Annotated in this window: 57 protein-coding genes and 1 tRNA gene; 12 read left to right on the top strand and 46 right to left on the bottom strand. The window is 38.3% G+C overall.

Features of this window, described 5'->3' with window-relative positions:
* The first annotated feature begins 73 nt into the window (after positions 1–73).
* From BUA72_RS21280 to BUA72_RS21270, 3 genes are all read left to right on the top strand, one after another.
* Positions 74–2,266 carry a peptidase domain-containing ABC transporter gene (locus BUA72_RS21280; protein ID WP_072925008.1) on the top strand — a complete coding sequence of 731 codons (2,193 nt, stop codon included), beginning with the start codon at positions 74–76 and terminating at the stop codon, positions 2,264–2,266.
* 65 nt (positions 2,267–2,331) lie between these two features.
* A complete protein-coding gene (locus BUA72_RS21275; RefSeq protein ID WP_081987471.1) occupies positions 2,332–2,526 on the top strand; it encodes a bacteriocin-like protein in 195 nt (64 codons plus the stop codon).
* 44 nt (positions 2,527–2,570) lie between these two features.
* Positions 2,571–3,869 carry an HlyD family secretion protein gene (locus tag BUA72_RS21270; RefSeq protein WP_047454526.1) on the top strand — a complete coding sequence of 433 codons (1,299 nt, stop codon included), beginning with the start codon at positions 2,571–2,573 and terminating at the stop codon, positions 3,867–3,869.
* A 75-nt stretch (positions 3,870–3,944) separates the two neighbouring features.
* On the opposite strand, the gene BUA72_RS21265 is transcribed toward BUA72_RS21270, so the two are convergent.
* The 11 genes from BUA72_RS21265 to greA form a co-directional block, all read right to left on the bottom strand.
* The gene (locus BUA72_RS21265) at positions 3,945–5,318 is read right to left on the bottom strand and encodes a hypothetical protein (protein WP_072925006.1); all 1,374 of its coding nucleotides are present in this window, start codon (positions 5,316–5,318) and stop codon (positions 3,945–3,947) included.
* The gene (locus tag BUA72_RS21260; protein WP_072925005.1) at positions 5,315–7,048 is read right to left on the bottom strand and encodes a hypothetical protein; all 1,734 of its coding nucleotides are present in this window, start codon (positions 7,046–7,048) and stop codon (positions 5,315–5,317) included. The genes BUA72_RS21265 and BUA72_RS21260 overlap by 4 nt, the downstream gene beginning before the upstream one ends.
* A 403-nt stretch (positions 7,049–7,451) precedes the next feature.
* Positions 7,452–8,219 (bottom strand): DUF2182 domain-containing protein, encoded by a 768-nt coding sequence (locus tag BUA72_RS21255; protein WP_139259660.1) that lies wholly within the window; start codon positions 8,217–8,219, stop codon positions 7,452–7,454.
* Positions 8,216–9,733 carry a tyrosinase family protein gene (locus tag BUA72_RS21250; protein ID WP_072925002.1) on the bottom strand — a complete coding sequence of 506 codons (1,518 nt, stop codon included), beginning with the start codon at positions 9,731–9,733 and terminating at the stop codon, positions 8,216–8,218. Before BUA72_RS21250 ends, BUA72_RS21255 begins: the two co-directional genes overlap by 4 nt.
* A 329-nt stretch (positions 9,734–10,062) precedes the next feature.
* Positions 10,063–10,136 (bottom strand) — tRNA-Met (locus BUA72_RS21245).
* A gap of 44 nt (positions 10,137–10,180) precedes the next feature.
* Positions 10,181–11,473 (bottom strand): peroxiredoxin family protein, encoded by a 1,293-nt coding sequence (locus tag BUA72_RS21240; protein WP_072925000.1) that lies wholly within the window; start codon positions 11,471–11,473, stop codon positions 10,181–10,183.
* A 61-nt stretch (positions 11,474–11,534) separates the two neighbouring features.
* Positions 11,535–11,756, bottom strand: a complete 222-nt coding sequence (locus BUA72_RS21235) for a hypothetical protein (protein WP_047454519.1) — start codon at positions 11,754–11,756, stop codon at positions 11,535–11,537.
* A 5-nt stretch (positions 11,757–11,761) separates the two neighbouring features.
* The gene (locus BUA72_RS21230; protein ID WP_083544264.1) at positions 11,762–13,696 is read right to left on the bottom strand and encodes a T9SS type A sorting domain-containing protein; all 1,935 of its coding nucleotides are present in this window, start codon (positions 13,694–13,696) and stop codon (positions 11,762–11,764) included.
* A 75-nt stretch (positions 13,697–13,771) separates the two neighbouring features.
* Positions 13,772–14,959 (bottom strand): ATP-dependent Clp protease ATP-binding subunit ClpX, encoded by a 1,188-nt coding sequence (gene clpX / locus BUA72_RS21225; protein WP_047454515.1) that lies wholly within the window; start codon positions 14,957–14,959, stop codon positions 13,772–13,774.
* A 58-nt stretch (positions 14,960–15,017) separates the two neighbouring features.
* Entirely contained in the window at positions 15,018–15,404 is a 387-nt protein-coding gene (locus tag BUA72_RS21220) for an HIT family protein (protein ID WP_047454514.1), read from the bottom strand.
* 56 nt (positions 15,405–15,460) lie between these two features.
* Positions 15,461–15,931, bottom strand: a complete 471-nt coding sequence (gene greA / locus BUA72_RS21215; RefSeq protein WP_047454511.1) for a transcription elongation factor GreA — start codon at positions 15,929–15,931, stop codon at positions 15,461–15,463.
* Positions 15,932–16,040: 109 nt separating this feature from the next.
* Here greA and BUA72_RS21210 point away from each other — a divergent pair, with 109 nt between their 5' ends.
* The 5 genes from BUA72_RS21210 (at position 16,041) to BUA72_RS21190 (ending at position 20,528) form a co-directional block, all read left to right on the top strand.
* Positions 16,041–16,496 (top strand): hypothetical protein, encoded by a 456-nt coding sequence (locus tag BUA72_RS21210; RefSeq protein WP_047454509.1) that lies wholly within the window; start codon positions 16,041–16,043, stop codon positions 16,494–16,496.
* A gap of 1 nt (position 16,497) precedes the next feature.
* Positions 16,498–16,947: a D-aminoacyl-tRNA deacylase gene (gene dtd / locus BUA72_RS21205; RefSeq protein WP_047454507.1), complete on the top strand. Its 450-nt coding sequence runs from the start codon at positions 16,498–16,500 to the stop codon at positions 16,945–16,947.
* A gap of 84 nt (positions 16,948–17,031) precedes the next feature.
* Entirely contained in the window at positions 17,032–18,138 is a 1,107-nt protein-coding gene (locus BUA72_RS21200) for a serine hydrolase domain-containing protein (protein ID WP_139259659.1), read from the top strand.
* A 222-nt stretch (positions 18,139–18,360) separates the two neighbouring features.
* Positions 18,361–20,013, top strand: a complete 1,653-nt coding sequence (locus tag BUA72_RS21195; RefSeq protein WP_072924997.1) for a S8 family peptidase — start codon at positions 18,361–18,363, stop codon at positions 20,011–20,013.
* Between the two features lie 122 nt (positions 20,014–20,135).
* Positions 20,136–20,528, top strand: coding sequence for an ACT domain-containing protein (locus BUA72_RS21190; RefSeq protein ID WP_047454503.1), 393 nt, complete (start codon positions 20,136–20,138; stop codon positions 20,526–20,528).
* 61 nt (positions 20,529–20,589) lie between these two features.
* Here BUA72_RS21190 and BUA72_RS21185 read toward each other — a convergent pair whose 3' ends face one another.
* The 10 genes from BUA72_RS21185 to BUA72_RS21140 all read right to left on the bottom strand — a co-directional run bounded on the left by BUA72_RS21185 (position 20,590) and on the right by BUA72_RS21140 (position 26,452).
* On the bottom strand, positions 20,590–21,102 hold the full coding sequence (locus BUA72_RS21185; protein WP_047454502.1) for a hypothetical protein: 513 nt from the start codon (positions 21,100–21,102) through the stop codon (positions 20,590–20,592).
* A gap of 53 nt (positions 21,103–21,155) precedes the next feature.
* Positions 21,156–21,695: a hypothetical protein gene (locus BUA72_RS21180; protein ID WP_072924996.1), complete on the bottom strand. Its 540-nt coding sequence runs from the start codon at positions 21,693–21,695 to the stop codon at positions 21,156–21,158.
* A gap of 5 nt (positions 21,696–21,700) precedes the next feature.
* Positions 21,701–23,074: a DUF4153 domain-containing protein gene (locus BUA72_RS21175; RefSeq protein WP_072924995.1), complete on the bottom strand. Its 1,374-nt coding sequence runs from the start codon at positions 23,072–23,074 to the stop codon at positions 21,701–21,703.
* Positions 23,075–23,146: 72 nt separating this feature from the next.
* On the bottom strand, positions 23,147–23,443 hold the full coding sequence (locus BUA72_RS21170) for a hypothetical protein (RefSeq protein ID WP_139259658.1): 297 nt from the start codon (positions 23,441–23,443) through the stop codon (positions 23,147–23,149).
* 9 nt (positions 23,444–23,452) lie between these two features.
* Positions 23,453–23,938, bottom strand: a complete 486-nt coding sequence (locus tag BUA72_RS21165; protein WP_072924993.1) for a Coq4 family protein — start codon at positions 23,936–23,938, stop codon at positions 23,453–23,455.
* Positions 23,939–23,944: 6 nt separating this feature from the next.
* Complete coding sequence (locus BUA72_RS21160; protein ID WP_072924991.1) at positions 23,945–24,244, bottom strand: hypothetical protein; 300 nt, start codon at positions 24,242–24,244, stop codon at positions 23,945–23,947.
* Between the two features lie 12 nt (positions 24,245–24,256).
* Positions 24,257–25,096, bottom strand: a complete 840-nt coding sequence (locus BUA72_RS21155) for a metallophosphoesterase (RefSeq protein ID WP_072924990.1) — start codon at positions 25,094–25,096, stop codon at positions 24,257–24,259.
* A gap of 30 nt (positions 25,097–25,126) precedes the next feature.
* The gene (locus BUA72_RS21150) at positions 25,127–25,417 is read right to left on the bottom strand and encodes a hypothetical protein (RefSeq protein WP_083544263.1); all 291 of its coding nucleotides are present in this window, start codon (positions 25,415–25,417) and stop codon (positions 25,127–25,129) included.
* Positions 25,418–25,482: 65 nt separating this feature from the next.
* Positions 25,483–25,773: a winged helix-turn-helix domain-containing protein gene (locus tag BUA72_RS21145; RefSeq protein ID WP_072924989.1), complete on the bottom strand. Its 291-nt coding sequence runs from the start codon at positions 25,771–25,773 to the stop codon at positions 25,483–25,485.
* 61 nt (positions 25,774–25,834) lie between these two features.
* Entirely contained in the window at positions 25,835–26,452 is a 618-nt protein-coding gene (locus BUA72_RS21140; protein ID WP_034725743.1) for a hypothetical protein, read from the bottom strand.
* A 163-nt stretch (positions 26,453–26,615) separates the two neighbouring features.
* Here BUA72_RS21140 and BUA72_RS21135 point away from each other — a divergent pair, with 163 nt between their 5' ends.
* Positions 26,616–27,161 (top strand): hypothetical protein, encoded by a 546-nt coding sequence (locus BUA72_RS21135; protein ID WP_072924988.1) that lies wholly within the window; start codon positions 26,616–26,618, stop codon positions 27,159–27,161.
* Between the two features lie 37 nt (positions 27,162–27,198).
* On the opposite strand, the gene BUA72_RS21130 is transcribed toward BUA72_RS21135, so the two are convergent.
* Positions 27,199–27,963 (bottom strand): enoyl-CoA hydratase/isomerase family protein, encoded by a 765-nt coding sequence (locus BUA72_RS21130; RefSeq protein WP_047454492.1) that lies wholly within the window; start codon positions 27,961–27,963, stop codon positions 27,199–27,201.
* 298 nt (positions 27,964–28,261) lie between these two features.
* Here BUA72_RS21130 and BUA72_RS21125 point away from each other — a divergent pair, with 298 nt between their 5' ends.
* Positions 28,262–28,810: a phage tail protein gene (locus tag BUA72_RS21125; protein WP_052202520.1), complete on the top strand. Its 549-nt coding sequence runs from the start codon at positions 28,262–28,264 to the stop codon at positions 28,808–28,810.
* Positions 28,811–28,838: 28 nt separating this feature from the next.
* Positions 28,839–29,660, top strand: a complete 822-nt coding sequence (locus tag BUA72_RS21120) for a T9SS type A sorting domain-containing protein (RefSeq protein WP_072924987.1) — start codon at positions 28,839–28,841, stop codon at positions 29,658–29,660.
* Positions 29,661–29,746: 86 nt separating this feature from the next.
* Here BUA72_RS21120 and BUA72_RS21115 read toward each other — a convergent pair whose 3' ends face one another.
* The 24 genes from BUA72_RS21115 to BUA72_RS21000 all read right to left on the bottom strand — a co-directional run bounded on the left by BUA72_RS21115 (position 29,747) and on the right by BUA72_RS21000 (position 54,474).
* A complete protein-coding gene (locus BUA72_RS21115) occupies positions 29,747–32,431 on the bottom strand; it encodes a DEAD/DEAH box helicase family protein (RefSeq protein ID WP_072924985.1) in 2,685 nt (894 codons plus the stop codon).
* A gap of 28 nt (positions 32,432–32,459) precedes the next feature.
* Positions 32,460–33,143 (bottom strand): SMUG2 DNA glycosylase family protein, encoded by a 684-nt coding sequence (locus BUA72_RS21110; protein ID WP_072924984.1) that lies wholly within the window; start codon positions 33,141–33,143, stop codon positions 32,460–32,462.
* A gap of 59 nt (positions 33,144–33,202) precedes the next feature.
* Complete coding sequence (locus tag BUA72_RS21105) at positions 33,203–33,622, bottom strand: hypothetical protein (protein ID WP_072924983.1); 420 nt, start codon at positions 33,620–33,622, stop codon at positions 33,203–33,205.
* Positions 33,623–33,628: 6 nt separating this feature from the next.
* A complete protein-coding gene (locus BUA72_RS21100) occupies positions 33,629–34,435 on the bottom strand; it encodes a hypothetical protein (protein ID WP_072924981.1) in 807 nt (268 codons plus the stop codon).
* Between the two features lie 24 nt (positions 34,436–34,459).
* Positions 34,460–35,191, bottom strand: a complete 732-nt coding sequence (locus tag BUA72_RS21095) for a DUF4241 domain-containing protein (RefSeq protein WP_175548918.1) — start codon at positions 35,189–35,191, stop codon at positions 34,460–34,462.
* A gap of 49 nt (positions 35,192–35,240) precedes the next feature.
* Positions 35,241–35,777: an SMI1/KNR4 family protein gene (locus tag BUA72_RS21090; RefSeq protein ID WP_072924978.1), complete on the bottom strand. Its 537-nt coding sequence runs from the start codon at positions 35,775–35,777 to the stop codon at positions 35,241–35,243.
* 168 nt (positions 35,778–35,945) lie between these two features.
* Positions 35,946–36,107 carry a bacteriocin-like protein gene (locus BUA72_RS24860; RefSeq protein ID WP_410493334.1) on the bottom strand — a complete coding sequence of 54 codons (162 nt, stop codon included), beginning with the start codon at positions 36,105–36,107 and terminating at the stop codon, positions 35,946–35,948.
* Positions 36,108–36,292: 185 nt separating this feature from the next.
* The gene (gene paaZ / locus BUA72_RS21080; protein ID WP_072924975.1) at positions 36,293–38,788 is read right to left on the bottom strand and encodes a phenylacetic acid degradation bifunctional protein PaaZ; all 2,496 of its coding nucleotides are present in this window, start codon (positions 38,786–38,788) and stop codon (positions 36,293–36,295) included.
* Between the two features lie 26 nt (positions 38,789–38,814).
* The gene (locus BUA72_RS21075) at positions 38,815–39,084 is read right to left on the bottom strand and encodes a hypothetical protein (protein ID WP_072924974.1); all 270 of its coding nucleotides are present in this window, start codon (positions 39,082–39,084) and stop codon (positions 38,815–38,817) included.
* On the bottom strand, positions 39,085–40,410 hold the full coding sequence (locus BUA72_RS24685) for a DUF6624 domain-containing protein (RefSeq protein WP_228407932.1): 1,326 nt from the start codon (positions 40,408–40,410) through the stop codon (positions 39,085–39,087).
* 18 nt (positions 40,411–40,428) lie between these two features.
* Positions 40,429–41,271: an alpha/beta hydrolase gene (locus tag BUA72_RS21065; RefSeq protein WP_228407931.1), complete on the bottom strand. Its 843-nt coding sequence runs from the start codon at positions 41,269–41,271 to the stop codon at positions 40,429–40,431.
* Between the two features lie 42 nt (positions 41,272–41,313).
* Positions 41,314–41,907 (bottom strand): acyltransferase, encoded by a 594-nt coding sequence (locus BUA72_RS21060; protein ID WP_034725774.1) that lies wholly within the window; start codon positions 41,905–41,907, stop codon positions 41,314–41,316.
* Between the two features lie 236 nt (positions 41,908–42,143).
* Positions 42,144–43,349, bottom strand: a complete 1,206-nt coding sequence (gene pcaF, locus BUA72_RS21055; protein WP_072924970.1) for a 3-oxoadipyl-CoA thiolase — start codon at positions 43,347–43,349, stop codon at positions 42,144–42,146.
* Between the two features lie 83 nt (positions 43,350–43,432).
* Positions 43,433–43,846, bottom strand: a complete 414-nt coding sequence (locus BUA72_RS21050) for a PaaI family thioesterase (RefSeq protein WP_072924968.1) — start codon at positions 43,844–43,846, stop codon at positions 43,433–43,435.
* A 147-nt stretch (positions 43,847–43,993) separates the two neighbouring features.
* The gene (locus tag BUA72_RS21045; protein WP_072924967.1) at positions 43,994–45,127 is read right to left on the bottom strand and encodes a 3-hydroxyacyl-CoA dehydrogenase NAD-binding domain-containing protein; all 1,134 of its coding nucleotides are present in this window, start codon (positions 45,125–45,127) and stop codon (positions 43,994–43,996) included.
* 84 nt (positions 45,128–45,211) lie between these two features.
* Entirely contained in the window at positions 45,212–46,012 is an 801-nt protein-coding gene (locus BUA72_RS21040) for an enoyl-CoA hydratase/isomerase family protein (RefSeq protein WP_072924965.1), read from the bottom strand.
* Between the two features lie 323 nt (positions 46,013–46,335).
* Positions 46,336–48,282 carry a hypothetical protein gene (locus BUA72_RS21035; protein WP_072924964.1) on the bottom strand — a complete coding sequence of 649 codons (1,947 nt, stop codon included), beginning with the start codon at positions 48,280–48,282 and terminating at the stop codon, positions 46,336–46,338.
* A gap of 49 nt (positions 48,283–48,331) precedes the next feature.
* Positions 48,332–48,796 carry a 1,2-phenylacetyl-CoA epoxidase subunit PaaD gene (gene paaD / locus BUA72_RS21030; protein ID WP_047454464.1) on the bottom strand — a complete coding sequence of 155 codons (465 nt, stop codon included), beginning with the start codon at positions 48,794–48,796 and terminating at the stop codon, positions 48,332–48,334.
* A gap of 43 nt (positions 48,797–48,839) precedes the next feature.
* Positions 48,840–49,589: a 1,2-phenylacetyl-CoA epoxidase subunit PaaC gene (paaC, locus tag BUA72_RS21025; RefSeq protein ID WP_072924962.1), complete on the bottom strand. Its 750-nt coding sequence runs from the start codon at positions 49,587–49,589 to the stop codon at positions 48,840–48,842.
* An 89-nt stretch (positions 49,590–49,678) separates the two neighbouring features.
* Entirely contained in the window at positions 49,679–49,960 is a 282-nt protein-coding gene (gene paaB / locus BUA72_RS21020; protein WP_034725794.1) for a 1,2-phenylacetyl-CoA epoxidase subunit PaaB, read from the bottom strand.
* 118 nt (positions 49,961–50,078) lie between these two features.
* Entirely contained in the window at positions 50,079–51,017 is a 939-nt protein-coding gene (paaA, locus tag BUA72_RS21015) for a 1,2-phenylacetyl-CoA epoxidase subunit PaaA (RefSeq protein ID WP_047454460.1), read from the bottom strand.
* 82 nt (positions 51,018–51,099) lie between these two features.
* Positions 51,100–52,185, bottom strand: a complete 1,086-nt coding sequence (locus BUA72_RS21010) for a 2Fe-2S iron-sulfur cluster-binding protein (RefSeq protein ID WP_072924961.1) — start codon at positions 52,183–52,185, stop codon at positions 51,100–51,102.
* A complete protein-coding gene (locus tag BUA72_RS21005) occupies positions 52,185–53,501 on the bottom strand; it encodes a phenylacetate--CoA ligase family protein (protein ID WP_047454456.1) in 1,317 nt (438 codons plus the stop codon). The genes BUA72_RS21010 and BUA72_RS21005 overlap by 1 nt, the downstream gene beginning before the upstream one ends.
* A 394-nt stretch (positions 53,502–53,895) precedes the next feature.
* Entirely contained in the window at positions 53,896–54,474 is a 579-nt protein-coding gene (locus BUA72_RS21000) for a TetR/AcrR family transcriptional regulator (protein ID WP_072924959.1), read from the bottom strand.
* 470 nt (positions 54,475–54,944) lie between these two features.
* Between BUA72_RS21000 and clpB the strand changes: the two genes are divergently transcribed.
* Entirely contained in the window at positions 54,945–57,539 is a 2,595-nt protein-coding gene (gene clpB / locus BUA72_RS20995) for an ATP-dependent chaperone ClpB (RefSeq protein ID WP_047454452.1), read from the top strand.
* Positions 57,540–57,671: the final 132 nt, after the last annotated feature.

The raw sequence follows: 57,671 nt of genomic DNA, 5'->3' as shown, positions 1-57,671 counted from the left end.
TAAATTTGAATATTAATTTGAATAAGTAAAAATGTCGTCATATTTTGGCGACATTTTATAATGAATATCAATTTTGAAGAAATTTCCCTTTTATAAACAGCCGGATGCTAAAGACTGCGGCCCTACCTGCCTTAGAATAGTAAGTAAATATTACGGCAGAAGTATTTCCCTGCAGCAGATCCGTACCCTTTCTGAAACTACACGTGAAGGAAGCAGCCTTTTAGGCCTTAGCGACGCATCTGAAAACTTAGGATTCCGTTCCCTTGGAGTCCAGATCGATTTTAATACCCTTGCAGAAGAAGTACCTTTCCCCTGCATTGTACACTGGAACAAGAACCACTTCGTTGTTGTCTACAAAATTGATAAAAATAACAAAGTCTATATTTCAGATCCCAGTTATGGGCTGATCACCTATTCCCGTGATGAATTCATCAAATTATGGATCGGGGAAAATGCCAACGAAAATACGGAAGAAGGAATTGCCCTTATTCTTGAAACTACGCCGGCATTTTTTCAGACTGAGTTTGATACGGAAGAAAGTAAGGCTAGTTTCTCTTTCTTATCCAAATACCTGCTTAAGTACAAGTCTCTTGTTATTCAGCTTGCGGTAGGTCTTTTGGCGGGAAGTTTACTCTCCCTTATTTTTCCTTTCCTTACGCAGAGTATTGTTGACGTCGGGATACAGAATCAGGATCTCAACTTTATTTATGTGGTCCTTCTTGCCCAGATCATGTTGTTCCTGGGAAGGATGGGAATTGAAGTCATCCGAAGCTGGATTCTTCTTCACTTGTCTGCAAGGATTAATATCTCCATCATTTCGGATTTCTTTATCAAGCTGATGAAGCTTCCGATAAGCTTTTTCGACACGAGAATGACGGGAGATATTATGCAAAGGATTAATGACCACCATAGAATTGAGCAGTTATTGACGAGTTCTTCGTTAAATACCCTTTTCTCTTTGGTGAACCTTATTATCTTCAGTATTGTTCTTCTGTTTTATGATTACAGACTGTTTGTCGTTTATCTGATAGGCGCAGGTCTTTACATCGGATGGATCAGCTTTTTCCTTAGTAAAAGAAAGGAACTGGATTACAAAAGATTCTCTCAGGTTTCACAGGAACAGAGTAAGGTAATCGAACTTATCAACGGGATGCAGGAAATTAAAATGCATAACGCAGAGAAGCAGAAACGTTGGGACTGGGAATTCCTTCAGGTTAAATTATTTAAAATCAGAATCAAATCCCTGTCCCTGGAACAGTGGCAGTCGGTAGGAGGAAATTTCATCAACCAGATGAAAGATATTCTGGTCAGTTTCCTTTCAGCCAAACTTGTATTGGAAGGAAATCTTACTTTAGGGATGATGCTTTCGGTGCAGTATATCATCGGGCAGCTGAACAGTCCATTGTTACAGCTTATCGATTTTATCAAGCAGACTCAGGATGCTAAAATTTCCCTTGAAAGATTGGGTGAGATTCACGATAAAGAAGACGAAGAAGACAAAAATGAGCAGTATGCAGGAGAAATTCCGCAGAAAGACATTGAAGTCAGCAATATATCATTCAGGTATATCGGGTCAGATGTTCCCGTATTTGAAGATCTCAGCCTGACGATACCTTATCAGAAAACAACAGCTATTGTTGGGGCCAGCGGAAGTGGAAAGACTACGCTTTTAAAACTTCTGATGAAATTTTACGAACCTACAGCAGGAGATATCAGACTTGGAAGCACACAGCTGAAAAGTATTTCCCCGAGATTCTGGAGAGATCATTGCGGCGTAGTGATGCAGGAAGGATATGTATTTAATGATACCATCGCCAATAATATCGCGGTAGGAGAAGACCACGTAGATAAGCAGAAATTACGACGTGCTGTAGAAATTGCCAACATCAAAGATTTCATTGAAAGCCTTCCGTTAAGCTATAATACAAAGATCGGAAATGAAGGTGTAGGCGTGAGTGGTGGTCAAAAGCAAAGGCTTTTCATTGCCAGAGCCGTTTACAAATCTCCTGAATTTATCTTTTTCGATGAAGCTACTTCTGCTTTGGATGCCAATAATGAAAAAGTGATCATGGAAAATCTTGAACAGTTCTTTAAAGGCAAAACGGCTATCGTAATTGCTCACAGACTTTCAACCGTAAAACATGCCGACAAAATTATCGTTCTGGATAAAGGTCAGGTAGTAGAGGAAGGTAATCATGCCGATCTGGTGGCTTTAAAAGGAGAATACTACAGACTGGTAAAAAATCAACTTGAATTAGGAAGCTAATACCCATAAAAAAGCGCATTCCGAAAAGCTTATAGAGTAGGAAAAAAACTAAGCAACTTTTAATTATGAAAAATCTGAAAAAACTGTCGAGAAAAGAATTAATTTCTATTGACGGAGGAGCAATACTCCCTGGTACAAATTGCTGCGGATCTTGGTGTAACGGAAGCTGGGTTCCATGCAGAATCAAGCATTTTGAGTGTCCACCGGATTCAGATACCAATCCTCCATCAGACTATGACGGAAACTGTCCATTTGCTTAAATTATATTCCCTCTGAAACATGGGGGAAATTTTATCTCAGAAACATGAAAGAAGATATTTTAGACAATATTGAACTCCGCTCAGAGAGTGTTCAGGACATTCTCACCCAGCCTCCACATTGGATGATACGCTGGGGAAACAGCGTTATATTAATTATACTCCTGCTTATCCTTGGGATGAGCTACATCATTAAGTATCCGGAATTTGTTGCTGCTCCGGTTATGGTAACATCACAAAATCCTCCTGAAAAAATAGAGGCCAGAATGAACGCGAAAATTGAAAAGATTTTCATCAAAGATCATCAGGAAGTAAAGAAAAATGATGTACTGATGGTCATGCAGTCCACGGCCAATTATAAAGACGTTTTGGAACTGAAAAAGCTGGTAGATTCTATTTCTCCCCAACAACTGCAGAGTTTCCCTATTGCAGTAACTTCAAGATTCAAACTTGGTGAACTGCAGGGAGATTACAACAGTTTCGCAAAAGCTTTTCAGGATGAAGAACTCTTCACAAGACTTCAGCCTTATGCGCCGGAAAATATAGCGGCCAACCAAAGCATCTCAGAATACAGGGTAAGAATCGCTACTTTAAGACAACAGAAAAGTCTGGAATTAGCGAAATATGAATTATCAAAGAAAAGCTATCAGAGATCTCAGGAACTATTCACCCAGGGAGTCATTGCTTCCGTAGAACTTGAAAATGAAAAAATAAAATTCCTTCAGGCTCAGCAGAACCTTGAAAACCTTAATATTTCCATTTCTCAGATGGATGAAGGAATTTCCAATCTGAATAAAACGAAAAGCGGAACAGCCATTAACACAGAAAAAGACAAGATCACCTATTCTTCTCAGACTTTACAGCTTTTTGAACAGCTTCGTAAATCTTTAAAACAGTGGGAACAGAATTATCTTGTCATCTCTTCTACAGATGGAATGGCCAGTTTTCAGCAGTTTTTCGGGGAAAATCAGTTTGTGAAAATGTCAGAACCCATTGTTTCCATCCTTCCTACCAATAAGGAAAAGCTGGTGGGAAGAATGTCCGTTCCTACCGTTAATTCAGGAAAGGTCATGACGGGTCAGAAAGTGTTGATTAAACTTGACAACTACCGTTTCCAGGAATATGGTATTGTGGAAGGAAAAGTTCAGAATATTTCTCTTATTCCCGATGATAAAGGAAACTATTATGTAGATATCACCCTTCCGAAAGGATTAAAGACCAGCTACAACAAAAAGCTTCCTTTTGACAAAGAACTCAGAGGAAATGCTGAGATCGTAACACAGGATCTTCGTCTTATCGAAAGATTCTTCTATCAGATCAGAAAATTATTGGGGTACCAGACTTAATACCCTTTAAAATAATACAAACAATAAAACCGCAGCCTACAAAGACTGCGGTTTTATTGTTATGAATGAGTACGATTAATTTCCGGGCTTAACCTTTAAAAATATAAAACTGTAATCTGTAGGATATTTTTGGTCTCCAACCGATGCATTTTTATGACAGTCCATACACTGTTTCTCCTGGATATAAGTCTCCATAGTGACATTGGCTATATTCTTAGGAGTAATCCCACCGGTCATCAGAGGAGCTTTCTTATTGTTATCTTTATCCTTCACCGGATTTTCCGGCCACTGCACATTCACCAGCTGATAATATTGCCATACAGATTTAGGGTTACTTGCCTTAATCATATTCTGGATCTGCTTATTCAGCTGCTGTATTTCCGGCGAAATGGCATTGTCTGCAATACGAACCACCTGAACCGGTTTGTTTAAACTGTCTTTTCCGGGAACCGGAGACTGGTTTGGCTTGTCCTTGCTTTTAGGATCATAAAAACAATACTTCACGGACGGATCAATCTGTCCATCTGTTGGCGCATTGTTCACGTGCTCAAAAGTCATCCAGGTAAATTGGGGAGACTGATTGGTTTTTCTGATGATATGAAGACCCACCAATCCTAAATATTTCTGTAAATATTTTCCATAAATCGGCTTATTGTTCTTATCAAAACCTTTAATCTCCGGAACCATCGCCATGGATATTTTGTAAAAATTCTTCAGCGATTCCAGCTGATCTTCCGGAATGATTCGCCATGCCGCTTTGATCTCAATAGATTCCATCGGAAACCAAACCCCTTGATTTTGGGCAGCAAACGCACTTAAGCTTCCATAATTATAAAGTTTATTATCACGCACAAAATCACTTTCAATAGTATTCATCCGGATTTCGTACCAAACGATATTCCCGCTTTGATCGGTCAGCCATGCTCCTTTAGCCTGCATGATCTCGTCTACATTTCCTCCAAGCATTGCTCTCAGCTTAGGTTTCGGAAGACTTGCATTGATATCCGTAAATTTATTGATCTCATTGATGTACTTCATATACCCGTTTTTGCTTCTAAGATTCCATTGTGCAGGTGGTTTGGCAGCAAATACATCATCAATACTTAGGTAGCTTTCCCATACCGTAGGTTTGTAGTCTCCGGGCATCCCGTAATCAGCGGCAACCGCAGCAGTATCAGGAACTCCCCTTTGGTCTGAAGCCAACCAGTTCAATGCAAGAAAATTTTTCCAGGCAAAACAGTTCATTACATTTTGAGAACTATTTACACAACTGGAATCTGCCGGCAGCTGATACGTTACCGAGGGAGGATCACAAAAGGCACCACAGTCGAAGTCTGCCATCTTTTGAGAAAAGCCAACTCTGGAGTTTAATTTTTTGTCCTTTTTTCCGGATTCACATGAAATTGAAATTAAACTCAATAGAAAAAAGGAAAATAATAGTGTTCTCATTTCAGTATTTTTTGAACCTGTTTGATTTGCTGATCAGAAAGTAAGGTCTGGTTTGGCGTAATATTCAGTTTTGGAAGTGAACCCGGTGCCACTACTTCAAGAACTCCTGAAACCGTATATTTTGGATCTGAAGTATTATTGTACAGCGCAAGCGGCTTTTCTCCCAACGAGGCAGCAGCATGAACAGTAATATCGATCATGAACAGTTGATTATCATTTCCCAGATCCTGATAATCGGTCACAGATACACTGATTCCAGGACCAAAATCAAAACCTGTTTCCTTGTTGGCATCACTGGCCAGCACAGCAATTCCGCTTGTAGTGGTTCCTGCTTCAATCTGGGTAATGCATGAGGTTAAATTAGAAAAAGTATTCAGTTTGTTGTAAAGACTCGCCTGAAGCAGATTATTATCCAGAAGATACTGTACGCTTGGAAGCGTAACATCCGGATCTCCTACCGGCGGGTATTCCTGAGGCTTATCGCTACCTCCAGGAATTCCTGTTCCTGCAAGCTGAACTTTAAAAACATCCGCAATCTGTGAGCCCCATTTTAAAGGTTGGCCCTGTACTTTAATATCACTTAGTTTAAATTGAGCTCCAGCCGGAACTTCAAATCTTGAATGAAGAATCATATTAAAAGGATAAAAATCAGTTCCCGGATTGGTAGCTGTTCCTCTGATAATTTTATAACAGTCTTCAATAGTATACCCTTCCGCTGAATCAGGCATTGCAAACTGAGTAAAATCCGGCATCTGACCGTACAGTGCGATTGGGTTGGTCAATGATATTTTAAGCTTTTTATTATAAACCAGTGCATTTACATTCTGTCCGATACGGGGATCACTGTTTCTGTAGATCTGTCCGTACTGTGCGGCACAAATCAGTGTATTGGCATCGGTAATCACTTTTCCTCCAACCACTCTTAAAATAGTGGCTGCTGCTCCAAGATAAATCTCTGCACCTAAAGAATTGGGCGGACTGGTAAGATGTACCGCTCCTCCTCCTTCTGCTGTAGCCGATGAACCGTTGTTCCATTTATTAATCGGATTATAGGCAGGCAGTCCTGTTTCTCTTACTATTACAGGATTCCCATTTTCATCCAAAAGATAGAGATCTTCCTTCTGTACATTGGGATTATTAAGAATTTCCTGATACAACGAAACCACCATATCCTGAGAAACTTTCCACATATGGAACCAGTATTCCGGGTTTTCGTGGGTAAAATTGACAGCGATAATATCTCCGTTGGTATCTCTTGTCACGCTCCATTCACAGTATTCATCCTGCCATCCTCTGGGACCTGAAGGCCCGAATGCTTTTGTATCCGTATTCGTCGGATCACATGGATTTTTAGGAACCACCAGTTGTGTACCATATTTCTCAGTGAATGCCTTCGGACCGATATCGGCAAGTTCATGCAACTTGTCCTGGGCTTCATTAGGAAAAACCTTAGTAAATAAACTGGTAAAATAATGGTTGATCCTGTTCGGGAAAGCTCCCCACTGGATTGGGACTGTATTATTTTTATTTGGAGTAACTGGTGTTACAAGAGGATTATAGTACCAGCTTCTGGGATGGTCATAGCTGCTTGACCATGGATTTCCCATCTGTGAATTAATGGTACAGTATTTTACGTAATTGCTCCAGGCATTTTCAATCTGATTTCTCAGATCCGGCTGGTCTTTAAAATCTTTGTCAGCCTGATAGGCCGGGGTGTCAAATTGTTTCATGGTTTTAGTTTTTAATGGTATGTGATTTTAAGAATTTGAAGTAAATGCGGTAAGAATGTTCATTCTCCCATACATCAGCACCGAAAGTGCAGTGAACATCCTATTTCAAAAAAAGCACCACCAGAAAATAATTTCTACTGATGCTCACGTGAAAAGTAAATTATGATACTCAAAGCTAGAAATTATCCTTTGAAATTCTTTACGTATTTCTACGCAAATTTATTTTTCAAAGTTTACACCTATAGTCAAAAGCCTTTTAATAAAGAAAGAATATAAAACTAAAAAATCCCTTCAATGGGAAATTCATGTTAAGTCACAAAAAAACCGCACTCCTCAGTGCGGTTTTCTCACCCTTATTTTACATAAGTCCGGTGAAGTAGAATATAGTAGAAAACAAAAGTATTCAGTTGAATTTCAATCTATTTTTCATGTTAAGTCTGGTCTGTGCAATCATAACACGGAGCAGCTTCAGACGAAAACTGAAATGCCATCCCGGAGATCTCGGATGTTCCATATGTTCGCTGATCATGATGAAAGTAACGACAATCATCGCCAGATTATGTCCGGAAGGCAGCAACATCGGGAAAAGCATCAGTGCCCATCCTGCTCCCACACACCAAACTCCGTGCATAATTCCAAACATAAATGCATCCCGATCTGCTTCGGAACCGAACGCAGCAAGTGCAACGTGATCATGTCCACGGTTCAGACATTTTTGCTTGATCGGAGAAAACTGCCATATTACTGCAATGATTCCAACGCCCAATGCAGGAATGTAAGAATTCGGTAAGAGCAGATTCAGCCCTACAATGATTGCATTCATAAAAAAGCCCATAACGATCCATACTGCGGTATATCCTAATATGAAAAGTAAGGCAGACCAAAACCTGCGGCTTTTGAAACTGCGGTCATAAATATACTGAACCGGCGTAATCAGTTTTGGCAGCATCATCGCCAATACCATCAGGGTCCAGCCGATCATCAGATCAGAGACCGGATTCATCTGAAGCATCATCTGAAGTGAAGCCTTTGATGGTCCTTCAAGGGTAACATGACAATGCTTTACAGTCATAATCCCGCCGGGATTAAACAGCAGAATTATCCAAAAGAAAGTACTTACCGCCAGAATCGTTATACTTATTGAATAACGGATCCTTTTCGAGGCTTTCACAGTTTTTGCTCTTCACGATAGATGCTTACGCGGCCTACCGTAATTTTTTCATCAGAAGGAATCACATTATCCGGCAGGATCGTTACATCCAGAGAATTAATATCAAGCTGATTATTGATAAACAGGTTGTCGATAATGTCTGTAATATTAAGAATAAAGGTAAGTCCTGTCCCGCCATTGTGTCCGTCTTTATCGGAAGCATTACGCAACCCGAAAAGAGAAACATGTCCTGCCAGCTGATGGTTCACAGAAACGTTAAGAATATTCGCATCTCTCGTTCCTTTCACATTTTCCAGCTGAAGATAGACCTGATCCGGTAAATTGGATACAGAGGCTTTCATCAGACTGTTGGGTACATTCTTCCAGGAACTGCTTTCTAATGTAACGGTAGTTTTCGCTCCTGATCCGTCTATCTGAACCTGTCCGCTATTAGCCCCTACAAGTTCTGAATTGTCTCCTAAGTCCATATCTTGTTCTTGTAAATTTTCTGTTTCTACAGATTGTGCTCCTAATTTAGTCAATCTTTGGGAAAGCGTTTTCTCTACTAATGGAGCCGTTGTTGGTTCAAGATCATCATACGTATAATCAAGCTTAGCTAAGCTGGTCATTTCTGCAGGCGTATACACCCAGGCTTTATTATCCGGTAAAGGCATGATGAATTCTCTTTCGCCGTAAAGCGCAGGTCCTCCTAACCACAGCGGATTAATGGGATTACTATTCTTTACATTCCATGCAGCCCACATTCTGTCGATATTACAGTGGTGAAGATAGAAGATAGGATCAAGTCCTGCAGAATCAGGATCAGACATTATTCCGTCATTTCCTCCTACCTGTACATGCACGAGATTATGTGGATTACTCTCAAGGTTACCACTGGTGGCTCCGTCGTGTGAAAATTTGGTTTCCGGTCCGCCATACCCTGGCTTTGAAGTTGCAGAATTGCTTCCTGTATAAATGGTATTTCCCTGACAGGCTTCTGAAAGCGGTGGAATCACCACATAAACGTTTCCATCACTTTTAGGACCGTATCTCGCGGTTACATATAAAGGATTCGGAGTTTTCCCGTCAGGAAGGGTTTTCTCTGTAAATGCCGGAGGTATTTTGTACTGGTCCCCAGATCCCAGATAATTCCAGTATGGAAGCGCCCAGTCTGCCGGACCTCCTAAGCTGATTACTGCCTGGCGGATCTGTTCTTCAAGAGCAATAAGATACCCACGGTGCCATGGTGCAAAATACCAGCTCTGGTGCTGGCACTGATTCCAGTATTTATTCATTGTATCTGTATCCGGAAGCGGGCTTGTCGGAATATTTGGAGGTCCGGGAATAACATTCCAGTTCGGAAATGTACTTCCTCCCATTTGCTCACCGTGCATCGCTGCAAAAAACCACCAGCTGTTTTCGTCATTTAAAGCACGGGACTGCATCACCCCTACTGCTTTTGCATACCACAAAAGATCCGGGTTATCAAAAGTACCATCATACTCCCACGCATTTTTTCTTGTAAACTTTGCCATAGAATTAGTTTTTAGTTTTTCTGGTTATCAATTTTTTATCAAACATTGCTGCTCTATACAAGCAGGTTTTATGTTAACCACAAATCTAAACACATGGCAGGAAAACGGATTACGTATAAATACGTAATTTATCTCTTATTAGTGAAATTAAAGAAATGTTTAAGGAGAATGGAAAGTCAAATTTAAGGTAGAATATGCTATGAGAAAAAGAATAGATAAGTCACGTAAAACTTATCGTAAGGAATTTTTAATTCAGGATTTTAAAATAAGTAACGATGAATCATTAAAATAAAAGAGGGAAAGTAAATCTATTACTTTCCCTCTTATTGTAGCGAAGACGGGAATTGAACCCGTGACCTCAGGGTTATGAATCCTGCGCTCTAACCAACTGAGCTACCTCGCCGTTTTGGTGGTGCAAATATAGAAAATATTTGTTTACCACCAAAATTATTTTAACTTAAAATATTCCAAAACATCACCTACGTGGTCTGGTTTATTGATTATCTTATTGTTAGCATCTAAAATAAAATACGTCGGAGTTGCATGAACATTGTACGTATCTACGTAAGTACTGTTCCATCCTCTTAATTCAGAGTCATTGATCCATGGAAATGCAGCGATCTTCTGAGTATAGGTATTCTTATCCGTATCTAAAGACAGCCCGACAACCTGAATGTTTTTCGCTTTTAAATCATTGTATTTTGCTAAAAGCTGTGGTAATTCACTTTCACAGTGAGAACATGTAGAAGACCAGAAAATAATGACTTTCTTATCTGCTTTCACGTCATACAGTGACTTTGCAGAGGTATTCGTTGCTGACTGGAATTTCACATTAGGAAATGAAGCTCCCATTTCCACATTCGCATTGGATTTTAAAGTGGTGGCAAGTCTGTCGGTAATAGTACATTTAAGGTTTTTTGCAAGGGTCAGATACTTGGTTTTAAACTCTTCCATATCATAAGCATCAAAGATGTCGATAAGCTCAGATAAAACAGTCTGCCCTCTTGGAGTTTCTACCTTTAAACGGTCTAAAAGTGTATCCACTGAAGCTCCGACATTCGTATTTCCTCCGGAGTTAAGATATGATACCAAAACAGGTCTTAAAAGTGACGACGACTCAAGCATATCATTAGACTTATCCAGGAAGTTGACAATCTCGTCCTGAGTTACCTTTTTCGCGGGATCTGCGGAGTTAGACAGGAACTTAGCGGAATTGGTATTATAATAAGAAATAAAAGGATGTTTGGCAGCATCAACACCGGTACTGGTTCCGGAAAGTCTGTCTATTTCTGTTTTCAGAGCTTTTCCGAAATCGGTATTGTCTTTATAGTATTCTTTGATCTGTGCCAATGCAGGAAGAATAAGTTCTTTTTTCTGGGAACCTTCCTGCTGCTTGCTCATAATATCGTTCACTTCATCAAGATAAGCCACATCTTTGACCTTACCATTCTGAACATCCATTTTTATACTTATATTTTTATTCTCCGAAACAAAGCTTACCGCATTATTTGAAGCCGGAAAATACACTTTCATCATCCCCATATAATGGCCTGGATACTTGAAAGTCCATGAATTATTCTTATTCTGTTCTTTGGTAACGATGATATCTTTTGAGCCGTTTAATGTATATAGAATGGCATCCTGATCTTTAAATTCGGCAGGAGCCTGGACTGTAACCGTAAACTGAGCCTGCAGAGAAAATGCAGCTAATACTGCAGATAATATATATATCTTTTTCATAGAGTAAAAATAAAAAAACTCTCCGATTAATCAGAGAGTTTAATGTTATTTTAATAAAATTTTAGGCTTTTACGCTTTTTAATTTCTTTGTATAGAATATAATTAGTGCAATGGCAACTACAGACAGCAGATAAACATACATGTCGATAGGTGATGCTGCAGCTCCCGGTCCTACTACTCCGGTACCACCTCCTCCCGGAACTGGTGGAACTTCATCATCGGCCTTGACCAGAAATGTTCCGAATAAGAAAAGAGCGATTACTAGTTTATTAATAGTTTTCATAATATTTATTTTAAGATTTTAGTGTTAACGGTTTCTCCTTTATCAGAGACAATTTTTACAACATAAGAATTTTTAACAGCGCCGTTAAGCTCAATTACAAAATCCCTAGCTGCATCAACTGCCTTTTTAGAGATAACCAGTTTTCCGCTCATATCATAAACTTCAATATCTGCTTTTTTCCAGTTTGGATCAAATCTAACAATGTAGTTGGTAATTTCCGGATTGTATACCACCATTGTTCTTGAAGGAACATTACTAGTATCTTTTGTCCCTAATACTACATTATTTGGATCACCATAATATAAATCATAAGATGCAACAGCGTTAGGTGCAATACCTCCCTGAGTTGCCTGCTGTACAGTACCGTTGGATGCTTTATAGTAGAAGCCGATACCTGCAGACAGTAAGTGTGTTCCTGTTGGAACCAACTCTCCGTTTTCTCTTATTTCGAACTTGTAAGATTTAACTTTATCAGTCTTATAATTTACAAGTTTAACATTTTTTCCTTTAAAGTTGTTTTCATTGGCTTCATTGATATATAGCCAATATTGTGCTGTATAGTTTGAATCATAACCCCCATTTAAAGCTTCTTCAAATGTACCGATCATGTTTTCAGTTGTAGCTGTAGCCTGAACCGTAGTTGCTATTGAAGTCTGGTGACCTGTAGTAGCATTAGGTGAAACTACATAATACGTTCTTGCCAATTCATTTCCGTTAGCATCTAAACCAATTACTCCAAGCTGTTTTACAGTTCCTTCATTGCTTTTTACACCATTTTTCGCAGCAGTAACGCTGTAATCAGTGGCTGCAGCTCTTACCGTTTGATTAAATCTTCTAAGGGTGTTGAAGTTTAATGTCTGTGGATCGGAAGTTCTTAATTTCAGTACGAAAGTCTGCATTGGTTTGATGATCATACCGATATCTCCAACAGGAACTCCTCCAGGAGTAGTATAAGTCTGAATCAATGCTCCGGAACTGTAGGCGTTTCCTTGAGATCCTACTGAGACAGTTCCCGGGTCGTACCTTACTCCCCAAAGATTAGGAATATTGTTATTATCAGTAGTTCCTCCGTTTTCAACATATCCAATTTTTGATAAATCAAGATTTGTTAAGAATGGATTTCCAAACTGATAAATATTCTTACCGTAAGTATTCGCCCATGGCGTTACCGATACTTCGAACTGATCCTGAAGATAGGTGTTGTATCTTTCATTGTAGCCATTAAGAGCATTTCCTCCCGGGCCGAAAGTAACATTTCCTCCATTTTGAAGAGGTACATTACTAGCCAATGTTGTATAAGGACGACCGTTAACGGTATGAAGTGCGCTACTTGTATCCAGATTATTATTGGCAGATCCCAACATATAATATCCGGTAGCATCACTTGTAGGAGTAGTCAGATCTGTAAAATCGGCAACCGCTGCAGTGTTGTTCACTTTCAGGATTTCGTTTTTACTTCTTCTTACTGTTCCAAAGGTTTTACCAAGTTCAGTGGATAATGTGTTTAAGGCTTTACCTGAGAAAGGCATTGCTACCTGCTGATAAAAATCCCCATTACCATGTTTCTTGGTTCTGAATTCTTTACTTACGATACCAGTAACCTGTGCCTGGCTTAAACCATCAACATATAACTGTCCGTAAGTAGATGCGTCGTCGGTATTTCCGGGAGTGTTAAGTCTTAAAATAATATTTCCACCATCGGTTTTATCTCCACCGCCAGTGTCTATTGTTTTAAAAGCATCTCCGGTTGTACCTACAACCATAACGTTTCCGTGCACATCCAAAAGGCCATTACCTCGTGTCTGCACACCTCCACCACTATAAACAAGGGTGCCTTCGCTCACATACATATTAGCATTAGTGTCAACGTGACATAGTACCTGCGCCTGAACAGAGTAACTAATTGCTAAAAGACCTATAGCAAATAAACTTTTTCTCATTGTATAAATTATTTGTGTGTTAATACAATCTTCACCCGCAAAGGTAAGATTTTTTTTTAAAGAAAAAAAAATATTTTATTTATTAACAAAAATATTATCCTCCGTTAATATGATTTCTTTCTCCTCTCCTATTGAAAACATATAGTCCTCCAGAACTTTTTCAGTGGTTCCTCTTAAGCCTCTGGCTCCCAATCCTTTTTCAATGGTTTCTTCTACTATCTTTTCGACAGCGCCGTCTGTAAATACCAAATTCGTGCCATCCATTTTGAACAGTTCTATAAACTGATTGATGATCGAATTTTTGGGTTCTTTCATGATTCTTACCATGGTCTCTTTATCCAGTTTATCCAGGTAAGTAATGATTGGGAATCTACCTAAAAGTTCAGGAATTAATCCGAAAGTACGAAGGTCAATAGCATTGATATTGGTCAATACATATTTTTCTTCGTCCGTATTATTTATTTTTTCAGAACTGAAACCAATGGCCTGCTTGTTCATTCTTCTTTCGATGATATCTTTGATTCCGTCAAAAGCTCCACCGGCAATAAACAGGATGTTCTGAGTATTCACCTGGATGTATTTCTGATCCGGGTGCTTTCTTCCTCCCTGAGGCGGAACATTGACGATACTTCCTTCCAGAAGTTTCAGCAATCCTTGTTGCACTCCTTCTCCGGAAACATCTCTTGTAATGCTTGGATTGTCAGATTTTCTTGCAATTTTATCGATCTCATCAATAAATACAATTCCTTTTTCTGCCTTTTCCACATCATAATCAGCCACCATCAGAAGTCTTGAAAGGATACTTTCCACATCTTCTCCCACATAACCTGCTTCTGTAAGAATGGTAGCATCTACGATACAGAAAGGAACGTTCAGCTCTCTTGCAATGGTTTTTGCCAGAAGAGTTTTTCCTGTACCGGTTTCGCCTATCATGATGATATTTGATTTTTCCAGTTCTACTTCCCTGTTCTCATCCTGAGCGTGAAGCAGTCTTTTATAATGATTGTATACCGCGATCGAAAGCTGCTTTTTTGCCTGATCTTGCCCAATAACATATTGGTTAAGGAATTCTTTGATCTCTTTCGGTTTTTTAAGTTCGTCTATACTTTCTGCCGGAGAAGTCCCCGTTTTAGAAACGCTGTCTTTTACTATAACGTGCGCCTGTTCGATGCAGTTTTCACAAATAAAGCCGCTCTGCCCTGAAATAAGCATCTGTACTTCATTTCTTTTTCTGCCGCAGAAAGAACATTGGTTTGAATTCATACTATATAATAAGGTTAAAGAAAATCGTAAAAAATTTCTTTTTTACGATTTTATGCTTTTAAGAAATAATTGAGTTTTGAATCTCTTTATATTCTTCGTCTGTTAGTTTCAGTCTTTCATTTTTGAAGTTCATGTCCTCCACTTTGTTTAAGGGAATGAGGTGGATGTGGGCATGAGGAACTTCAAGTCCTACTACAGCTACACCCACTCTCACGCAGGGTACTGCATTTTTAATCTTTTTGGCGACTTGCTGGGCAAATCCCCAAAGGTTTTTATATTCTTCACTGTCCAGATCAAAAATAAGATCCACTTCTTTCTTGGGAACTACCAGTGTATGTCCTTTCACTAAAGGCATTGCATCCAGAAACGCGATAAAGTGATCATTCTCGGCAATGGTATAAGAGGGAATATCGCCATTAATGATTTTTGTGAATATACTGCTCATAAGGTAGAAGTTAGAGGTTAGATTTTAGAAATTTGATTCCGGATATCGTACTTAGATTATAGGGAAATATCTAATACTTCGAAAGAAAGTTTGTTTCCGTTGGGTAATGTAATATCAGCTGTCTCACCGATTACTTTTCCAAGCAATCCTTTTGCAATAGGTGTATTTACAGAAATTCTTCCTGTTTTAAGGTCGCTTTCATTATCCGGCACCAATGTAAACACCTGCTCCTGATTGGTCACATTGTTTTTAAGTTTTACAGTAGTAAGGATGGAAACCTTTGAAGTATCTAATTGACTTTCATCTATGATCTTGGAAGTTGCGATAATATCTTTCAGCTTGGAAATTCTCATTTCAAGCATTCCCTGAGCCTCTTTAGCCGCATCATATTCAGCATTTTCAGACAAATCTCCTTTGTCTCTTGCTTCTGCGATCTGCATGGTAATTTTTGGTCTTTCCACAGTTTCTAACTGTTCCAGCTCAGCTTTCATTTTCTCTTGTCCCTCCTTTGTTACATAGCTTGCCATAATTTTCAAAATTTAGGTTTGGTATAAAAAAATAATCCGACATTTGCCGGACAATGTATTACGTGTTATATCGTTTAACTTTTACAAATATATAAAAATTTAAATTGAAATGAAAAAAACTTTTTCAATCCTTTCTATTTTAACGATACTGATTTTCAGTATTTTAACTATAAACTCATGCGGAAGCAGAGAAGACACGGTAAGCTGTTTTCCCAGCAACCCTATCAATGTAACTTTAAATCTGAACCTGCCTGCTTATTACAATCTGACTTATGACGGAGGCTGGATTTACGTAAACGAGCAACAGTCCGGTACAAGAGGACTGATCATAGTGCGTGTGGGAGAAAACTTTAAAGTTTATGACAGGAATGCCCCACATCTGTGCCCTGACAGCAATACAACCCTTGAAGTAAAAGACAACATCAGCATTCTATGTCCTAAGGATAACACCAAATGGATCCTCAGAACAGGCGAGCCGCAGTCTGGTTCACCCACTTCTCTTCCGCCTAAAACCTATCTTAACAATTATGACCCAGCTACTAAGAATTTAAATATTTATTACTAAAATGAAGATCGTTATACAGAGAGTTTCGGAGGCCAGTGTAAAAGTAGACGGAAAAATTGTCGGGGAAATAGGAAAAGGATTGATGCTGCTGACAGGAATTGATGAAAATGATGAAAAAGCAGATGCAGACTGGCTGGTTCAGAAGATTTTAAACCTCAGGATATTTGGTGATGAAGATGACAAACTGAATCTTTCTGTTAAAGATATTTCAGGAGAAATTCTTTGTATCAGTCAATTCACTCTGATCGCAGACTATAAAAAAGGCAACCGTCCTTCTTTCATAAAAGCTGCAAAACCGGATAAAGCCATTCCTCTTTTTGATTATTTTAAAGAAGAAATTGCTAAATCAGGATTAAAAACCGAAAGCGGTATTTTTGGGGCAGACATGAAAGTTTCCCTTATCAATGACGGCCCGGTGACGATTGTCATGGATTCTATCACAAAAAACTGATCATTATTAACAATATAATCAAGCATTATCAACCTTAAGATTTGAAATAAAAACACCATATTCATGCATCTTCGTTTTAAATTAATGTCCGGACTTTTATTCACTCTCAGTATTCAAATGGTCTGTTTTGCTCAGAGCCGTGAAGATCTTTTAAAATCCAAACTTGATTCTGCGTTTTCAGAACTTTTCAAAGCAGACGAACCGGGTGGTGCTATTCTGATCCAGCAGGGAGATAAGGTTTTGTATGAAAATTCCTTCGGGCTGGCTGATCTGAAGACTAAGGAAAAATTCACAACAAAAACAGTTTCGAACCTTGGTTCTATTACTAAAACTTTTGTCTCCTATGGCATTCTGATGCTTCAGGACCGACACAAACTTTCAACAGATGACAACCTGCTAAAATTCTTTCCGGATTTTAAAAATAAAGATATTGCTTCTAAAATTAAGCTTCGCCATATTCTTACCCACAGTTCCGGGCTCCCGGATCTCAGACATGTGGAGAAAGACAGCATTTTTTATCTGACTGCGAAGGATGAGGAGAATTTCAGACCTCTAAAATCTGCCGACTCACTGGAATTTGAACCGGGAACAAAATTCAAATACTCGAATCCTGCTTACAACGGACTTGCGCTGGTGATTGAAAAAACAAGCAGCATGAAATGGCAGCGTTTTATCGGTGAGCATATTTTCAAACCTTCCGGAATGAAAAGCAGCCGTATTACAGACGGAAGCTATCCTGAAAAAAATGTAGCCCACGGTTATATTCTGAAAGATAAAGTATACACGGAATACGACTACGGTGAATGCCCTACTTTTGCTGCTGCCGGAAACGGAGGGGTCTGGAGCTCCATTGAAGATCTGAAAAAATACATTACAGCTATTAATCAATGTAAGTTTACCAACTGCGCTGTTATTGAAAACTCAAAAACACTCTACAAGCCGGAACAGTGGAATGGCAAAAAACCGGTTTACCATACCGGAACCTGGTTTGTTCACAAAGGTTTTTACGCCGATACTCAAACGGAAGAGAATGTAAACGTCATAGAGCACTCCGGTGATCAGGGAGGTTTTAAATCCCACCTCATCATGATTCCTGAAAAAAACATATCTATTGTCTGGCTGACTAACAATAATAAATTCATTACCGGTCATATCAGGAGACTTCTTCTTAAGATGAATTATATCAACTAAATTACCTCATCAATAGTTTATCATTAGCCGAGCATGCATATCAAATTTTTCGCTATTAATTTAATTTCACAAAAACGTGATTTAAATTAATTTTATTATCATTTATATAGATTATTCATTATAATTAACAACTATACAACAAAATTCATTTATTTCATTCTATTTTTCCATTTCTTGTGATATAAATTATATATTTGATTAACAACCATTTAATAAGATATTATGAGAACAGAAATTAGACTTTTCACATTATTTATTTTCGGCTTTATCCTTTCTTACGGCCAGAATCCATCGGAGAAAAACGATAAGCCCAACCCGAACATTTATGTATGTTTTTCAAAAAACATCGCTTCTGAAAAAGCAGCACTCGGAAATCCGGAACTGGCAGAATTTGTCAAAACCAACGGAATTTCGTTTGTCAATGATTTTGGTTTTAGTGATCGAAAACTTGACGAAATGATCAAAGACAGCAAAGCCAACGGTAACTCCGGTGAATCTGTTGAAAAACTGAGAAGGATATTCAAAGTCAATACTCCTTTACAAAACAATGAAGACGCTGAAAAGCTGGCGCGCACGCTTGAAAGATTCCCTGAAGTGGAATATGTTTCCGTGATGAGCAGCACGCCTATCGAACCTCCCTTCGTTAAAGCATTTGTAGCTACTCCGGATCTGGAAAGTCTTCAAACGTATCTGAACGACAATCCGGGAATTAATGCCAAATACGCATGGTCGAGAGGAATCACTGGACAGAATATCAGAATCCGTGATGTAGAATATGGCTTCTATAAAACTCACGAGATGCTTTCTAATCAAAATTCTATCCAACTGGAACCGGGATACAGTCCGAATGCAGGATTAGCCAACAATAATTACCGCGATCACGGAACGGCTGTGGTAAGTATTTTAGGCTCTGTAAAGGATAATATCGGTCTATCAGGAGCAGCTTACAGTGCTTCTCAAATCAAAGGCTATATGGAATGGACTACCGTGGGATACAACAGGGCTTCCGCGGTGAGCAGATCCATCAATGCATCGCAGGCCGGTGATATTATTCTGTATGAAATGCAGACCGGTGGGAAAGACGGCCAGTACTGCCCTGCAGAATACGACAGCGTGATCTGGGATTTAACAAAAGCAGCTACAGATTCAGGCATCATCATCATTGCGGCAGCAGGAAACGGAAATCAAAACCTTGATGATCCTTTTTATGCGGCATACAGAGCAAGAGGAAACAGCGGTGCTATCATTGTAGGAGCAGGTTCTCCAAATACAACCCATTCAAAACTAAGCTTCAGTACATTCGGAAACCGGGTGGATGTACAGGGTTGGGGAAGCAACGTTCTTGCAGCAGGATACGGATCTTACCAAAAATATGACAATGATAATAACAGAACTTACAATTATTTCAGCGGAACAAGCTCTGCCACTCCTGTGGTAGCTTCTGCAGCCACACTGATCCAGTCTTATTATTACCAGACTACAGGTCAGTATCTGACTCCGTCTGCTATGAAAAATCTGTTAATCTCTACGGGAATTCCTCAGGGTGGTACCGTTGTGAATCAAAAAATCGGTCCTTTTCCTAATGTGAAAAATGCCATCTTACAATTGGAAGGAAGTCTTAAAGCCAGCGTCAAAGCTCAAGCTCCTTTAGAAATTAAGATCTATCCTAATCCTGTGACCAGCTCTGTTGCCATTCACAGCAATGACGATAAAAAACTTGATTTCGAAATCATCAATATGCATGGAAGAACTGTTACAAAAGGTTCAGTTTCACCGGATGAAAAGATCAACACTTCAGATCTTCCTACCGGTCAGTATATCATCAATATTACTGAAGGACAGAGAAGAGTGGTTGAAAAATTCACCAAACTGTAATATCAAGACATTCATACCTATTTAATGAAAACAATGAGGTGATCCGGATTCGGATCGCCTCATTTTACTTTTAAAACTGTAAAAATAGCTGTATCTTGTTTTCTTTTTAATGTAACTAAAGAATGAACGGAGAAACAGATTTAGGAAAGCTTTTAAAAAGTATGAAACCCCAACACAATCCGGGTGACTATGTTTTTTGTACCACGAAAAGTACAGAAGGTTTTAATTTGAATGAAATTGAAATGTTCTTTAGAGAGGAGGAAGGATTTACCCTTATTCTAAAAAAGGAAATCGCAGACAGATTACAGCTGGACTATTCCGTTGTCATGTCGTGGATAACACTGACTATACATTCTTCCCTGGAAGCGGTGGGATTAACCGCTGCTTTTTCAAAAGCGCTTTCTGAAAACGGCATCAGTTGTAATGTCGTAGCAGCGTATTACCATGACCATATTTTCGTGAATACAAAAGATATTGAAAAGGCGCTTGAAGTTTTAACAAAATTGTCTGAATAATACTTATAAAAAATAGGCTGCCTTTTCAGGACAGCCTATTCTGTTTTAAACGGTACAAAAATTATTTCGCTGGAACACTGTTGAAATTCAGTGCTATTTTAAGATTCATATCCGAAGTCGTCTGATTTTTCAACTCATAGACTGTTCTTACGGTCAGTCCTGAGCTTTTCACAACCTCATCTAAATATCCTGTATCATTAAGATCAAGATTTAAACTTGAAGAATCCGTTGTAATGTTGGAACGGGATGCTACCAATTTCTCTCCTGTCCCGCTGGATGAAACATATACTTTCACAGATTTCACTGCGCTTAAGTTTCCACCTGAAGGGGACACTACAGAAATTTTAGCATCAGAAATTCTTACATCTTTGATCTTCGCATTATTGTTTCCTCCAAACCATGTCTGCACATTGGTCGCTGTAGAAGTTGAGGAAACTTCTTTATCGGCCGGAACTCCCGTAGACACCAAAACATTGGCCGTATAAGGGAATGTGTTCTGTACCAGTGACTGCACCGTTCCACAGCTTACTACTACTGCTGAAACTGCTGCCGTCATTAACCATATATTTTTCATAACTTTTAAACTTTAGTAATGAGTTTGCAGAAATTATACCAAAGGGATAAAACTTACTCTACACTTACATTAAAACTTCCTTTTGTATTCCCGGAAGCCATATTGCTTTTCCCGATAATCAGCCAGACTTCGCCGGTACCTTTAGTTTGGTAAGTGATTTCTCTGCTGAATGGTCCGTCATAATCCCCGTTGGGAAGTTTGATCTGGTTAAATCTGATATTAAAGTCTTTTTCATTCGTTGAAATTTTGGCTTTAATAGTCGGTTTGTCATAATGGGTCAGTTTTAAAACAAGTTCCTGACCGTCTTTCGTGAATTCTTCTCCCAGTGTGAAAGGAAGCTGAGAAGCATCTGCCGTTCTTACGATCTGGCCTTCTTTTTCACTTCTCATAACGCCTTTGCGCAGTACTTCTTTGGTAACGGGAGCATTGTTAATGATTGAATCTTGCTTTCTGATGGCGGCAGAATCTGCTTTAGCGGCAGCGTCCGGCATTTCTGTGATCACGGCAGAGTCTCTGTTGGGAGCTTCTGCTATGTTCGCTTCTTTTTTACATGAAATAATAATCAATGGAATTAACAATAAGGATTTTTTCATAATAACTACTCTTTTAATGTTTCATAGTAAAGGATTTTTGAAAGGAAAGGCTTGGCTTTTTCTTCTTTTACTTTTTCAAGTATTTTCTTTTTAAGCTGCAGATCTTTCTTTTCATCCGCATACTTCAGCAGCCTTCTTTCACTGAAACTGATCTGCTCAAGGTGATAGTTCACAGCAAAATCTTTACGTTTCATATTCTGGGAGGTAATGATTCCGCCCCAGTTGACATAACTGCAAGCCAAAATTGTTCCATAAAAATACCAGGTCATCCCATTAAACAGGAATGCATTTCTTTTTTGCTTCTGAATTTTAATAAAGGTAAGAGCCAGACCAATCAGCGCCAGCAGGAGAAAGGCAAATACGCCCAACCTTTTGTAAGTAAATCCGTAGGTGATAATATACTCGTAGTTTTTCAGTGCTGCGGACAGTACCAGAACAGCATTCAGAATGATCCAGATTCTGGCCAGCATTTTCATCAGCTTTGCTTTAGGATCAAAATTGAATCCGGATTTAAAGTAGAACATAATCACCATAACAGCCATCACGATCGACATGATCACGGCATTTACTCTTTCATGCGTTTCTTCCGAAAGCTGGACCGGCGTTTTTGACACTTCATAAAACTGTTCGTAATTGTAAGTGATAATGAAAAATACCAACAAAATATTCAGGCAAAGGAAAGAGATCACGCCGCTGGTTCTCTCTGCATCCAGATCTAGAAATGAATACGTCGCCTTCTGAACTTTAGACTGATCATTAAAATTATCATCCAGCAGATAATTATTTTTGTAAATAAATCTTTCCACGGCATAATTCCAGTAATTGAACGCGATAAAGAAGCCCAGAACTGAAAGAGATAACAGTTGCCACAGATTAATATCCAGTTCATAATCCGTAAAAAGCGCTGCAAAATGATCACTTCCCGCAGAATAGATCCCGAAAAATATCGAAATAAACACGAGCGGAATCACTATGAAAGCCAATGTTTTCTGCCACACGCCGGAAATGTTCTTTTTCGGCAGCCATGCATCAAAGCTGAAGAACCGGAAAATGGAGGTGAAACTGTTGATGATAAAAACCGGGATCAGGAACAGTATTTTAAGCTTTCTGTTTCTTGAGCGGTAGCCCAGCAAAAGAATGGAACTTACAACCGCCAGCAAGGAAGGGAAATCTCTGTACCAGATGAAAGCAAAGCTTGACAACATACTTGTAACAAAAAGTATCAGAAAAGTTCTGGTCCTGTTTCTCTCAGGCGTTTTGAACAAAGTAAGCAACGCGTAAACAATGGCAAGAATACCGAGATTCAATCCGATGTCCTGATCATAGAATACGATGACGAACAAGGCGGCTGTAAGGAATATATAGTGATGTGTTTTCATGATGGGAGATGTTAAATTTTTGATTGAAAGATTAAAACATTGAAAGATTTAAAATTTAAAAAGTAAATAGATTTATAGTTTAAAATCAATGAGGATGCCCATATAGAGGATGGTGACGGGAATATTGACCAAAAGAAGAAGTACAGAGTTTCCGGAGGATTTCTTATCCGAAATATGGGTCAGGAATTCCATAAGCTCATATAATAACACAAGCAAATTGACCACCGCTGCTATGATGACATAGTAGAACCCGAAGACCATCAGAAGTTCTGCTTTTGTGATCAGGTAACCCATTAAAAGTAAGGTTCCTGATAAAAACGAGATCAGAAATGTATTTCTGCCAAGCGCAGTATATTTTATTTTCTTCATGGCTTATGATTAATAGAGCGGTGCTGTTTCTTTCTGTTGGATATAATCTTTCAGATGATCGAAATTCTGCCACAAAAGACTTTCAAAGTCCCAGTGGTAAAAGGGTCTCATGCTCTGCCCTTTCCTATATGCTTTCATGTACAGTTTCAGGTATTCCGGAAGGATAAGCGTTCCCAATACAACAGCGGCCAGCAAATGGGCATTCAGTTTACCGTTACCAAGCAGCAGATACTGCATCGCCACCTCATCTTCGAAATGGGTTCCGCATCCGGTGATCAGATGATGTACATCGTGGTCTTCCATTTTTGGGATCATGGAGAACCCGTGCTTTTTATAGAACTCGCCCAGTTTTCTTCCTAAAGAATCTTCCTGAAACTGTAATAACTGTTCTTCGTTGAACTGCCATTGTCTTTTTTTCTTTTTAAAATATTTTCTGTAAAGTTTCTGGGTTTTATCGTAGACAAAAAGCAGAAATTGAACACGTACTTTTTTCATAATGTATTATTTAAATATTAGATTAATTCCTATAACAGCATACAGATATGCTACAGGGATATTGAGCATTAGCCAGCCAATTGCTCTGAGACAGATGTAAAATTTAGAATGAACAGCAATTCCGTAAATTAATAATCCGGTGACAAGGAGTAGATTTATAATCGTTCCCAAAATCAAAAGCGTATAACCTGATGCTGCAAAACCATCGTTTTTTGTGATTAAATAACCCAAAAGGCAGATATTTCCAAGTAAAAAACAAAGTCCGAACATGTATTTTCCAAGGTTTATTATTTGATTATCTTTCATTGATACAGTATTTTAAGCTTTTGTTAAAGTAAATACGGTAATTTCCGGACGGACCATAAATCTTATCTGGAAGGAATGACCGATGGCTCTGTTGATGTAGAGCATTCTTCCGTCGTGAAGATCTATTTCCCCTGATACATATTTCTTATTTTCTACAGGAAGAACTGGTGTGATGATGCCGGGAATTCGGCATTGTCCTCCGTGGGTATGACCGCTTAGAATCCAGCCCTGATAGCCATTCCATATATCTCTGTCGCAGGCATCCGGATTATGACAAAGCACGATATTGGCCTTTAAAGGATCATGGTTTTTCATCACTTCTGCCGGATAGAAATTGGGTGACCACAGGTCTTCAAACCCGATAAAGTTCAGGCTGTGGCTTTCTTCACTCCTATTTTTAAGCATCTTGATTCCGTAATCTTGAAGAATATCACAGATATTTTCTGAGCATTCTACATCGTCCCAGTTCTTTCCGTAATCATGGTTTCCTAGAATTCCAAAGGTCGCTAGCTTTCCATAGACTGCCTGTTTCATTACTTTTTCCAGATCTTTCTGCTCTTCTGCCGTTCCGTGATTGACAAAATCTCCGGTGTAGACCACAAAATCAGGATTAAACTGTTTTGCTTTTTGGAAAGAGTCGATCAGGAAATTCCAGTCGAAACGGTCTCCGACATGGAGATCTGATATCTGCATCAGTGTTTTCCCTTCCAATGTTTCCGGGAGATTTTTAACGGGTAGCTTTCTTTGGACAAATTCTACCCAGAAAGGTTCTATCTGCCATGAATACAATGCAGGAAATGCTCCTATTACTGAAAGCTGTGCCAATCTTTTAATGAAATGTTTTCTTGTCATCACTGAAACCTTTATGATTAAAATCTTTGTTTAACTTCCAGCGAACGGGCTTCCGAAAATCCCGACCGCCAATTCGATCCAGATTAATGCAAGGACGATCAAAACGAAAACGCAGATTAAAATTCTGTGACTTTGTTTTTTGACTTTGGTTCTTACCAAATTGATCAGAAAAGCTGTGCTAAAGAGTAAAACGCCTCCGATCAGAAAATCTGAAGCTGACCAATTGACCTCATTTGAAGTTAGATTTCCCAGCAATGGAATACACAGTAAAACCAGTGGGAGCGCATAAATGGCGAGTGTTTTTTGTTTTTGTGTCATCATTTTATTTAATTTTAAATTATAAAGTACTTTGTATTTCAAAGTTGAATTTCAAAAAAATATAGCCTTTACCTTCCCAGCAATTTTTCAAGACCATCCAGATGTTCATTGAAAGCCTGTCTTCCGCTTTGGGTCACCCGGTAAGAGGTTTTCGGTTTTTTGCCTACAAATTCTTTTTTCACTTCGATGTATCCTGCTTTTTCTAAGGCATTACTATGGCTGGCTAAGTTACCGTCTGTGATTTCCAGAAGTCCTTTCATTTCAGAAAAATCAACCCAGTCGTTGACCATAAGAACGGACATAATCCCCAGTCTTACACGGCTTTCGAATTCTTTATTGAGTTGATTTATTTTTATCATAGTAAGGCAATAGCTGCAAATCTTTAAGAAGCTGTTCTTAAAAAGTCTGCAAATTTAATCTTTATTTATATTTTTTATGCATGATCAGCCCATACACAATATGTAAAATTCCAAAACCGATGGTCCAGAACACAAGCCCCCATCCTAAAAAGAAGAGAGAAATAAGTCCCAGCGTAATCTGACAGTATCCTAAATATTTAATATCCGTTAGTGTATATCTTTCTGCACTTACTAATGCGATTCCGTAGAATATAAGTGTGGCCGGCGCTACCCATACAAACAAATGGTGAAAAAGAAGTGCGAGGCAGAAGACGCCTCCTGTTACCAAAGGAACGGCAAACGTAAATAATAAACGCTTCGTGGTGCTGTCCCAGATCTTTTGCCCTTTCTTTTTGCTTTTATTGGCAGTGAAAATATAACCGCTTAAAACGGCAGTCAGCAAAATCACAGTTCCTACCAGTACAAGTTCCCGGACCAATGCCGGACCGAAAAAGTTCCTGTCACCATCTAAATAACTGATTCCTTCCCTCTGGAAGATATAATATACATATCCCGCACCGATCAGCGCAGCCAAACCGGCAAAAACTCCGGACAGTCCACTCAATGAAATAAATCTGGAAGACCGCTCCATCATGGAACGGATATGTGATAAGTCTTCGTGATAGTTTTTCGAATCCATAAAAAGAACTTTGAATTACAAAGTTATAATTTATTTTGAATCTGCCAATTATTTTTTTTAATATTTTAATAACAACTTTTTACCATCCCATTCCTACAATTCTTAACTTTAGGAAAACAGGATATTGTTAAAATGAATTCTGTAACTATTTAACGAATATATCATGGCGAAAACTTCAATAGATTATTCTCAGATTGAACTGCAGGAACATATTCCTTTAACCGAAGAGGAACTAAACAGTATCGCTAATCAAAAGCAGGATTTTTTCAAACATGTTCCGGGTGTGCTGATATTGGTAATCCTTTTAATGGCAATCATGGCCTGTTACCTGCTGAAAGATAAGTTTCATGATTTCAAATACTATGATTACCTCCTGTTTTTCGGCATCACATTGGCGCTTTACGCTTTTTTCTACGGCATCATGTACCTTGTTTATATTTACTTTGTTAAAAACTGGCAAAAAGATATCAAAAGCGGTAAAAACAGATTAACAAGTTTCATTATCAGTGCCCACAAAACAGAAAATGACGAATACATCATCACCTTCTCCGGTCGTAACAGTAAAGAAAAGATAAGACTTCCTGTTTCTAAATCTGACTATCTGAATTATCATGTAGGAACAAAAGTCGTGGTGGTTTATTTAAAGTATAGTAAAACCGTTATTTCTCTTAAAGAATTATACACTGATTTTCCACAAAAAAACCGCTGAAATATTCAGCGGCTATACTATAATGATGCACAAAATACTATTTTGCTCTCAGTCTTTCTTTAATGGATTCGATATTTTTCTTAGCAGAATCTTCAAGAATTAAACTGGCACTCATGTGAATCCTTGCCGGCATCAGTTCACTGAAATGATCTGTTCCTTCCCATGATACTTTCTTGATCAAAGCCAATGCATCACTGCTTCTGGAAGCCAACGTCTGCATAAATTTTTCCAGTTTGGCATCCATCTCCTGAATATTTTCAGATACGGAATGATACACATTATGCTGCTCTGCCCATTCTGCCGATCTGAAGTCTGCATCAATAGCCATTGCGGAGAACTGAGATTTTCCGATTTTTCTTTCCACGTATGGTCCGATCACGAATGGTCCGATTCCCAGATTAATCTCTGTAAGTGCCAACGCTGAATCTTTTGTAGCAAAACAATAATCTGCTCCACAAGCAATTCCCACTCCTCCACCGGTCGTTTTTCCCTGAACTCTTACGACAACTATTTTTCCACAGTTTCTCATAGCATTCAAAACTTTTGCAAAGCCACCGAAAAATTTCGTAGATGCTTCCAGCTCTTCAATAGCCAAAAGCTCATCGAAACTTGCTCCCGCGCAGAATGCTTTCTCTCCCTCACTTTTTACTAAAATAGCTTTTACTTCTTCTTTAGCCCCTTCATCCAGAATGGTCTGAGCCAGTTTTTCGAGAATGGCACCCGGAAGGGAGTTACTTTTTGGTGTTCCGAATGTAATTTCGGCAATATTGTTTTTAATTTCTGATGCTACGAATTCGTTCATTTTTATTTTAATTGGATTCTTACAAAAATACTAAATACCGCTGTCCCGGAGAAAATTATAAGAAACAAATTGCAGCTTATTACATCAAGGTGTTTATTATATCACAAAACCTTTCCCATAACGAAAAACAAACATCCATTACGTAGAAATACGGACTCTCCAATTTGGTATTTTCTACTCTAGCACTGCCTTTCTATAAGTTGTTCCTTTGGCTTATCAAAAAAACTAATAACCACCGGCGGAATCCGAAAAGCCCATAACAGAGTAGGAAAACTTAATAACTGAAAAAACTATTATCATGGACGAGTACATTGGAATTGTAAAACTATTTGCTGGAAATTTTGCACCTAGAGGCTGGATGTTTTGTGACGGAAGCTTACTGAGAATTTCAAATAATTCTGCTTTATTTTCCATCTTAGGAACCACTTACGGAGGAAACGGTATAGATACTTTTGCACTGCCTAATCTGAAAGGACGTATGGCTATCGGAGCCGGAAATGTCAATGCAAACGAATATTATCCTTTGGGAGTTGCTGCCGGAACTACACAAAATACAATTATGGCACAGAATCTTCCAAGTATAGGTTCAGGGTTTCAACTGAAAGTGGCTAATGTAAACGCTACAGTTTCCACTCCTACAGCCACTACTTCTATAGCTAAATCAGGAACACAGGTAGGAAGAGATTTCAATGCTGTACCGAGCTTTGCAGCCGTAGATCCTGATACCACAATTAACGCAAGATCTCTATCATACATCGGGCAAAATCTTCCGGTGAATAACATGCCGCCTTATTTAGGGCTAAACTACATCATCTGTATTGAAGGAATATATCCTCCACGCAGCTAAAAAAAACAACTTATTTAAAACCTAAATCATGAAAAGAACTATTTTTTTAACCATCTGTAGTCTGTTCATATCCTTACTTTCTTTTGCACAGACAAGTACAGAGCAATTTGAAACCGAATCGAACGGAAGCGCAAGTTTTACGGATAACGGAGTGATCTTTAATATCATCTCTCACGTAGGACTTTTTGATATCCAGGCGAATTACCCTAATACAGGATGGAACGGAACAGCTAACGATAACAGATATATCGATAACTCCAATGATACGGCTTCACCACCGTCTTTCAGTATTAAAACGACATCGAACTTGTTTAAAGCAAACCGTTTCTGGATGTACCTTTCTGCTCTTAATTTAGATCTGACTGTAGCGGGGACTTTAACAGTTACAGGAAGGCTAAGCGGTGTTACTAAATTTACACAGACTAAATCTACAGGCTTTAATACTTCTATGGCTACGGCAAATGGATATACCCTGATTGATCTTACCAATTTAAACGGTCAGAATTACTCAAATATCATTATTGACGAGCTTAGAATTACTATGGGAGGAGGTTACAGATATGCAGGACTTGATGCATTTACCTGGGTAAAAGATTCCGGTATCGTACTGGCAACGAATGAAGCTGCTGCTTCACAAAAAATGATGAGCATTTATCCAAATCCTACCAGCGGCTCTCTTTCTATTCAGGCAGAAGACAATGCGCCGGCTGAAATTTACAGCCAGGACGGAAAACTGCTTAAAAAACTGGATATGAAGAAAGGAAGCAATCAGACAGACATCTCGGAACTTCCGAATGGCGTTTATATCCTCAAAACACCATCAGGCTCTTCCAAGATCATCAAAAAATAAAAATTTTTCATAAGTGATTTGTGCTCTCGAAAAGATTCTAATGCATAAATGAGAAATTCCCTGATCCCTCAGGGAATTTTTGTTTTTTAACGGGTCCATTTGTGAAGATGTTCTATCCTTGCATTTCTTTTTAGCAGGGATTGGAACCTCAGCTGTAAAAGAATACGACGTCCTTCAATGGTTCTGGTAAAAACCAGTTCTGATTTTTCAATTTTTTCGCTCCAGACTTTCATGAACAGCTCGGCGCTTTTTTTGTTTTTGGCAAAAACTTCAGGGATAGGATAATAGATATATTTCTTCGTAAAGAAAAGCTTAGCCTGCTGTTTAAGCAGATAACGAGGATTATCAATCTTAGAAATAACCTCCTGCAAAACCTGAATAAACTGTGATTTCTCATAGTGACTTCCACCATCGAGATAACAGAACATATCACCTTTAGCCCCTGAACTTACCACTTTCATCTTTTCCGGAGGAGTTGTAATAATTCTCTCGTAGATCAGGCATTCCAGAACAGTTTCACCTATGAGTCCGATATGTCCTGCCGCGTTTTTATATTTGAGATACTGTCTCAAGGCACGGTAAAATTTTAACCCATACGCCAAAAACCCTAGTCCTCCAAACATAAACATAACCCAGGAAAAGCTTTTAACAGAATCTATCGCCTGCATATTTTTTAGTATCCCCAGAAGAAGATCCTGCCCAAATAGCAAAACGGTTGATATCATTACTTTAGAAAGATCTGCGGTCATTTTTCCGAGATAGGTCATCTTCATATCGTTCACTTCGGTAAAATCGCCGGAAGGAACCTTAATTTCTTCGACGAGAATATTTCCCTTATCTAGAGCTGATTTCCATCGCAGCGTAAGATCTTTCCTGTTTTTAGCCCAGGAAAAACTTTCCTGATTGATGACTGGAATCTGATCTTCTTTTTCAATGGTTTTGATATTGATCCTTTCAAAATTGTTCACAATGGACGTTTCATCGTGGGTTGAAATTCCCACAAAGGTTTTGAATCTCTTTTTCACAATATCCATATCCTGACCACCATTCTCACTCTGTGGATCAAAACATACGAGATGCCATATATTTCCTGTCTTTTGGGGACTGTCTTTATCGATTCTTATCACTCTTCCCCTCATCTGGTTGGAAAGGACAAAGGAACTCACAAAACTGGCAAGAATCAAAGTATTCATTTTAGGAGCATCCCAGCCTTCGCCCAGTAAAGCTTTTGTACCAATCAACACCTGAATATAACCCTGTTGGAAAATTTCTGTGATGATATGCACGATATCGTGTTTTATCTGTTCCGTAAGATGGACCTGAATATAGTCTTTATCATATGCAACAGGAGAAAACGATACTTCGGAGATCCCTTTTCCTGCACAGAACTCATTCATCTTTTCTTTTGCAGATAATGGAATGATGACAATACTTCCCGTCAGAACACCTATTTTTTTATTCTGGGAATTCTCACGTCTCAGCTTTTCAAAAATAGGGATGGCTCCGATTTTGTCCAGATGGAGATTATTTTCGGTATCGGTGGATAGGTATTCCTTTTTTATAAAGTCGGTAAGCACTACCATTTTCAGATCTTCTTTCAAAACTGAAAATTCAAATTCCACAATGTCTTTAATCCCCTGAAGTTTTCCAATACTGGAATTAAGGATCTGGCTTACATTTTTATTGCTGAAAAAACTGATCGTCTTTTTTTCCAGGAATCCCTGTCTTTTCAATCTATTGCCTAATGCGGTACGATGATCTTCTTCGTTTTTAAAATTCACTTCATCTACGATCAGATAAAAGTCGAGAAGTTCTTCGAGCCAGAAAAAATCAAATTCGGGAATGTACTGATGCTGATCACCAATGATTTCAAAATGAATCTCAGAGATTTCTTTTTTTCTGAAATGAAGATAAATAAGTCCGGAGGTATAGGAGGATATATTTTCATAGATCCATTCCAGATGATCCATTGGTTTCTGGTAAACATGATGCTGTTCCAATGCATTGAGAAGAATATCGTCATTCTCAATTTCTTTAAAAAAAGCGGCAGCCTGTGTATGGTAATGTTCTATTTCCTGCTGTTCTTCATAGGTTGGCAATGTAAAATAAACCAAGTCCTGATGCGGGCAAAGATCGCCTTCAATCATTAATTCCGGAACGGAGATCTCTGCATCTATGGGACCGTTCAGCTGCATGTATTTTTGCCATTCGGAGCCGGAAACATCAAAAGGAGGTGTTGCGGTAAGGGAGACAACGGTTGGATCTATCGCTGCTTTCAATTCCATCAAGCTTCTCCACCATGCATTTTTCAGATGATGGGCCTCATCAAAAATAAAGGTTTTCACTTTCTGCTTCTGAAGTTTCTTTATAATTTCAGCTAAGGAAACTCTGGATGATTTTTTTCCAATCTCCGTTTCATCGTCATCCGGAAAACCGGATGCTGCATGAATTCCCTGATAAGTGGTTACGGTAATAAGTCCGGGATTTTTGATATCCGTGGAGATCCAGTCCGGTACTGTTTCTGTATCAAGAAAAAGTTCGCAGAATCTCTGTACCCATTGATTTTTGACGGCTAAGGTTGGTGCTACAATAAGTGTCGGTTTATTGAGTCTCAGCATGACTTCCAGTCCTAAAACGGTTTTTCCGGAGCCGGGAGGTGCAGTGACGTGCAGATGCCGATCGGTAAGAAATCCGTCAAGATCATCCAGAAATCTCTTCTGATAAGCGCGCCAGCTGTATTTAAATTTTGTATGGGCAGGAAAAATAGTCATGGTAATCGTTCAGTGCTGCAATTAACAGCTATTTTTTCAATGCCAAAATATATTTGTCGATGTACAGCTGTTTTTGTTTTGTTTTGTACTGCTGGATATATCTCGGATGTTCAAGGACGGTCATGGTATCAAATAATTTGGCTTCTTTGTTCAGCGCAGAGATAAATTCTGAATTCTTTTTGCCGAGAACAAATACTTCGGAAGTATCCACGCCAAGGCTGATATGTTTCTTCAGAGCATCGATCATAAAATCTTTTACCGCTTCAAAGAGTTTTTTATCATCATAATAATTCGCGTTCAGCCAGCCGGTTTTTGTTTTTCGCACAATGGCCAGCGGAAAAGGGGAATTGATATAAACGTCTTTGTAAAATTCTTCAGGACCACCATACTCCGAAATCATATCATACATAAAAACCGAAGAAACTTCATGGGTGTGGGCCGACTGCATTTTAATTCCGCAGACCGCTTCCAGCCTTTTGGTATCGGTAAACGGAACGCCCGTCACTCCTGCTCCATGCCGGCTGGGATTGATCCCGATCATCAGTTTCCTCTGGTTTCTGTCATTATAGTATTTGTGATAAAATTCCTCCATGACCGTCATCGTTTCCGGATTATCCAGATACGGATTCATGGCCTCAAAGCCCTCAGGAAGATCTCCTGAAAACTGAAGGTTTTTATTGAATTCTATGACTTTATCTGCAAATGTTTTCATTGGAAAGTTAATAAAACCCCATAAAATAATTGATTACCCAATTGAATTTGAGCTTAGGATTAATCTTCTAGTTTGGTATCTATGAACTCATAGTTTTCATTATTCTGTTCAAGAGATAATTGAGCCGCTGTGAATTTTACATGATCCTTATCCAGGACCTTATAGGTATAGACATCAGTTTTGCCATCTCCTTTATGAAGCTCATAGAATTTACCATCTTCAACCCACCATTGTCCTTTTTCTGTAAACGTTGTCGTTTTTCCATCCTGAACAGCAACGAATAACAAGAGGAATTTGCCATCATCCGAACGATGCATGATCCAGCTTTTATGCATTCCTGCAATCTGCTGATCATCTTCTTCTCCTTTCCAGCTTCCTACCAGCTTTTGGTCTATTTGATTTTTTTTAACATCTTTCCCTTTCTGCGCTAGAAGCAGCATAGAAAAACACAACATCACAAAACTTAACTTTCTTTTCATTTTAGTTTATTTAAAAAATATTAATACATGCATTTCACTATTTACCGGAATTCCAACTGAGGTAGCGGGTTTCCATTTTGATTTTATAACAAAATCTTTAAGCTTTTTAATAAAATATCCCGAAAACTGGTAGTTGTCTTCATTTTGAAAGCGAATATCTACCTTGGGTTCAGAGATACTCCCGTCTTTTCGAAGGATAAAGTTTGCTTCCATGGACGAATATAAATCTTTCTCCTTTCTGAAAACAAATTCATCAGGATATTCAGTATCATTCCAGAAATCCTTTTCTACCCTTTCCAGGGCATCGCTATAATCATTTGATTTTGCATAACGGGAGTTCATATCGCATTCCTCAAAACTGAAAACCTCGTTCTTTCTTTTATTCACATAAGAGATTTCGGCTACTTTCCTCAAAGAATCGATGAAGTTTTCCCCATGTCTTCTAACGATCTCCTCCCGCATTTTTACGCCGTAACAATTCTGTTTTGAGGATGGTACCATACAGTAATATAAGCTCTTCCTCGTTTTAATAGAATATAAAGCTAAAAGAGAATCCATTTCAGAATTGCTTCTGTACATTTCCACCATGCCGAAAACATGCGTGTAAAAAATATGGTTGTTTTTAATGTCTTTAACTGCCTGGTTTCTCTCTGCATTGCACAAAGAATCCCAATATTTTTTCTCTTCTTCTTCCATTCCATACGAAATTCCCGCAAGTGGTTCGTATTCCGCTTTTGAAATGCTTTTCTTTTTAGAAATACAGCAAACAAGCAACAAGACAGAAGCAAGATAATAACAGATCTTGATTTTCATTAATAAATGTATGTTTTATAGAAATTATTCATCCTCTTCGTTTTCTTCATCAGATAATTCCATTTCGATATCAATAAAGTGAATATAAAGGCTGCAAATTTCGTCCTTTGCATCATACCCAAAGTAAACAGGATATACTCCATCTCCTAAACCGCTTGCAAATATTGGAATCTGATATTCTGTATCCGGCACTTTCCAATTGATCCAGTCTCCCAAATCTCTTTGATTATCAGGATTTTCTTTATAGCTTTTAGCAAAGAGTTCTGCAAAATAGTCATCGTAAATGTTTTCCACATCAAGTTCTGAAATAAACTTCTCCACATAAGGAACTACCTGTCTATCGGTAATACACGCCAACCCTGCATCTACTACAAAGCCGAAATAATCTTCTTCCTCAGAATCTCCAAGTTCCTCTTCTCCTATTAATGCCTCTCTGTATACAACAGCCTCTTCTTTTGTAAATTCTACTTTCACAGCAGCATACCGGTCTCCCCAATCCTCGAATTTGGCCACAGCGATTTTAACAGGGAAATTACCTTTTGGTACTTCAACAAAATAAGGTTTCTCCTTTGCATTTAAGTAAACCAAAGGATCTCTTACAATCACTTTTCCTGACGGCAGCGAAACATTCCCGATCTCCATTACTTCCATTTTCTCCCTCATAATTTCATCTGAAGTAAAATAGGTTTCCAAATCTACAGGACAGATAAGTCTATCTTTTACCTCTTCCCATTTTTGCATCCAGCTTTCGTTCATTGTTTTTATTTTTTACGATTTGAATTAAAGTTTAAAAATATCGTTTTAATTATTCACCGTCAAATTCATCTTCATCTTTCAGACCCTTTATGAAAGTTTCAAAGTCTTTGGCCAGAAATATCTTTTTATAATCATTTTCCTGATCAATGTGAACCACTTCCGGTTCTCCATCTTTGCCGCAATTGGAATAGTCCAGCAAAACCATATCATGCCCCGCCGAAGGACAATCGCAGATGTAAATACCGATTGCAGGATATCCCCATTCCTCAATCATAAACTGGCTTCCGAGTTCTCCACAGATAGAATAGGTTTTCTCTCTTCCAATACCCATAATTCCGGTAATCGCAATATGATCATCCGCCCATGAATTCTCTTCTGTTGTAGGAAAGCAGGATTTCTCAACCAATCCGCCGTTCTGCAGTTTCATCAGTTCAATATAAGACGCGGGAAGTTTGTAGCCAAGCTCTTCTTCTACAGAAGCAATAAGTTCGTCATCCGGAAACGGCTCAATATAATCTCTTACAGAATAACTGCTTTCATTCCAGAAGTCCGTAAAGTCAAAGTCTTTGAAAAATTGTAGGTCCATATTTTGTCTTAAATAAATGAGATTTTGATTGTCCTGTAAAAGTAATTATCATTTTTAACAAAAACCTTTACTAAACTAAGATTTTTCAGGCAGCAGATATCCTTGTCAACGGTAATTAAAAAATCCCTTTCAGTAAAACCAAAAGGGACTATCAATTTATATTTTATTTTAAGAATCAGCACATATATAACATGCTCTTGCAATATCTGGCCATCTTCCAGGGCGGCAACAACTTCCCGGAGGGCAGAAATTAGGGAAACAAGCCCAGTTTGGACCGGCACCTTTAACAGATCTCAATTCACTTCTTGAAAGTTTTTTTAAATTTTCCATAGTCATTAGTTTTTAATTTTTTCTTCCTACTCTATATGCTTTTCGGATTTCGCCTATTAAAGTTACTCATTTTAATATAAACTTTTATTTTCCAATGGCTTACTTATTAAACCCTGACAAGGATAATTAAAAAAATCCCTTTCAGTAAAAACCAAAAGGGATCATAAATTTATATTTATTTTGAATTAAATCAATCCAAACTGTTCAAAGTGGTGGGTAAAATGCTTCTTATGCATCAGCTCCCACATCTCTTTATTCAGTTTACCGAATACATAGTTCATATGTTCAGCCTGTGGATTTTCTCTGTAATAGACTGTAAATCTCTGTAAATTATCCAGAAATGACTGTTTCGCAGCATCCAGATTTTTATGCTTTAATTCCAATAAAGTTTCATCTTCAGCCAGGAATGGAGCAGGGAAATCTTTCGGCATTTTTCTGTGATTATAAAGTGAATCCTGCCATTTTTCCAATTGCTCTTCCGGGGTAAAACATTTGTCGGCTTCCGGCTCACCTAAGCTTACCAGAACGCCATGTTCCAGGTGTTCGATCATTTGCTGAGGAGACATTTTACCCCAATTCAATGGCGTCGTTTCTGTTAAACCTCCCAATATTTTCTGAACATTTTTCACTTTCAAATCGATAAAAGGAGAATGCTTTGCCACCAATGTTAAGATCGTCGCTACACAAACGATTTCATCTCTTTGGTTAACTACTTCTACCAACCATTTTACAACGCCGGAAGGAATGTTTCTTCCTTTTACGCCTCTGTTTATTTTTTCTTTTGCCGTTAAATAAACCGTGATCGTATCTCCTGCATAAACAGGTTTAAAGAATGAACAGTTTTCCAAACCGTAGTTAGCGATAACAGGTCCTTTTTTTCCTGATACAAACAGTCCTGCCGCTGCAGAAAGGATGAAATACCCGTGAGCTACTGTTTTATCGAAAATAGTTCCGCTTAAACTTGTAGCATCTGTGTGTGCGTAGAAATGATCCCAGGAAACGTTGGAGAAATTAACGATATCTGCATCAGTAACCGTTCTTCCTGCGGTTTCCAATGAATCTCCTACTTCAACTTCTTCAAAATATTTCTGGAACGGATGCTTATCTGAGAATTTTTTCTCGGCACCCTGCTGATATACTTTTGTAATCGCTTTCAATACATCCGGAGAACCCTGAATCGCTGTTTTCTGAAGGAAGAAATGAAGACCGTTCAGTCCGCCCATTTCCTCGCCTCCACCAGCTCTACCAGGACCACCATGCATTAAAGTAGGCAGCGGAGAACCGTGACCTGTACTTTCTTTGGCATTGTCTCTGTTCAGAACAAAAATTCTACCGTGCTGGGAAGCCATTTTCCATGAAGTTTCTGCGATAAAGGTTTCGTCGTGGGAAATAATAGATCCTACCAAACTTCCTTTTCCTCTTTTAGCAAGAGCCGCCGCTTCTTCAGCATCTCTGTAAGGCATTAACGTGGAAACCGGTCCGAAAGCTTCTACATCATGAGAGATATTTTTCTCGAAAGGTTTATCGTTTAAGAACAGTTTCGGGCTCATGAATGCACCGTTATCATAGTCTGCATCTACAAGTTCATGTTTTCCATCGTAAACTAATTCTGTTTCTGACTTTAAAATATTTACTTTTCTAACGACCTCATCGTACTGCTGTTTTCCTACCAGTGATCCCATTCTGGTTTCTCTGCTCAACGGGTTTCCTATTTTGGTTTGGTCTAAAGCTTTAGACAAAGCATTCTGAACATCTCCGATCAGGTGCTCAGGAACAATAATCCTTCTGATTGCCGTACATTTCTGACCTGCTTTTGTCGTCATTTCAGTACGTACTTCTTTGATGAAGAGATCAAATTCCGGAGTTCCAGGTTTTGCATCCAGACCTAAAATTGAGCAGTTCAGAGAGTCTGCTTCCATATTAAAACGTACTGCATTTCCAGCGATAGAAGGCATTGATTTCAGTTTTCTTCCTGTATTGGCAGAACCGGTGAACAGTACAGAATCACCATCCTGAACATAATCCAGAATATTTCCCGGCTCACCGCAAACCAATTGAAGGGCACCTTCCGGAAGGACACCACTTTCAATCATGTCCTGGAAAACGGCGTTCGTCAGGTAAGAACCGTAAGGAGACGGCTTTACAATGGAAGGAACACCTGCTAACAGCGATGTTGACAATTTTTCCAACATTCCCCAAACCGGGAAGTTATAGGCATTGATCTGTATAGAAACCCCTTCACTTGGCGTCAGAATATGAGTTCCCAGAAAAGTTCCATTCGCAGAGATTTTCTGAGTTTCGCCATCCACCCAGAACGGAGTGTTGGGAAGCATTCTTTTGGCCAATCCGGAATAGGTAAAGAAAGTACCGAAACCTCCTTCTATATCTACCCATGAATCTGCGTGGGTAGCTCCGGTTTTATATGATAATTCGTAATATTTTTTCTTTCTTTCCAAAAGATAAAGAGCCACTTTTTTCAGCATCTCTCCTCTGTCATAAAACGTCATGGAAGAAAGGTTTTTGTAGCCTACTGTTCTTCCGTAGTCAAGAGCCTGCTCAAAATTAAGCCCTTCTGTATCTGAAACAGCAACCTGCTCGCCTGTAACGGCATTGTATAAAGGAAGTCCGTTTCCGGTACCTTCTACCCATTCTCCGTAGATGTAATTTTTCAGTTTTTCCATATTATTTTTAACTTTTTACCTGACTTTTATTTTTTAATAATGAGTTGTACTATTTTCCTTCCTCCCATAAACAGCAACAGCAGAATAAGGGAAAAATCCAGGATCAGGACTGCATCCACAAACAGGGTATATACAAAATCCTTCTGTTTCAATGTTCTGATCACATGTTCTGATTCTACATGCTCTAACGCGTCGGAAATACCCATTGATTCCCACAATAAATAGAATCCCGCATAATTGATTCCGATAAGGGCAATCAAGAGGAAAACCCAATATTTTTTCAGACGTTCTATCATTTATTTCTTTTTCGGAAGAAGGTCCAAAGCTTCTTTCAATGTATATTTTTTGTATTCGAACCCTCCTGCATCTTTAGCATAATCTTCGATGGTCCTTCCAAATCCGGAATTCTTTCTCAGTTCGTTGACAGCCTCCGGGTCTTTTATCGGCCACACAAATGACAGGGTTTCCGTTTTTCCGTTTTTTGTTGAAAAAATTGAACGGATCTGTGTTCCATAGATCTGCTCTTTATTTTCGTACATGAGCTTTCTGTCCATCATCATAGCATACAATCTGAACGGCAGTTCTTTTTCATCGGCTGCTTTTTTGATCAGAGGAAAATATTTTTCGATTTTTGGGGAATGCTGGATGACATACCATACGGCATAATTCTCAGGTTCCCCCACCATAGATTTTCCGGGATAGCCATATTTTTCAATGATCTTTTCAACTTTAACCAGATTCTTCTGATCCTGATCGTCCATCAATTTGATCAACCCCGTACTCACGTCTTCTGTAGAGAGGTTTTTCTCTTTTATGATCTCGGCCTTTCTTTCGGGCGTAATATTGGGCTGTGTCAGCTCACGGTAGATCTGATCGTCTTTATAAATCTGAGCAAGCTCTTTCTTAAGCTCAAGATTGAGTGGTTTTTCTTCCGCTTTCTGGCTATCTCCGAACTTTAATACTTCATCCAAAGTATAATTTTTAAAAACAAAATTCTTCCCGTAGAGGCGCTTGGCATAGCTTTCCACCGTATCATAAAAACCGGCTTCCTTTCTAAGTTTATTTACATTTTTAACATCTTTAATCGGCCAGATAATAGGATCACTTTCTTTCTCTCCATCGTGAGAAGAAAACCCCTGAGTTCCGTAGATCTGTTCTTTTCCATCATTCATCAATTGTCTGTCCAGCATCGTGGCATACAATCTGAACGGAATTTCTTTATGATCAGCTGCCGCTTTAATAAGGGGCATATATTGATTAATTTTTGGAGAGTGCTGAATAACAAACCATGTGGTTTCATTTTCCGGCTCTCCTACCAAAGATTTTCCAGGATATCCATATTCTGCAATGATTTTTTCAACTTTTTCGAGATTGACTTTATCCTGCTCATCCATCAGTGACCATAATCTATCCGTAATGTCTTCTTTAGTAAGATTTTTTTCTTTCATGACCTTTTCCTTTTGCTCCCGGGAAACGTCAGACTCCATCAATTCACGATAGATTTGATCATCTTTTTGAATCGTGGCCAATTCATTTTTTAGCTTTACATTAATTTTCTTATCCTGCTTTTTCTGAGCATTGATTAACACTGAAAAGAAAATGGCGAAAAATAAATATCTCATGATTCGTATTTTGATGGTTTATTTTTTAGGTTCCTTATATGGAAAAAGTTTCACCAAACCTTCGTACAAACTTCGGTGAAGAATGGTCGCATGATTGTCTGTTTCCATCATTTTATATTCTACAGTCCAGTTCTTTTTACCGGCCTGTTTCAGTACGTCATAAAGAGATGCTGCGTCTTTTACCATCACAGGATGTTCGTCTTTTCCTACAGAAACGTATATAAATTTCTTAGTATCCTGGCTTTTGGAAAGCCATTGCGGAGCCTGTTTCAATAAACTCTGATCATCCCACCACAAACTTGGACTGATGATAAAGTAGTTATTGAACATTTCCGGTTTTTTCAACAAAATTTCTGTTGCCAGAAGTCCGCCAAGAGATTGACCGAATACATATTTCTCTGTTGTTTTATACTGGTTTCCTATGTAAGGGAGTAATTCTTTATCAAGAAACTCAATAAACTTATCTGAATGTCCTGTCGTAGGATAATCCTGCTGTAAATCTTTCAGATCGGTATGAAAGGTAAAATCTCTTTTTCTGTCGATATTGGCAATTCCTACTACGATGGTTTCAGGCATTGCATACATTTGATTAAAGAACTGTACTAATCCCGAAACATGGATAAAATCTTCATTTATTGAGCCATCCAGCAGATAGATCACCGGGTATGATTTTGTTTTATCAAAACCTTGCGGCAGATAAATATTTAAAGTTCTGTCTTCATTTAAGATCTTAGATTTAAATGTTCTGACCTCTCCAATAGTCAACGGTTTTACTTTTTCATTCTGGGCTAAAACCATGAATTGAAAAGCAAACAGCATACTACAGGCAATGAGCATCTTTTTGATCATATTCTTTTTCATTGTATCATAAAACCTTATACGTTTTGAATAAGGTTTAAAAGTTTATTTTAAATCCGCCCAGATGCTGTAATCTACAGTTTTGGTAGCGGTCTGTTCTACATATTCTGAGAACGGTTCACATGGAAGGATAGCTTCTTTTCCTTCTCTTGCCAGTTGTTGGTATAGCTTGGTTCCTTCTGTTTTCCAGTGGATCATTTCATCGGAAACGTCACGGATAATTTTCGCAGGGCTACCCACAATCAGTTTTCTTGGTCCGCAGGTGAAATTAGCAGGAACAAAAGCCAATGCTCCGATGATGCATTCATCACCGATAACAGCTTTATCCATCACGACGGAATTCATTCCTACCAGGCAGTTTTTACCGATATGTCCGGAATGGATGATCGCTCCATGTCCGATATGGGCTGATTCTTCAAGGATGGTTTCAATATTCGGGAACACATGCAGGGTGCAGTTTTCCTGGACATTGGCTCCGTCTTTAATGATAATTTTTCCCCAATCGCCTCGGATCACAGCATTGGGTCCTATATATACTTCTTCACCGATTTCCACATTCCCGATGATCACCGCCTGCGGATGAATATAAGCAGAGGGCTTGATGATGGGACGGATACCGTGGTATGAGTAGATGTTCATAAAATTTTTGTTAAAAATTTAATTTAACAATGTATCAATCTAACAGTTTACCAATCTAAAAACTCTTAAGTTACATTGATAATGTTACACTGATACATTATTAGACTGTTACATTTAAAAATTTAATTTAACAATGTATCAATCTAACAGTTTACCAATTGAAATGCTTTGGCAACCTCAGCATAGGAGGAATTGTTATATTGATACATTTTTATATTGTTACATTATTGAAAAAATTATACTTTTTCAATGACCATTGCATATCCCTGTCCGACACCGATACAAAGGGTACACAATGCATATTTCTTATCTTGTTTCTCCAGTTCAATAGCAGCAGATCCAATGATTCTTGCTCCTGACACTCCCAGCGGGTGGCCGATGGCAATAGCTCCTCCGTTTGGATTTACTCTTGAGTCATCATCTTTCAAACCTAAGCTTCTGGTCACGGCTAATGCCTGTGCTGCAAATGCTTCGTTCAGTTCAATGATGTCCATGTCTTCCAGAGAAAGGTTTAATCTTTTTAATAATTTCTGGGTCGCTTCTACCGGTCCGATTCCCATAATTCTTGGTTCCACACCAGCTACGGCAGATCCTAAGATCTTAGCTTTCGGTTTTAAACCATATTTTTTTACCGCTTCTTCACTTGCTAAAATAAGCGCTGCTGCTCCATCATTCATTCCTGAAGCATTTCCTGCCGTTACGGTTCCTTCTTTTCTGAAAGCCGGACGAAGTTTTCCCAAACCTTCCATAGAAGATGTAGGTTTGATGAATTCATCCTGATCAAAAACTTTAGGCTCTCCTTTTTTCTGAGGAATTTCAACTTTTACAATTTCTTCCGCCAGTCTTCCGCTTTGTTGGGCTTTTGTCGCTTTTTGCTGAGACCAAAGGGCAAATTTATCCTGATCTTCTCTGCTGATATTATGCATATCGGCTAAGTTTTCAGCGGTTTCTCCCATTCCATCAACTCCGTACATCTCTTTCATTTTCGGGTTAACAAAACGCCATCCGAAAGTGGTATCAAACATCTGACTGTCTCTTCCGAAAGCAGCACCCGGCTTAGACATTACGTAAGGAGAACGCGTCATCTGTTCTACTCCACCAGCAATATAAATTTCACCTTCTCCGGAAGCAATGGAACGGAAAGCATTAGCCACCGCTGACATTCCTGAAGCGCAAAGCCTGTTTACCGTTTCTCCACCGATTTTGTAAGGCAGCCCGGCCAATAAAAGAGCCATTCTCGCTACGTTACGGTTATCTTCTCCCGCCTGATTAGCACATCCGAAAATAACATCCTCAATTTCCTCAGCAGGAACTTCAGGATTTCTGGCCATAACTTCTTTAATAACCACTGCCGCCAAATCATCCGCTCTTACTTCTGATAATCCTCCCTGCAGTTTTGAAATGGGTGTTCTGACGTAGTCTATGATGTATACGTTGTTCATTTTTTATTAGATTTTTAGATTTCAGATTTCAGACGTCAGACATTTTTTAATCTAATATCTGGCATCTGATGTCTTTTATCTTTTTATAGTTCTGTTACTTTTTTTCCGATTTTATAGACGGTTCCGACGAATTTTGCGATCAGTTCACTGTTTTGATTGGTGATCTTTATGTCGTAAACGGCTGTTTTTCTGGTATCATTCACCAGAATACTTTCTGCTCTGAAAACATCCCCTTCTTTACCGGCTTTGGTAAAATTGATGATACAGTTCAGCGCAACGGCTGCATCGCCGGAATTGTTGGACGAAAATGCCAATGCAGAATCTGCAAAAGCAAACGTAACGCCTCCGTGAACCGTTTTCAGCCCATTAATCATCTCCTTCTTGATGGGCATTTCTATTAAACAATAGTTTTCTTTGACTTCGATCATTTTGATATTCATCCACTGGGAAAAATAATCCTGACCGAACATATAATCTGCAACTTCTCTCGGCGTCATAATTTTTAATTTATCAATGTAACCCTGTTTTTATATAAATCGTGTTTCATCCGATTCTATGGTAAATCGTCCCTTTGGGACTCATTATTTAGATATTGATAACAGGTATATTTTTTTATATTGTTACACTCTTACATTTTTATATTCTTACATTTTGCGAAGCAAAGGGCTCTGTCTGTATCTTTCTTCCTGATATTCTCCGTAAAGGTTCTCTAGCGTTCCGGAGATTTTTGAATACCCGATTTCTTTTCCCCATGCCAGTAATCCTTTTGGATAGTTGACTCCTTTCTGCATGGCCAATTCGATGTCTTCATCGTTGGCAATTCCTAATCTTTTGGCTTCTACTGCTTCATTGATCAACATTGAAATGATCCTTAAGAAGATCTGCTGATATAATGCATCATCTTTTTGAGCGACCTGTTTTTCTGCGCCTTCTGCGTAATCATAGAAACCTTTTCCTGTTTTTCTGCCGTGAAGCTTGGCCTCAGCCATTCTTTGCTGAAGCAGAGAAGGTTTGTATTTCGGATCGTAGAAATAGTCTTTGTAAACGGTTATGGTTACTGCAAAATTCACATCCACACCGATTAAATCCATCAGTTCAAAAGGTCCCATTTTAAAGTTCCCCAGTGTTCTCATCGCTTCGTCTACCTGTTCAGGAGTTGCAATATTTTCTTCAACAATCCTTAATCCCTCGCCGTAGTAAGGGCGGGCAATTCTGTTGACAATAAATCCGGGAATATCTTTAGCAATCACAGGAATTTTCCCCCATCCTTTCATGAGGTTATAAATTTTTTCCGGTAATGATTTTTCTGTTAATAAAGAAGGAATCACCTCAACCAAAGGCATCAGTGGTGCCGGATTGAAAAAGTGAATTCCGATGAAACGCTCGGGCTTCTTTAATTCTGCACCAAGAGAGGTGATAGAAATGGATGACGTATTGGAACCAATGATACAGTCGTCGGAAACATAGGTTTCAAGTTCTGTAAAAACTTTGGTTTTTATGTCTTTGTTTTCGATGATGGCTTCTATGACAAGATCTGAGTCTTTCAAATCCTGTAAAGCTTCACCTTTAACGATATTTGTTCTGATTTCTGTGGCTTTTTCCTGAGAAATTTTAGCTTTATCCACTAATTTCTGAAGTGTTTTCTCTAAGCCTGATAATGCTTTATCAATCTGCGGAGCATTTGCATCGAATAAAACGACTTTGCATCCCGCTGTTGCAGCCACCTGAGCAATTCCTACGCCCATGGTTCCTGCCCCAATAATTCCGATATTTTTCATTTTTTATAGATATTAGAAACCAGAAGTTAGAAGTTAGATCGCATACTTACTAATATCTAACTTCTAATCTCTAGCTTCTATAATTTATTTTCCTTTATAATCAGGTTTTCTTTTCTGTAAAAAGGCATTGACACCTTCGATGAAGTCTTCTGTTTCTGCAGCTTCCTGTTGCAGATCGCCTTCCAGCTCCAATTGTTCTTTTAATGTGTTGGTATAAGACTGGGCAAAGGCTTTTTTAGTCAATTTAATAGCAGCGGTCGGCATATTTGACATTTTCTCAAGAATCTCCATAGATTTCTGAGCAAACTCTTCTTCAGTGAATACTTCAGCCACTAAACCGTAAGATTTAGATTCTTCCGCTGACAGTCTTTTGCCAGTAAATGCTAAATAGTTGGCTAACTGTCTTCCCAATAATTTTGGAAGGAAATAAGTTCCACCCGTATCAGGAATCAATCCGATATTTGAAAATGCCTGAGCAAAATAAGATTTATCTACTGCCAAAACAAAGTCACAGATCAATGCCAACATTGCACCTGCACCTACTGCAGGACCGTTTACTAATGCCACAACAGGTTTTTTACAACGCGTGATTTCTGTTACCAGAGGATTATAGTAATCCACTACAATTTTTCTGATGATATCGTTATCATGGTGTTCGTTACCCTGTACGAAAGCATCATCCAGATTTTGACCGGAACAGAAAGCTCTTCCTCTTCCCGAAATCGCCACACATCTTACGGTAGGGTCTTCACTACATTCTTTAACAAAATCTTTCAGATCTGATAAAGATGGCTTGGTAAGCGCGTTCATTGTTTCCGGCTGATTGAGGTAAGCAATTTTCAGTTTTCCGTCAAAATGCGTTTCAATATCAAGTTGTGTATACATGGTTTTAAATTTAAAATTAAATGATTAAAGAATTAAAAAATTACACTGCTCTAATTTAACAATATAAAATAATGTGGCAATCTCTATCATGTAACAATCTAACAGATTAACAATGCTGCAAATAAATCTAAAAATGTATCAGTTTAACAGTGTAGCAATTATTTTGCTATTTGTTAAACTGGTACATTGATTTATGTTTACATTAAATATCCAATTTCACTACATTGATCACCGGAATTTCGGGATCGGGAAACTGGGATGGTATGTTTAAAATATTGTTTTGCATAATTTAAAAATGAAAAAGCTTCTTTTTATCCCTTTCCTTATATGGGGCTATTATTATAATAATTCTGGAATTTAATGTTTGTAACAAAATCTTCTTCAATAGGAAGAACACTGCAGTTGAATAATATATTATCCCTAACAATACTATTTTCACATCTTAAATAAAGTCCACTTCTAACGTTATTTATTTCATTACCAGATATTGTGACCTTTCCATCCAAAGATCTTCCAAAGGGAATAGAAGGAGTGGTTATATCAGTAACTATTCCATAATTATTTCCGTTTCCGTATATTAAATTATTTGAAATTACAAATCTCTTAGTTAGATCATTGACTATTTTAAATTCTTCTACAGATTGTGGTGTATAACTTCTAATAGAAATACCTACAAATGCATTCCCTTGAGCGCTCGCTTTAAAATTATTATTACTAATTAACGCATTTCCTAAAGCAGAAGTAAGCCTTTTTGTCTCTGTTGTTATTACATCTCCATTAGCATCAGTTATAGTTGTAATTGTAGTTGAATAGGCTAAATAGTCAATTGCAACGGAGTGTAGATTAGATCCACAATTATTGGATATATTGATATTATTAATATTACCTCCAATAGTAACTGCTGTTCTAACGTTGTTAAAATTATTATTTTGTATATTAATATTGTCTGCTTCTATCTCATCCACCTGAGACTGAAGTAATATTCCATAAGTGGCGCTATCAGAGGTTTCGATAATATTATTGTTAATTGAAATATTTTTAAACTCCTTGGCGAGACCATCTGTTAATCTGGAAGAAGAGTTAATAACTCCACTGTCGTCGGCAATCAGTTGATGAATATAATTATCCGAAATAATGGCATTCTTCTTAGTTCCATCAAATCTGATAGCTCCCCAGGTTGTATTCCTAAACATGTTGTTACTGATAATAAAGTTATTCACATTATCATAAAAATCTATTGCATACAATCTGTGGTGTCCGGTATTATTCCTTCCACAATATTCAAAATTGTTGTTTGTAATCAAAACTGATCCATAGTATCCGCAATCAAATGCAAATATCCCACAAGGAGCTGTGGAAGGGTTTAAATTTTTTGCATTTTTAAAAGTATTGTTCTCCACAATAAAATTGGCATTATGTGATTGCGTAAGTCCTAAATGCTCCATTCTGAACATTTGTGATTGCACTCCACTCTCAAAATAATTATTAGATACTTTTATAGTTCCTTCACAATTATAAAATTGTACTGCTCTTGTGTATAAGTCAAAGAAGCTACAATCACTAATTTCTATATTTGTAGATTCAAGTGAATTGATGACATATATTCCTCCATTGAAATCTCTTAATATTTCAGTTGCAGCACTATCCCAGTCATGGGCAGTGTAAACTTGCAGGTTTCTTTTATTTAAATCAAAACTAATTCCTTCAATAATGAAATTGTTACAATTTGAAAAATGTAAGAAATAAGAATTAAATCGCTGATTACTATTTGATTTAATTACTGTATGTTGCTTATCTCCCAAAAGTTTAAAACAGGAAATATTTACAAAACTTAATTGTTCATTAAGAATATATTCTTTCGCATCAAATCTTAAAGTTGCTCCCAAATATCCCGCGGTATTAATCGCTTTAGTTAGCATGACTTTATCTCCGGTTCCATTTGTTAAATCAGTGGGATAAGTACATCTGTACCATTCTACATTAATGGTATTCTCTGTATAAATGGCTTTATAATATTTCCCGTTTTCTTGTCTCAGAACAACACCATCTAGTAAACTGGCACTAATAGGGTCTATTTCCTGATAACGGATAACTTCTCCGGTATTGTGAAATGTTTTAATAATAGTAGATTCCTGGCACGTTGATGGAAATTTCTGGCTGTTGCAATTTGTCATAATAAATGTTTTGTGTTGATTATTGTAAATAAGATCATTAATAAATGATACTGAAGCAAAACTAAGGGCTGCTAACGACAAAACTCGTCGTATCATTTTTTATCTACATCATCAAGTCATTTATTTTGAAAATAATTTCTTACTATTAATGACATTTAAAATAATCAAACGGCTCCAGACAGTCTAAGCATTGATAAGAGGCTTTACACAAGGTAGATCCGAATCTGCTGATCTGTTTTGAGTTCATAGAACCGCAACGCGGACATTTTTTCGGTTTCCCGATGTGATGTTCGTCTGCTCCTTTTTCAGGAGGTGTGATTCCGTAAATACGAAGTTTTTCTCTCGCTTCATCCGTTAACCAGTCCGTTGTCCATATCGGAAACATTTTGGTTACCACTTTCGCATCCCAGCCGTTTTCCTTCATGATCTTCGTTATATCTTCCTCAATGGTGAACATGGCGGGACAGGCAGAATAAGTAGGCGTAATGGTTACTTCACAGGTATTTTCACCGGTAACTTTTGCCTCTCTTACAATACCTAATTCCACAACATTGATCACCGGAATTTCGGGATCGGGAACCTGGGATAGTATGTTTAATAAATTATTCAAAATTTTAATCTAACAATTTAGCAGTGTATCAATATAACAATTCCTACCACGTACAGCCCGGGTAAGCTCTCTGCATATACTGAAGTTCGCAAAGGATAAATCCGAAGTATTCTGTATGGTATCCTGTTCTTGATTTTGGCTGCATAAAAGGATTTGACGGATATTCCAATCCATATTCTGCAAAATCTTTTTGTGTGATCGAAAGAAAATCTTCATAAAGAGCGTCAACACTCGGAGCGATATTTAAAGCAATTAAATCATCTTCTCCTTCCACTTTTGCGAATAAACCTTTTGAATATTCCCAGATATTATCAAGAGATTTCACTAAACGTTCACGGCTTTCTTCTGTTCCCTGAGCAAAAATCTTCATCCAGGAAGAAGCGTGCGTATAATGATACCTTACCTCTTTTAAAGACTTCTGAGCCAATGCGGAAAGTTCTTCGTCCGCAGAATTTGACAATGCCTCATACATCAACTTCTGATATACAGAGAATACATATACTTTAAGAATGGTCTGCGCATAATCTTCATTTGGAAGTTCTACCCAATGTGCGTTGACATATTCGTGCTCGTATCTTAAGAAGGCTAAATCGTCTTCACTTTTACCGTTATCCGCAACTCTTGATGCATACACATAGAAGTTGTTGGCCTGGCCAAGTTCGTCCAATGCAATGTTTGTCAATGCAATATCTTCCTCTAAATAAGGACCTTCACCGCACCATGCAGACAGCCTTTGTCCCATGATGAAGCTGTCATCAGCAAACTTTAATAAATAATTATATAATGGATTCATTGTTTAATAGATTTCAGATTTCAGATACTAGATTTCAGATAGAGCCAATGTCTGGCATCTGATATCTCACATCTTAAAGTCTTTATTAATTACATGTTTTTTACATCATTAGGAATATCATAGAACGTCGGGTGACGGTATAATTTGTCGTCTGCCGGATCAAAGAAAGCTTCCTTGTCTACTCCTTCTGAAGTCACGATATATTTACTTGGCACTACCCAAACAGAAGTTCCTTCTTTTCTTCTTGTGTAAACGTCTCTTGCGTTCTGCAAAGCCATTTCTGCTGTTGGCGCCTGTACTATTCCTGCGTGTTTGTGAGATAGTCCCGGTTTAGTCTGAATAAACACTTCCCACATATCTAAATTTGCCATAGTCAAATTCTAAATTTAACAATGTATCAGTGTAACGGTTTACCAATCAGAGATTCTTCGCTTTGCTCAGAGTGACCAATTGATTGTTACAATTTTACATTGGTATATTGTTACATTATTATATTACTTCTTTTTGTTGTTTCTCTGCAAAAGCTATTGCCGCTTCTTTTACCCAAAGGTTTTCCTGCTGCGCTTTTACCTTGGTTTGTAATCTTTTCTTATTACAAGGTCCGTTTCCTTTTAAGATTTCCATGAATTCATCCCAAGGAAGTTCACCGAAATCATAATGCTGTCTTTCCTCATTCCATTTCAGATCTTTATCCGGCATGGTTAATCCCAAAAATTCTGCCTGAGAAACGGTCACGTCGATGAATCTCTGACGAAGACTGTCGTTACTTTCTCTTTTCACTCTGTAATTCATCGAGATTTTAGAGTTTGGAGAGCTGTCATCATTCGGGCCAAACATCATTAAAGCCGGCCACCAGAAACGATTTAACGAAGCCTGAGCCATTTCTTTCTGCTGTTTCGTTCCACGGCAAAGCGCCATCAGAATTTCGTAGCCCTGTCTTTGGTGGAAAGATTCTTCTTTACAGATTTTCACCATCGCTCTTGAATAAGGACCATAAGAATTCCCCATCAGCATCACCTGATTCATAATGGCTGCACCATCTACCAACCAGCCAATAGCGCCGATATCTGCCCAGCTCAGCGTAGGATAGTTGAAAATACTTGAGTATTTCGCTTTCCCTTCCAACATATCTTCGTAAGTGGCATCTCTGTCTGCTCTGATGGTTCCGTTTCCTAAAGTTTCGGTTGCAGAATACAGGTATAATCCGTGTCCTGCTTCATCCTGAACTTTAGCTAAAAGAGCCATTTTTCTTCTCAGTGAAGGCGCTCTTGAAATCCAGTTGGCTTCCGGCAACATTCCGACAATCTCAGAATGCGCGTGCTGTGAAATCTGACGAACCAATAGTTTTCTGTAATCATCGGGCATTACATCTTTTGGCTCTACTTTATTCTCGTCATGAACGTATTGAACAAATTTTTCTAAATCCATAATTTTCAATTTAGCAATGTATCAGTTTAACAATGTACCAATGATTGTTACACTGGTAATTATTAGATTGTTACATTAATTTTTACACATCATAATTAAGCATCACCACATTCGTTGTCGGGTGACATTGACACGTCAGAACATAGCCTCTGGCTACTTCATCTTCGGTAAGCGCGAAATTTTTCTCCATGAAAACTTCTCCTTCCAAAACCTGCGCTTTACACGTACAGCAAACTCCTCCTTTACATGCGAAAGGTACCGGAAGATTGTCTTTTAATGCTTTATCTAAGATACTCTCTTTTTTAGAATTCAGGTGGAAAGAATATTCATCATCATCAATGATCACCGTTACCATACTTTCCAAATTGGCAATGGCTTTAAATTCATCACTCATCTCCTCAGAATTCTCTTCGTCAGGAGCTGTGAAATATTCAAATAAAACCTGAATGGCAGGTACTTTTTTATCTTTCTTTAAATAATCTGCGATCCCTTTGATCATTTCTGCAGGTCCACAGATAAAATAAGTCGCTTCTTTTACATCAATATCTGCATATCTTTCAAACAGCTGTTCCAGTTTTTCAGCAGAAATTCTTCCTTCGAATACCGGATCTTCATGTTTTTCACGGCTTACCAGATAAATAACTTTCAGTCTTCCGTTGAAGTGTTCCACCAATTTATCAATCTCAGCTCTTTTCATCACATGATTCATGCTTCTGTTGCTATAGAAAAGATAAGCGCAGCTGCTCGGCTCCTGGTAAAGACTTTCCTTAATATTCGATAAAACCGGGCTGATCCCGCTTCCCGCCGCCAAACCTACATAGGTTTTCACATTGGTAGGGTGATAAGAAGTATTGAAACCACCCATCGGAGGCATTACATCCAGCAGCTCATCCATATGAAGATGCTCATTAAAATATCCTGAAACCTTTCCGCCTTCCAAAAGCTTTACCAGAACTTCCAGTGTATTGCTTTTTTCGCTCGGGGCGTTGCAGATAGAATAAGAACGTCTTTCTTCGTTCCCGTTGATCATCATACGGAAATTAAGATACTGTCCCTGCTTGAATCTGAATTTATCCTTCAGCTCCTCAGGAACTTCTACTGCTACGTTCACCGCATCAGGAGTATCTTTCTGAACCCTTACCGTTTTAAGTTTATAAAATGAATTCATTATTTTTTAAGTATTCTATTAATTTTTCCGCCTTCGCACTTCGGCAGGCTGTCCTGGGCATGAATTTTTACTTTCGTGGTAATTCCTACCCTCTTTTTTATTTCGTTTTCTATGTTTTTTCCAAAGTTGCCGACAAAATTAAAATAATCATCGGTATCAGCATCTATTTTTTCAGCTTTCACCAGTTCATCATCAATTTCTACGTCGATATCCAGTGCTACACACATCTGTTCTTTCTCAACCGGTGTAAGATAATAGTTCGGAACCACTCCTTTTACATGTGAAAATGCTTCTTCAATCTGGCTTGGATAGACATTAACCCCTCTTACGATCAGCATATCATCTGCTCTTCCTTTGATGGGTCTCATTTTCACCATAGTTCTTTTTGCATTCTCATCGTAGTAAAGACTTGTGATATCATTCGTCCAGTAACGTAAAAGCGGCATTGCTTTTTTCGTTAAAGTCGTAATCACCAAAACGCCTTCTTCTCCAAACGGAACCGGCTGTTTCGTCACAGGATCCAATATTTCAGGATAAAAGTGGTCTTCCCAAATGTAAGAACCTCCTTTTTCTTCAAAATCCTCCATAGATACTCCGGGACCGATGATCTCGCTTAATCCATAAATGTTGGTAGCATGAAGACCCAGTCTTTCTTCAATGTGGCTTCTGATAATTTCCGTCCATGGCTCTGAACCTAAAACAGCGTATTTTAGACTAATTTCGTCTGCAGAAACACCTCTTTTCGTAAATTCATCAGCAATCGTTAATGCATAAGAAGGCGAACAGCAGATCACTTCAGGTTTAAAATCTAAAATCAGATCAACCTGTCTGGCCGTCATTCCTCCTGAAATAGGAAGAACACTCATTCCTAATTTTTCAGCTCCGTAATGAAGTCCTAATCCTCCGGTAAAAATTCCGTATCCATAGGCATTGTGCAACTGCATTCCTGGTCTTGCTCCTGCTGCATATAGTGATCTGGCCACAACTTCACTGAAAAGATCCACATCTTCTTTTGTGTATCCCACTACTGTAGGTTTTCCTGTCGTTCCACTTGAACAGTGAATTCTCTGCAACTCATTCTTTGGAACGGTAAAAAGTCCGAACGGGTAATGATCCCTCAGATCCTGTTTGTAAGTAATCGGAAGTTTCGTGATGTCTTCAATGGTCCTTATGTCCTGTGGAGATATTCCTGATTCATTAAATTTTCCTCTATAAAATTCTGATCTCTCCTCAAGATAGCCGACCAAATCTGTCAACCGATCAGACTGAAGCCGTCTCAACTGGTCGAGTTTTAAATATTCAACTGCAAAATCCATATCCTACTAACTAACATTTGTTAGGTGTAAATTTAAAAAGAATTTCAATCCTGACCAAATTTTTATGATTTTCGTCATATTTTGAATGATTCTAAATAACTGCCTATTTAATTAATTACGGATTTTACATGTAAACAGTAAAGGTTTTTCAATACTAAAAGTTTAATAAATAAAGTATTTTTTAATTTTAAACATTAAGATTTTTTCAGTAAGTATACCTTTATTCATCCTTCATACTTAAAAGAAACCAACGATCCCGTCCTTCATTAATATCCTTGGCAAGGTTTAAAACCTTGCCAAGGATAAAAAAATTGTGCGCTTTTCAACACTAAAACATTCAGCTTAAAATTAAACTGAAGTATTTAAACTTTTGTGTCTTTTATGGTAAGAAAAATTATTGTTTCTGATTGCCTAATAGCCCGTAAAGAAGCTTAGCCCTTATTTCATCAGTAATTTCAGAAGTGGATTCCGTATTTCTTTTGAACCAGAAATAGGAATTATTAAGGGTATGAAGAATAAACCTTGTTGTAAAGGTGGGTGATTTCAGTTCCCAATTCTCAGCTTTGTAGATCTCAGAAATTAGCTGCTCCACCTCATCCTGATAGTTCTTTCTCAGTGCTATGAATTCCGGAAGCCTTTCTTCAAGATGTCTCCATTCATTGGAGTAAATATGGGTAACATCGCGGTTTTGGAGAACAACCGATAGATGTTTGTCTAAAAATAAATTGAGTTTTTCTTTTGGAGCAACGTCCGTGTTTTTTACTTCCTGAAGTTCATCAAAAAATTCCTGAGCAATACCAAAGCAGATCCATTCCAGAATTTCTTCCTTTGAACGGATGTGGGCATACAGCGACGCAGCTTTGATATTAAGCTTTGTGGCCAGATCTCTTACCGAGCTGCCCATATAACCCTTTTCCTTGAAAAGTTCTACGGCTACGTCTAAAATTTTCCTTTGTTTTTCTTTAAGTTCCATCTGTAAAATGCAAAAGTAATTATTCTGAGGTTAAAAAAATTAATTTAACACTATGATTTTAAACACTGAAGCGGGAGTTTTGCTCAACTACCCCGTCAAATCTTTGATTTACCATCCCTTTGGAGGAGAGGAATTTCAGGTTAATTTTATATAAACTAGCCGTTAAATGCTGAAGTTTCCACTTCTTTCCAATTTATGTTTTTCAGGAAACTGACGGTTTTTCCATTATTTCAAAGCAAAAATCAGGGAATCGGAAATTTTGTCAAGTTAATTTATCGTTAAAAATAAACAATCCGGAAATTTTGTCCATATTTTTTGTAAATTTAATAATTGAACAGTTTTTGCGGTAAGGTAATCGATTAAATGATTAAATAACTGATGGCATTAAGAAACCGGGCCTCAAAATTCAGTTTCTTGATGTCTTTTTAAAGCACAACCAACAACAAATTATTACAAAAAACATAAAAAATATGAACTTAAACCAATATACTGTAAAATCACAGGAAGCCATCCAGGCGGCACAGCAAACTGCTCTGGAATTTGGCAATCAGAGTATAGAACCACAACATATACTTGAAGGGATCTTTCAGGTAGATGAAAATATATCGCCTTTCTTATTAAAAAAATCTGAAGCAGATGCTACATTGGTAAGAGAGCGCAACCGTGAGAATATTGAAAAGCTTCCAAAAGTTGAGGGAGGAAATATTTACCTCTCCCAGTCAGCGAACAAAGTATTGCTGGATGCCCCTAACATTGCCAAGAAAATGGGCGACGAATATGTAACGATTGAGCATTTATGGCTTACGTTACTGGAAACCGGTTCTGAAGTATCTAAAATGCTTAAGGACATGGGCGTTACCAAAAGTCTTTTGGAAGGTGCCATTAAAGAATTAAGAAAAGGAAGCAAAGCTACTTCTGCGAGTTCGGAAGAAACGTATCAGTCTTTAAATAAATATGCTAAAAACTTCAACGAATTAGCAGCGGAAGGAAAACTGGACCCGGTGATCGGGCGTGATGAAGAAATCAGAAGAGTGCTTCAGATCCTTTCGAGAAGAACAAAAAACAATCCGATCCTTATCGGGGAACCGGGTGTAGGTAAAACGGCGATTGCTGAAGGTATTGCCCACCGTATTATTTCGGGAGATATTCCTGAAAACCTGATGGACAAAACGCTTTACTCTCTGGATATGGGTGCATTAATTGCCGGAGCTAAATACAAAGGTGAGTTTGAAGAACGTTTGAAATCTGTGGTGAATGAAGTGATAAAGTCTGAAGGACAGATTATTCTTTTCATCGACGAGATTCACACGCTGGTCGGAGCCGGAGGCGGTGAAGGTGCAATGGATGCAGCCAATATCCTGAAACCGGCTTTGGCAAGAGGAGAATTAAGAGCGATCGGTGCTACGACTTTAAATGAATACCAAAAGTATTTTGAAAAAGATAAAGCATTGGAAAGACGTTTCCAGAAAGTGATGGTGGAAGAACCGGATACAGAGTCTGCGATTTCTATCCTTCGTGGAATTAAAGATAAATATGAGGCTCACCATAAAGTAAGGATCAAAGATGAAGCGATCATTGCGGCAGTAGAAATGTCTCAGAGATATATTTCAGACCGATTTTTACCGGATAAAGCGATTGACCTTATTGACGAAGCTTCAGCGAAGTTGAGAATGGAGATCAATTCCAAACCGGAAGAACTGGATGTACTGGACAGAAAACTGATGCAGCTGGAAATTGAGCTGGCCGCTATTTCAAGAGAAGGTAACCAGACCAAAATTGATCACCTGAAAGAAGATATCTCAAAAATTTCTGAGGAAAGGAATGAGATCAATGCCAAGTGGCTGAAAGAAAAACAAAAATCTGAGGATTTAACACAGATCAAAAAAGATATTGAATCTTTAAAACTGGAAGCAGAAAAAGCCTCAAGAGCAGGTGACTATGCGAAAGTTGCAGAAATTCAGTACGGAAAAATAAAGGAAAAAGAAGATGCTTTGCAGAAACTCGAGCTGGAGATGCAGAACCATCAGAATGAATTAATTAAAGAGGAAGTAACTTCTGAAAATATCTCTGAAGTAATTGCGAAATGGACAGGAATTCCTGTTACCAAGCTTATCCAGTCCGAAAGAGAGAAACTGTTGAACCTTGAAGGCGAACTTCACCACCGTGTTGTAGGACAGGATGAAGCCATTGGAGCGGTTGCAGATGCCATCAGAAGAAACAGAGCCGGATTAAGTGATGATAAGAAACCGATCGGATCTTTCTTATTCTTAGGAACAACCGGTGTTGGTAAAACGGAGCTTGCTAAAGCTTTGGCAGAATATTTATTCGATGATGAGAATAATATGACGCGAATCGATATGAGTGAATACCAGGAAAGACACAGTGTTTCCAGACTTGTAGGGGCTCCTCCGGGATACGTGGGTTATGATGAAGGCGGACAGCTGACGGAAGCGGTAAGAAGAAGACCCTATTCTGTAGTTCTTCTGGATGAAATTGAAAAAGCGCATCCGGATGTTTTCAACACTTTACTTCAGGTATTGGATGACGGACGTCTGACGGATAATAAAGGACGGGTGGTGAATTTTAAAAATTCAATCATCATTATGACTTCCAATTTAGGTTCACACCTGATCCAGGAGAATTTTGAAAATATCACCGAGGAAAACCAGGATCAAATCGTCAGCAAAACAAAAGATGAAGTTTTTGATCTTCTGAAACAGACGCTGCGTCCGGAATTCCTCAACAGAATTGATGAAGTGGTATTATTCCAGCCTTTAAACAAAAAAGAGATCGGAAAAATTGTTCAGTATCAGCTGAGAGGTTATAATGATATGCTTGGTAAACGAAACATTATCATGACAGCCACGCAGGATGCAGTAGATTATCTAATGAATAAAGGGTATGATCCTTCCTTCGGAGCGAGACCTTTGAAAAGAGTGATCCAGCAGGAAGTATTAAATAAATTATCCAGAGAGATTCTTGCAGGAACGGTGAATGATGGCGACAGAATCACTTTAGATTATTTCGAAGAAACCGGTTTGGTTTTCAGACCGACAGATCAATAAGTAGTTTTTTTCATATATATTATTTTTGTAAGTAAGTGGTGCAGCCCAATCTGCATCACTTATTTTTTTATGCTAAATTTTATCAAAAGACGGTGATATATTTGTATCTTTATAAAACCAAACAAATTAATA

This window comes from Chryseobacterium sp. OV279, from assembly GCF_900128945.1.
GTDB lineage: Bacteria > Bacteroidota > Bacteroidia > Flavobacteriales > Weeksellaceae > Chryseobacterium.
This window is presented reverse-complemented; position numbering and strand designations above follow the sequence as displayed.

Excerpts from the sequence above, each read along its gene's own strand:
- BUA72_RS21000 (WP_072924959.1), bottom strand. The coding sequence starts at position 54,474 with ATGGAACTTAAAGAAAAACAAAGGAAAATTTTAGACGTAGCCGTAGAA.
- BUA72_RS21210 (WP_047454509.1), top strand. The coding sequence starts at position 16,041 with ATGAAAAAAACTTTTTCAATCCTTTCTATTTTAACGATACTGATTTTC.
- BUA72_RS21270 (WP_047454526.1), top strand. The coding sequence starts at position 2,571 with ATGAAAGAAGATATTTTAGACAATATTGAACTCCGCTCAGAGAGTGTT.
- BUA72_RS21180 (WP_072924996.1), bottom strand. The coding sequence starts at position 21,695 with ATGAAAAAATCCTTATTGTTAATTCCATTGATTATTATTTCATGTAAA.
- clpX (WP_047454515.1), bottom strand. The coding sequence starts at position 14,959 with ATGAATTCAAACCAATGTTCTTTCTGCGGCAGAAAAAGAAATGAAGTA.
- BUA72_RS21100 (WP_072924981.1), bottom strand. The coding sequence starts at position 34,435 with ATGAAAATCAAGATCTGTTATTATCTTGCTTCTGTCTTGTTGCTTGTT.
- paaA (WP_047454460.1), bottom strand. The coding sequence starts at position 51,017 with ATGGATTTAGAAAAATTTGTTCAATACGTTCATGACGAGAATAAAGTA.
- paaB (WP_034725794.1), bottom strand. The coding sequence starts at position 49,960 with ATGGCAAATTTAGATATGTGGGAAGTGTTTATTCAGACTAAACCGGGA.
- BUA72_RS21010 (WP_072924961.1), bottom strand. The coding sequence starts at position 52,185 with ATGAATTCATTTTATAAACTTAAAACGGTAAGGGTTCAGAAAGATACT.
- BUA72_RS21065 (WP_228407931.1), bottom strand. The coding sequence starts at position 41,271 with ATGAAAAAGAATATGATCAAAAAGATGCTCATTGCCTGTAGTATGCTG.
- BUA72_RS21135 (WP_072924988.1), top strand. The coding sequence starts at position 26,616 with ATGGCGAAAACTTCAATAGATTATTCTCAGATTGAACTGCAGGAACAT.
- greA (WP_047454511.1), bottom strand. The coding sequence starts at position 15,931 with ATGGCAAGCTATGTAACAAAGGAGGGACAAGAGAAAATGAAAGCTGAG.
- BUA72_RS21165 (WP_072924993.1), bottom strand. The coding sequence starts at position 23,938 with ATGAAAAAAGTACGTGTTCAATTTCTGCTTTTTGTCTACGATAAAACC.
- BUA72_RS21170 (WP_139259658.1), bottom strand. The coding sequence starts at position 23,443 with ATGAAGAAAATAAAATATACTGCGCTTGGCAGAAATACATTTCTGATC.
- BUA72_RS21140 (WP_034725743.1), bottom strand. The coding sequence starts at position 26,452 with ATGGATTCGAAAAACTATCACGAAGACTTATCACATATCCGTTCCATG.
- BUA72_RS21095 (WP_175548918.1), bottom strand. The coding sequence starts at position 35,191 with ATGAACGAAAGCTGGATGCAAAAATGGGAAGAGGTAAAAGATAGACTT.
- BUA72_RS21130 (WP_047454492.1), bottom strand. The coding sequence starts at position 27,963 with ATGAACGAATTCGTAGCATCAGAAATTAAAAACAATATTGCCGAAATT.
- BUA72_RS21005 (WP_047454456.1), bottom strand. The coding sequence starts at position 53,501 with ATGGATTTTGCAGTTGAATATTTAAAACTCGACCAGTTGAGACGGCTT.
- BUA72_RS21260 (WP_072925005.1), bottom strand. The coding sequence starts at position 7,048 with ATGAAACAATTTGACACCCCGGCCTATCAGGCTGACAAAGATTTTAAA.
- BUA72_RS21105 (WP_072924983.1), bottom strand. The coding sequence starts at position 33,622 with ATGAAAAGAAAGTTAAGTTTTGTGATGTTGTGTTTTTCTATGCTGCTT.
- BUA72_RS24860 (WP_410493334.1), bottom strand. The coding sequence starts at position 36,107 with ATGGAAAATTTAAAAAAACTTTCAAGAAGTGAATTGAGATCTGTTAAA.
- BUA72_RS24685 (WP_228407932.1), bottom strand. The coding sequence starts at position 40,410 with ATGAGATATTTATTTTTCGCCATTTTCTTTTCAGTGTTAATCAATGCT.
- clpB (WP_047454452.1), top strand. The coding sequence starts at position 54,945 with ATGAACTTAAACCAATATACTGTAAAATCACAGGAAGCCATCCAGGCG.
- BUA72_RS21120 (WP_072924987.1), top strand. The coding sequence starts at position 28,839 with ATGAAAAGAACTATTTTTTTAACCATCTGTAGTCTGTTCATATCCTTA.
- BUA72_RS21050 (WP_072924968.1), bottom strand. The coding sequence starts at position 43,846 with ATGACGCCGAGAGAAGTTGCAGATTATATGTTCGGTCAGGATTATTTT.
- BUA72_RS21115 (WP_072924985.1), bottom strand. The coding sequence starts at position 32,431 with ATGACTATTTTTCCTGCCCATACAAAATTTAAATACAGCTGGCGCGCT.
- BUA72_RS21235 (WP_047454519.1), bottom strand. The coding sequence starts at position 11,756 with ATGAAAACTATTAATAAACTAGTAATCGCTCTTTTCTTATTCGGAACA.
- BUA72_RS21060 (WP_034725774.1), bottom strand. The coding sequence starts at position 41,907 with ATGAACATCTACTCATACCACGGTATCCGTCCCATCATCAAGCCCTCT.
- BUA72_RS21240 (WP_072925000.1), bottom strand. The coding sequence starts at position 11,473 with ATGAAAAAGATATATATATTATCTGCAGTATTAGCTGCATTTTCTCTG.
- pcaF (WP_072924970.1), bottom strand. The coding sequence starts at position 43,349 with ATGAACAACGTATACATCATAGACTACGTCAGAACACCCATTTCAAAA.
- BUA72_RS21125 (WP_052202520.1), top strand. The coding sequence starts at position 28,262 with ATGGACGAGTACATTGGAATTGTAAAACTATTTGCTGGAAATTTTGCA.
- BUA72_RS21175 (WP_072924995.1), bottom strand. The coding sequence starts at position 23,074 with ATGAAAACACATCACTATATATTCCTTACAGCCGCCTTGTTCGTCATC.
- BUA72_RS21045 (WP_072924967.1), bottom strand. The coding sequence starts at position 45,127 with ATGAAAAATATCGGAATTATTGGGGCAGGAACCATGGGCGTAGGAATT.
- BUA72_RS21190 (WP_047454503.1), top strand. The coding sequence starts at position 20,136 with ATGAACGGAGAAACAGATTTAGGAAAGCTTTTAAAAAGTATGAAACCC.
- paaC (WP_072924962.1), bottom strand. The coding sequence starts at position 49,589 with ATGAATCCATTATATAATTATTTATTAAAGTTTGCTGATGACAGCTTC.
- BUA72_RS21155 (WP_072924990.1), bottom strand. The coding sequence starts at position 25,096 with ATGACAAGAAAACATTTCATTAAAAGATTGGCACAGCTTTCAGTAATA.
- BUA72_RS21035 (WP_072924964.1), bottom strand. The coding sequence starts at position 48,282 with ATGATACGACGAGTTTTGTCGTTAGCAGCCCTTAGTTTTGCTTCAGTA.
- BUA72_RS21110 (WP_072924984.1), bottom strand. The coding sequence starts at position 33,143 with ATGAAAACATTTGCAGATAAAGTCATAGAATTCAATAAAAACCTTCAG.
- BUA72_RS21090 (WP_072924978.1), bottom strand. The coding sequence starts at position 35,777 with ATGGACCTACAATTTTTCAAAGACTTTGACTTTACGGACTTCTGGAAT.
- BUA72_RS21145 (WP_072924989.1), bottom strand. The coding sequence starts at position 25,773 with ATGATAAAAATAAATCAACTCAATAAAGAATTCGAAAGCCGTGTAAGA.
- BUA72_RS21160 (WP_072924991.1), bottom strand. The coding sequence starts at position 24,244 with ATGAAAGATAATCAAATAATAAACCTTGGAAAATACATGTTCGGACTT.
- BUA72_RS21200 (WP_139259659.1), top strand. The coding sequence starts at position 17,032 with ATGTCCGGACTTTTATTCACTCTCAGTATTCAAATGGTCTGTTTTGCT.
- BUA72_RS21250 (WP_072925002.1), bottom strand. The coding sequence starts at position 9,733 with ATGGCAAAGTTTACAAGAAAAAATGCGTGGGAGTATGATGGTACTTTT.
- BUA72_RS21150 (WP_083544263.1), bottom strand. The coding sequence starts at position 25,417 with ATGATGACACAAAAACAAAAAACACTCGCCATTTATGCGCTCCCACTG.
- BUA72_RS21230 (WP_083544264.1), bottom strand. The coding sequence starts at position 13,696 with ATGAGAAAAAGTTTATTTGCTATAGGTCTTTTAGCAATTAGTTACTCT.
- BUA72_RS21185 (WP_047454502.1), bottom strand. The coding sequence starts at position 21,102 with ATGAAAAATATATGGTTAATGACGGCAGCAGTTTCAGCAGTAGTAGTA.
- BUA72_RS21040 (WP_072924965.1), bottom strand. The coding sequence starts at position 46,012 with ATGTATACACAACTTGATATTGAAACGCATTTTGACGGAAAACTGAAA.
- BUA72_RS21265 (WP_072925006.1), bottom strand. The coding sequence starts at position 5,318 with ATGAGAACACTATTATTTTCCTTTTTTCTATTGAGTTTAATTTCAATT.
- BUA72_RS21075 (WP_072924974.1), bottom strand. The coding sequence starts at position 39,084 with ATGATAGAACGTCTGAAAAAATATTGGGTTTTCCTCTTGATTGCCCTT.
- BUA72_RS21275 (WP_081987471.1), top strand. The coding sequence starts at position 2,332 with ATGAAAAATCTGAAAAAACTGTCGAGAAAAGAATTAATTTCTATTGAC.
- dtd (WP_047454507.1), top strand. The coding sequence starts at position 16,498 with ATGAAGATCGTTATACAGAGAGTTTCGGAGGCCAGTGTAAAAGTAGAC.
- paaZ (WP_072924975.1), bottom strand. The coding sequence starts at position 38,788 with ATGGAAAAACTGAAAAATTACATCTACGGAGAATGGGTAGAAGGTACC.
- BUA72_RS21195 (WP_072924997.1), top strand. The coding sequence starts at position 18,361 with ATGAGAACAGAAATTAGACTTTTCACATTATTTATTTTCGGCTTTATC.
- BUA72_RS21220 (WP_047454514.1), bottom strand. The coding sequence starts at position 15,404 with ATGAGCAGTATATTCACAAAAATCATTAATGGCGATATTCCCTCTTAT.